36 protein-coding genes (1 of these 36 running past the window's edge) are annotated in these 57,671 nt (G+C 42.2%); 25 read left to right on the top strand and 11 right to left on the bottom strand.

Annotation, left to right across the window (positions count from 1 at the left end):
• Together L1286_RS09050 and udk are read right to left on the bottom strand one after the other, a co-directional pair.
• A protein-coding gene (locus L1286_RS09050; RefSeq protein WP_235406582.1) for a NupC/NupG family nucleoside CNT transporter crosses the window boundary here: on the bottom strand, positions 1-691 show its 5' portion. Its footprint begins 533 nt before the window's first position; 691 of the gene's 1,224 nt are visible here — the first part of the coding sequence; its start codon is at positions 689-691; the stop codon falls past the left edge of the window.
• A gap of 17 nt (positions 692-708) precedes the next feature.
• The gene (gene udk, locus L1286_RS09045; protein WP_235406581.1) at positions 709-1,338 is read right to left on the bottom strand and encodes a uridine kinase; all 630 of its coding nucleotides are present in this window, start codon (positions 1,336-1,338) and stop codon (positions 709-711) included.
• Positions 1,339-1,651: 313 nt separating this feature from the next.
• Here udk and L1286_RS09040 point away from each other — a divergent pair, with 313 nt between their 5' ends.
• From L1286_RS09040 to L1286_RS09005, 8 genes are all read left to right on the top strand, one after another.
• Complete coding sequence (locus tag L1286_RS09040) at positions 1,652-2,866, top strand: phosphopentomutase (protein WP_235406580.1); 1,215 nt, start codon at positions 1,652-1,654, stop codon at positions 2,864-2,866.
• 17 nt (positions 2,867-2,883) lie between these two features.
• A complete protein-coding gene (deoD, locus tag L1286_RS09035) occupies positions 2,884-3,585 on the top strand; it encodes a purine-nucleoside phosphorylase (protein WP_235406579.1) in 702 nt (233 codons plus the stop codon).
• A gap of 676 nt (positions 3,586-4,261) precedes the next feature.
• A complete protein-coding gene (locus tag L1286_RS09030; protein WP_235406578.1) occupies positions 4,262-5,284 on the top strand; it encodes a hypothetical protein in 1,023 nt (340 codons plus the stop codon).
• Between the two features lie 54 nt (positions 5,285-5,338).
• On the top strand, positions 5,339-6,079 hold the full coding sequence (locus L1286_RS09025; RefSeq protein ID WP_235406577.1) for a ferredoxin--NADP reductase: 741 nt from the start codon (positions 5,339-5,341) through the stop codon (positions 6,077-6,079).
• 82 nt (positions 6,080-6,161) lie between these two features.
• Complete coding sequence (locus L1286_RS09020; protein ID WP_235406576.1) at positions 6,162-6,620, top strand: nuclear transport factor 2 family protein; 459 nt, start codon at positions 6,162-6,164, stop codon at positions 6,618-6,620.
• Positions 6,621-6,815: 195 nt separating this feature from the next.
• Positions 6,816-7,553 (top strand): substrate-binding periplasmic protein, encoded by a 738-nt coding sequence (locus tag L1286_RS09015; protein ID WP_235406575.1) that lies wholly within the window; start codon positions 6,816-6,818, stop codon positions 7,551-7,553.
• Between the two features lie 597 nt (positions 7,554-8,150).
• Positions 8,151-10,697: a reprolysin-like metallopeptidase gene (locus L1286_RS09010; protein WP_235406574.1), complete on the top strand. Its 2,547-nt coding sequence runs from the start codon at positions 8,151-8,153 to the stop codon at positions 10,695-10,697.
• Entirely contained in the window at positions 10,694-11,071 is a 378-nt protein-coding gene (locus tag L1286_RS09005; protein WP_235406573.1) for a hypothetical protein, read from the top strand. The genes L1286_RS09010 and L1286_RS09005 overlap by 4 nt, the downstream gene beginning before the upstream one ends.
• Positions 11,072-11,154: 83 nt before the next feature.
• On the opposite strand, the gene L1286_RS09000 is transcribed toward L1286_RS09005, so the two are convergent.
• From L1286_RS09000 to L1286_RS08980, 5 genes are all read right to left on the bottom strand, one after another.
• The gene (locus L1286_RS09000) at positions 11,155-11,580 is read right to left on the bottom strand and encodes a hypothetical protein (protein WP_235406572.1); all 426 of its coding nucleotides are present in this window, start codon (positions 11,578-11,580) and stop codon (positions 11,155-11,157) included.
• A gap of 8 nt (positions 11,581-11,588) precedes the next feature.
• Positions 11,589-12,386 (bottom strand): HvfC/BufC N-terminal domain-containing protein, encoded by a 798-nt coding sequence (locus tag L1286_RS08995; RefSeq protein ID WP_235406571.1) that lies wholly within the window; start codon positions 12,384-12,386, stop codon positions 11,589-11,591.
• Complete coding sequence (gene bufB, locus L1286_RS08990) at positions 12,373-13,218, bottom strand: MNIO family bufferin maturase (RefSeq protein ID WP_235406570.1); 846 nt, start codon at positions 13,216-13,218, stop codon at positions 12,373-12,375. Before bufB ends, L1286_RS08995 begins: the two co-directional genes overlap by 14 nt.
• A 60-nt stretch (positions 13,219-13,278) precedes the next feature.
• A complete protein-coding gene (bufA2, locus tag L1286_RS08985) occupies positions 13,279-13,743 on the bottom strand; it encodes a BufA2 family periplasmic bufferin-type metallophore (protein WP_235406569.1) in 465 nt (154 codons plus the stop codon).
• Positions 13,744-14,347: 604 nt separating this feature from the next.
• The gene (locus tag L1286_RS08980) at positions 14,348-14,818 is read right to left on the bottom strand and encodes a GNAT family N-acetyltransferase (RefSeq protein WP_235406568.1); all 471 of its coding nucleotides are present in this window, start codon (positions 14,816-14,818) and stop codon (positions 14,348-14,350) included.
• 246 nt (positions 14,819-15,064) lie between these two features.
• On the opposite strand from L1286_RS08980, the gene L1286_RS08975 reads away from it, so the two are divergent.
• The 3 genes from L1286_RS08975 to L1286_RS08965 all read left to right on the top strand — a co-directional run bounded on the left by L1286_RS08975 (position 15,065) and on the right by L1286_RS08965 (position 18,325).
• The gene (locus tag L1286_RS08975; RefSeq protein ID WP_235406567.1) at positions 15,065-15,412 is read left to right on the top strand and encodes a hypothetical protein; all 348 of its coding nucleotides are present in this window, start codon (positions 15,065-15,067) and stop codon (positions 15,410-15,412) included.
• Between the two features lie 592 nt (positions 15,413-16,004).
• Positions 16,005-17,063 (top strand): hypothetical protein, encoded by a 1,059-nt coding sequence (locus tag L1286_RS08970; protein ID WP_235406566.1) that lies wholly within the window; start codon positions 16,005-16,007, stop codon positions 17,061-17,063.
• Between the two features lie 524 nt (positions 17,064-17,587).
• Positions 17,588-18,325: a thioesterase II family protein gene (locus L1286_RS08965; protein WP_235406565.1), complete on the top strand. Its 738-nt coding sequence runs from the start codon at positions 17,588-17,590 to the stop codon at positions 18,323-18,325.
• A gap of 565 nt (positions 18,326-18,890) precedes the next feature.
• Here L1286_RS08965 and L1286_RS08960 read toward each other — a convergent pair.
• Together L1286_RS08960 and L1286_RS08955 are read right to left on the bottom strand one after the other, a co-directional pair.
• Positions 18,891-20,645: a sensor histidine kinase gene (locus L1286_RS08960; RefSeq protein ID WP_235406564.1), complete on the bottom strand. Its 1,755-nt coding sequence runs from the start codon at positions 20,643-20,645 to the stop codon at positions 18,891-18,893.
• A gap of 11 nt (positions 20,646-20,656) precedes the next feature.
• A complete protein-coding gene (locus L1286_RS08955) occupies positions 20,657-21,352 on the bottom strand; it encodes a response regulator transcription factor (RefSeq protein ID WP_235406563.1) in 696 nt (231 codons plus the stop codon).
• 272 nt (positions 21,353-21,624) lie between these two features.
• Here L1286_RS08955 and L1286_RS08950 point away from each other — a divergent pair, with 272 nt between their 5' ends.
• From L1286_RS08950 to L1286_RS08940, 3 genes are read left to right on the top strand one after another with little or no spacing between them, the layout of a single operon-like run.
• Positions 21,625-22,878 (top strand): efflux RND transporter periplasmic adaptor subunit, encoded by a 1,254-nt coding sequence (locus L1286_RS08950; RefSeq protein WP_235406562.1) that lies wholly within the window; start codon positions 21,625-21,627, stop codon positions 22,876-22,878.
• 9 nt (positions 22,879-22,887) lie between these two features.
• Complete coding sequence (locus L1286_RS08945) at positions 22,888-23,616, top strand: ABC transporter ATP-binding protein (protein WP_235406561.1); 729 nt, start codon at positions 22,888-22,890, stop codon at positions 23,614-23,616.
• A gap of 11 nt (positions 23,617-23,627) precedes the next feature.
• Positions 23,628-26,108, top strand: a complete 2,481-nt coding sequence (locus tag L1286_RS08940) for an ABC transporter permease (RefSeq protein WP_235406560.1) — start codon at positions 23,628-23,630, stop codon at positions 26,106-26,108.
• A gap of 639 nt (positions 26,109-26,747) precedes the next feature.
• Here the strand turns inward: L1286_RS08940 and L1286_RS08935 are convergent.
• Positions 26,748-27,146, bottom strand: coding sequence for a hypothetical protein (locus L1286_RS08935; protein ID WP_235406559.1), 399 nt, complete (start codon positions 27,144-27,146; stop codon positions 26,748-26,750).
• 66 nt (positions 27,147-27,212) lie between these two features.
• On the bottom strand, positions 27,213-27,860 hold the full coding sequence (locus L1286_RS08930; RefSeq protein ID WP_235406558.1) for a dioxygenase family protein: 648 nt from the start codon (positions 27,858-27,860) through the stop codon (positions 27,213-27,215).
• Between the two features lie 1,187 nt (positions 27,861-29,047).
• Here L1286_RS08930 and L1286_RS08925 point away from each other — a divergent pair.
• The 11 genes from L1286_RS08925 to L1286_RS08875 all read left to right on the top strand — a co-directional run.
• Positions 29,048-29,539, top strand: a complete 492-nt coding sequence (locus L1286_RS08925) for a VOC family protein (RefSeq protein ID WP_235406557.1) — start codon at positions 29,048-29,050, stop codon at positions 29,537-29,539.
• A 2-nt stretch (positions 29,540-29,541) separates the two neighbouring features.
• Entirely contained in the window at positions 29,542-31,542 is a 2,001-nt protein-coding gene (locus L1286_RS08920) for a fatty acyl-AMP ligase (RefSeq protein WP_235406556.1), read from the top strand.
• On the top strand, positions 31,539-34,916 hold the full coding sequence (locus tag L1286_RS08915) for a non-ribosomal peptide synthetase (protein WP_235406555.1): 3,378 nt from the start codon (positions 31,539-31,541) through the stop codon (positions 34,914-34,916). Before L1286_RS08920 ends, L1286_RS08915 begins: the two co-directional genes overlap by 4 nt.
• A gap of 2 nt (positions 34,917-34,918) precedes the next feature.
• Positions 34,919-36,577, top strand: coding sequence for a cyclic peptide export ABC transporter (locus tag L1286_RS08910; RefSeq protein ID WP_235406554.1), 1,659 nt, complete (start codon positions 34,919-34,921; stop codon positions 36,575-36,577).
• Between the two features lie 94 nt (positions 36,578-36,671).
• The gene (locus L1286_RS08905; protein WP_235406553.1) at positions 36,672-45,074 is read left to right on the top strand and encodes a non-ribosomal peptide synthetase; all 8,403 of its coding nucleotides are present in this window, start codon (positions 36,672-36,674) and stop codon (positions 45,072-45,074) included.
• A 3-nt stretch (positions 45,075-45,077) separates the two neighbouring features.
• On the top strand, positions 45,078-47,075 hold the full coding sequence (locus L1286_RS08900; RefSeq protein ID WP_235406552.1) for an amino acid adenylation domain-containing protein: 1,998 nt from the start codon (positions 45,078-45,080) through the stop codon (positions 47,073-47,075).
• A complete protein-coding gene (locus L1286_RS08895; protein WP_235406551.1) occupies positions 47,072-50,509 on the top strand; it encodes a non-ribosomal peptide synthetase in 3,438 nt (1,145 codons plus the stop codon). Before L1286_RS08900 ends, L1286_RS08895 begins: the two co-directional genes overlap by 4 nt.
• Positions 50,510-50,617: 108 nt before the next feature.
• Positions 50,618-51,880, top strand: coding sequence for a phenylacetate--CoA ligase family protein (locus L1286_RS08890; protein WP_235406550.1), 1,263 nt, complete (start codon positions 50,618-50,620; stop codon positions 51,878-51,880).
• Positions 51,873-53,084 (top strand): aminotransferase class V-fold PLP-dependent enzyme, encoded by a 1,212-nt coding sequence (locus tag L1286_RS08885; protein ID WP_235406549.1) that lies wholly within the window; start codon positions 51,873-51,875, stop codon positions 53,082-53,084. The genes L1286_RS08890 and L1286_RS08885 overlap by 8 nt, the downstream gene beginning before the upstream one ends.
• A 27-nt stretch (positions 53,085-53,111) precedes the next feature.
• Entirely contained in the window at positions 53,112-54,137 is a 1,026-nt protein-coding gene (locus tag L1286_RS08880) for a TauD/TfdA family dioxygenase (protein WP_235406548.1), read from the top strand.
• 80 nt (positions 54,138-54,217) lie between these two features.
• Positions 54,218-57,671, top strand: a 3,454-nt coding sequence (locus L1286_RS08875) for a non-ribosomal peptide synthetase (RefSeq protein ID WP_235406547.1), incomplete at its 3' end; no start/stop codon positions are given.

Below are 57,671 nucleotides of genomic sequence, written 5' to 3'. Positions count from 1 at the left end.
CGCTGTCTACTTCGGCTAGATTCTCTTTTGTCTTCTCTGTTTCAGGCACAATCATCTTGGCCATCAAGAAACCGCCAGGAGCTGCCATAAAGCTGGCTGCGATCAAGTATTTCAGATCGACGCCAATCGCTACATAACCTGCCATCACAGACCCTGCAACAGTCGCTAAACCGCCAACCATGACTGCAAATAGCTCAGATTGCGTCATTTTTGGAATAAATGGTTTTACAATCAAAGGCGCTTCTGTCTGGCCCACGAAAATATTCGCAGTCGCAGAGAGTGACTCTGGTCGTGATGTTTTAAGTAGTTTTTGTAACCCACCACCTAAAATTTTAATTATCCATTCCATAATTCCCAGGTGATATAAAACACCAACCAACGCTGAGAAAAAGACAATTACAGGCAACACCTGAACTGCAAATATGAATCCTATGGATTCCTGAGCGGCCAGAGGGCCAAACAAGAAGCCGATACCATCATTGGCATAACCAATAACGGATGACACGGCTGATGACATCGCAGCCAGAGCATTTTTACCTGCTTCTATAAATAGTACAAAGCCGCCAATCACGACTTGCATTAGGAATGCAATTCCTACCGTTCTTTTGTTAATTGCGCTGCGGTTCGTTGAAGCCGCGAAAGCAATACCTAGTAGCATCATCATGCCGACTAGGCTCATTATTGTTGTCATGCCAAAATGTTCCCGTTTTATTCTTGCAGCAAATATTTTATTTTACTTTTAATAATATCAATCGCAACGCGATTCATACCGCCACGGGTCACGACCAAGTCGGCATTGTGCTTCGATGGTTCGATAAACTGGTAAAACATCGGCCTTACCGTTGCCTGATATTGTTCTACAACAGAAGATATACTTCTGCCTCGAAGCTCGATATCACGCTGCATTCGGCGTAATAAACAAATATCAAGCGGGGTATCAATAAATACCTTTATATCAAATTCTTCTATTAATGCTGGGTCGCTTAACAGTAATATCCCTTCGACAATTAATATTTTTGCCGGGTTTACCGTGCGTGTCTCACTACTGCGCGTGTGTTGAGCATAATCGTAAGTCGGAACCTGTACGGATTTTCCTTGACGTAATTGTTCAAGATGCTCTTTCATCAACGCATGCTCAAACGCATCCGGATGGTCATAATTGGTTTGAGTTCTGTGCTCAAACGGCAAATGCGATTGATCTTTATAGTAAGCGTCTTCTTCTATAACCGCAATAGCGCCTGATTCAAGCTCATTTACTAATTCGTTATATATTGTTTGACTAAAAAGAGACTTACCGGACGCAGAAGCGCCAGCTATGGCTATAATTGTTCGTGTCACTAAAGTTCACACCCAGCTATTGTTAACGTTGGAAGATCACAATAGCAAAAAAGACACGATTAATCTCTTTTGCCTCGCTTAAGGATCAAATTTAAATGTTTTAGGGTTCTCAAAACAGGACTTATGTCCGCTGGTATAACCAGATTTTTATTTTAGGTAAAATAGGTACGAGTGATATTATATTACGGTTTTGTGACAGCGGACTAATGTCCTGTACGATATATTTAGGTAGCAATAAAGTAACGTCCTCTGGGAACATGAATGCTTAATAAAAACAAAATACGACCCAGACAAGAAAGATGAGAGGTGATATATGGCAAGAGCAATTATATTAATGGCAGATAGCCTAGGAGTTGGTGCAGCACCAGACGCAGAAAAGTTTGGTGATAAAGGCGCGAATACTCTCGCTCATCTTTTAAAAGCATATAAAGAGGAAAAAGGCGAAGCCTTGGCACTTCCTAATTTAAGTCAACTAGGTCTTGTAGATGCGTGTGAAGCGGCTGGTGGTGAGCCTTGCTTGATCTCACAACGTCAGCAACCGAATGCTGCATGGGGATATGCCAAAGAACTTTCGAGCGGTAAAGATACGCCATCTGGTCATTGGGAGATGGCTGGGGTGCCCGTTTTGTTTGATTGGGGTTACTTCCCAAACACGCAACCTTGTTTTCCACAAGAGTTTATTGAAGAACTGTGTAAAAGAGCAGACATTCCAGGCATTTTAGGAAATTGTTATGGCTCAGGCACGGTGATTCTTGAGCAACTGGGTGAAGAGCATGTCAGGACAGGCAAGCCGATTTGTTACACCTCAGTTGATAGCGTCTTTCAAATAGCCGCTCATGAGCAATCATTTGGCCTTGAAAAGCTTTATCAAGTATGTGAAATCGCACGGGCACTGCTTGATGAAATGAATATAGGTAGAGTGATTGCGCGGCCGTTTATAGGCACTTCGAGTGCCGACTTTATTCGTACGGGTAATCGTCGAGATTACTCGGTATTACCACCAGCGCCGACCGTTTTGGACAAATTGGCAAGCAGCGGTGGTGAAGTGATCAGCATTGGTAAGATAGCAGACATATATGCACACCAAGGCATCACACAAAAGCACAAAGCGCCGGGGTTGATGAACCTGCTGAATAAAACAATTGAAGTCATGGATTCAGCACCGGACAAAAGCTTGATATTCACAAACTTAGTTGATTTTGATGAAAAGTTTGGCCATCGTCGTAATGCGGTAGGCTACGCTGAAGCGCTGGCTGAATTTGACGCTTTTTTACCAACAGTGTTAGGTAAGTTAAAAGATGATGACATCTTAATCATTACAGCGGACCATGGGTGCGATCCAACTGCACCTGGTACCGATCATACTAGAGAATATGTGCCTGTGTTGGCATACCGTAATGGAATGAACAATACTCCATTAGGTGAAAGAAATAGCTTCGCAGATATTGGTCAGACACTTGCCCAGTGGTTTAACCTTGAAGCGTTAGAATATGGTGACGGCTTTGCCGACAAGTTGGTTACAGCTTAAGTTAAAGGAAACATGTTATGAGTACTCCGCATATTAATGCAAACCCAGGTGATTTTGCTGAAACGGTATTGATGCCGGGTGATCCACTACGTGCAAAGTATATTGCTGAGAACTTTCTAGAAGATGCTCGACAAGTGACAGACGTTCGTAACATGTTCGGATTCACGGGTACGTATAAAGGTAAACCAGTTAGTATCATGGGATCAGGCATGGGTATTCCCTCAATGTCTATCTATGCGCGTGAACTGATTGTTAGCTTTGGTGTGAAAAACCTAATTCGTATTGGCACGTGTGGGGGGATCAGCCAAGACACAAAGATTCGTGACGTGATTTTTGCACAGGGTGCAAGCACAGATTCTAATGTGAACAGAGCGCGTGTACGTGGTTATGATTATGCTGCTATCGCTGATTTTGGTTTGCTTGAAAATGGCGTAAATGCGGCGCGCAAGCTTGGCATTGAAGCGAAGGTAGGTAATGTATTTACAACAGATACTTTCTATCAAGCTGATGGCGACTTCTATAACGAACTAGATAAATTAGGTGTATTGGCTGTTGATATGGAAACAGCGGGTATGTACGGTGTTGCCGCTGAATATGGCGCAAAAGCAATGGCTTTATTCACGGTCAGTGATCACGTGATCACAGGTGAAGCAACACCACCAGAAGAACGTCAAAGTACGTTCAACGAAATGGTGAAAATCGCACTCGAGTCGATTTAGACTTTAAAACAACGCTGAAGGCGTTGTTAGAACAGTTCCTTGGTAACGTAATCGCAGAGTTTTGGAGACACGCCTAAAACAAAGCGAATCACACCCAAAAAGCCGCACTTAGTGCGGCTTTTTTTTATCCTTTAACCCATCTGAAATAGCGTGAGTTGTCAGTCCTTAGGACTTAACGCGTTCCAGCTCCTCACTTTGTAAACATTGGAATAGGGCGGTGTAGGCGGCGTCAGTGCATTGAACGACTATACTCTGGGGTGGATGGATGTGTTAGTAAAGCGATGGGGATGACATTAAGAAAAAGGGGACCGTTCTATCATTTTTGAGCATAGTGAGTGCACTTGTTGGTGATCAAGAACTTCTTGAATTTGACTCTGTATCAGAAAAGATTCAATACTTTGCTTTAAATTACCCCAAAAGAACCGTTGAGTATCATGAGGACAATGTATCGAAGCTGTGAACTGAGAGCAATAAGGAAACCGTCTCTAAAAGGATAAGATGGCGCCACAAACGCATTTAAAAACTCGGTTAGCAGGGCCGTGGTGCCAGAAAATATGATTGAGTAAGTTGCACTTTACATGGGATAGCGGCTTAATTATTGTTAGGATAAGTACAGTCAACCCCGTAAATTTTTGATGGTCGCATGCTTAAACATGTCGACACGGCGTAAAAAGTCATGAAGTACATTATTCGAAAGTTCAATCTGAGTGTCATGCTCGTTACGGTTATGGTCACAACAGGCATTGTGTATGCTGATGTAAGCAAACAGGTGTCTGAAGAAATCGAACATCTTACTCGTAACGACCCACTGGCAGCCATCGCGCGCTATGAAGATGTTGCCCAAAGCTTGTTAAAGCAAAGTGGGCCCGACACCATTTTGATTTATAAAAATGTCCTTATTGCAGCGAGCAACACTCAAAATACGTCACTTGTCGAAGAGATGAGTTTACAGCTCTCATCACAGCGCTTAGCTGCTTATATCCCGCCTTATTTATTTTCTTCTGTGAATGCGATTGGGGTCGCTTATCGCAAAAATGGACAGTTCGAAGAGGCTGTCACAACATACAAATGTGCATTGAAACATGCCTTTAATGACATTGATAAAATGATTGTTAAAGTCAATTTAGCAATAGCTTATCGGCTGATGGAGCAGCCTGCGGTGAGTTTTCAACTCTTGCAGAGTATTGATGAAGCCATTCTTGATGGGAATAGAAAAGCGGGACTATTGGTAGTCAAAGGCAATACCGCCGTGGTATTGAATAAAGCCAGTGAGGCTGTCGCGTTTTATATACAGGCTCGTGAACATTATTTAAAAGTTGGACATAATCTCAGTGCTGCACGCGTGACCGTGAACCTGTTGGGAGCAACGCTAATATCCAGAAAGTTAGCAGTATTCAAACAGTATCGTGCGCTCCTGCGTGACTTGCCCTCGGGCTATTTACCAAAAAGCGAACGGCAATATCTAGGGTGGCTAGATTGGATGTACAACAGTGTGGCTCAAAACATGATCTCTTTAGATACAGAGCGCTATATTATCGAGCAGGCGCCCGTACTCATTGAGTTTGGTTACAAAGAACACATTGAAAAGCTATTGAAAAGCTTAGATGCAGAACACTTGATCCCTGAGGGTGGAAAACGCTTTCTGCCAACGACGAAGTTGAAAGCGGGTTTAGCCTCGTCTTGGTGTCAAAACCTTTGACAACCTTTGATTCTATGCCATTGTTTTAGTATATGCATTTTTTGTGATTCAACTATGTCAAATTGGGTTGTTGGAAAGGTAATCGAGGTCAATTGGTGGACGCCGACTTTATTCAGTATTAAAGTTGCCGCTGATATAGCGCCATTTAAAGCAGGGCAATTCACTAAGCTCGGATTGGAAGTTGGAGGCAAAAAAGTTGCGCGTGCGTATTCTTTCGTTAATTCACCTTCAGATCCATTATTAGAGTTCTTTTTAATAGAAGTAGAAGACGGCGCGTTGTCTAGCCAGCTTTCGCAGTTGGTGGAAGGGGACGATATATGGATAAACAATAAGCCAAGCGGGTATTTTGTACTGGATGAGGTGCCAAAAGCAGACACGTTATGGATGCTTTCGACTGGAACCGCAATCGGTCCGTTCCTTTCTATTTTAGCTGAAGGAAAACTGTGGCGTAATTATAGGCGTATCGTATTGGTGCATGGGGTCAGACACAACACTGATTTGTGTTATCAAGATCCGATAAAGGCGACAGAAAAACTTTTCCCACAATTTACTTACGTGCAACTCGTCAGTCGAGAGCCGCCTGAAAACGGGTTGCGAGGGCGTATTACGGATATTATTTCCAGTGGAGAGTTGCTGAGATATTGTCATATCGAAAAATTTACTGAAGATCATCATTTTATGTTGTGTGGCAACCCTGCGATGGTAAAAGACACCACGGCATTGTTAACTGATATGGGATTTAAGAAGCACCGTAGAGCAGAGCCCGGCCATATCACTGTTGAACAGTATTGGTAATCGATTCAGCATTGATCCATTTAGTATATAAAAGTAACGAAACTTGTTATAATTCCCCTGTACGTACCAAAAAGGGGGAATTATGAGGTACTTGTTGTTAATTATGGTGTTACTTACCTCGTGGGTTTCTATTGCGAATCCCGCTTTCGAGGGTCGCGCAAGTGAATACAATTTACAGAAGACCGAAAGCGAGAAAGAAGCAGAGGCTGTTATCGATGCCCTAATTTCTGCTTATAACACACAGGACATCAGAAAATTCATCGCTTTATACGATGAGAATGTAGAGTTTTACATTTACCCTCAGACACTTATGTTCAAAGGCAAAAAACAGCTAATAAAGCGCTATGGACTGATGTTTGAAAAAATGCACTGTTTGAAAGCGACCTCAATTAAACGAATAACGAATGGCAATATTGTGATTGACCATGAGACATCTGAAATTTGTTCAGAACAAGCAGGTGTAGTTGATAAGCGCTCTGAGTTTGTGACTAGCTACCAAATTGAAAATGGTAAAATTCATAAGGTGGTATTTTTTCGCTAATTCAAGGTGAGCGGTAGCAGGGTAGGTTTTTAAGGTTCTCCTTATTAAAGGATACAGGGATCGTAAGTTGAATTACTTTACATTTTTGTACTTTTACTTTTAACGATGTGTGTGCAGCGTCTATCCTAGTAACTAGAGGTTTTAGCTCTTTGGGCTAAATGAATGCATGTCGCGTCGATGTTCGGAGGTTTAAACGTGTTAAGTTTACTTACACGGTTAGCTATTTTATTTTGCTGCATCGCATTGAATGCGGTATCGGCACCTTTACCTAAGCTTCAAGTTGTAACAGAGGAGTGGGTGCCATACAACTATGCTAATGATGACGGAGTGATTGTAGGACGCGCGACAAAAAAAGTAAGAGAAGTGCTTGATGCCGCTGGAGTCGAGTACGATATTCGTTTATACCCTTGGGCTCGCTCAATGAAGCTTGCCAAAACCCAACCAAATACGATGATTTACTCAATCTACAGAAATGCAGAGCGAGAAAAGCTATTTGAATGGGCATGCCCACTCATGAGGCCTGTTCGTCAGTACTTGTTTAAATTAAAAAGTCGCGATGATATCCAAGTTAACTCTATAGAAGAGGCAAAAAAATACGTTATTTCCGTTGTACGGGGGAGTGTTGTGCACGAGTATTTAGTTAATCAAGGCTTTGAAGCGGGTGTGAACCTTGATATTACCGCTGATCCGAGTGCCTCGCAGAAAAAGCTGGTTGCGGGTCGCATTGATTTTCTGCTGACAACAGAATACACCATGTACGAACGACTGAGGTTAATGGGGGTCGATTACAGCAATGTTGAGCCAGCACTTGAGGTGCGCAATTCTTCAGATAGACGTGCGTGTATGGCATTTCAATTGGATACCAATAAAGTCTTGATTGATAAAATCAAAAGGGCACTGGCAGAACACAATAAAATGTTTATCGGGCCCTAAGTATTGTGTAGCCCGATAAAAAGCCTGCGATTGTTACCAAGGCTTCAGATTATTTCTTCGTTTAGGTTTATCAACAAGGTACTTGTCAAATAATCGCTTACCATTCTCGTACTCAACAGATGAACCCTGAGTACCCGGATTCAAAATATAGGCAAAGATTGCTAAAAGTATTGTGTATAGAAACTCACTCTCTATTAGATAAATGAGTGATAACGTTATCATAGCGATACAACTTATCCATCTTATTAAAAAAATCATTGCTGTTCCCTGTGCAAATCTGATGACCTGCACTTTAAGAGGTTTGCATAATAGATTCAAGTGGTCTGACGAGTATTTGTACGTAATTACAACTTATTACAGGTATTGCGTACACGACTTGTAAGAGATATCTCACGAAATTGGGTACTGATAAGGCATCGAGCGTCAGTGCTTTGCGAGTAAGCAATATGAAGGCCTACTAAGCGTATTGGTTGAGCAATGTGAATGTATGTCTTACCAGATATTTTAAAATAGCGGTTAATAAATGGGGATGATTTCAGGCAATTACTTCCAATGTGACTATGCTGTAATAATTGAATTCAAGTAATAGGTGGCTTTATGGTAAAGTCTGTTGCTGTTTTTGTCGTGTTATTGACAGTTGCATTTTGGTCACAAGGCAATGAAGTACTGTGGCAGAGTCATTCACATAAACCCTCGCAATCAAATCACACCGGTGCACTTGAGTCCCATTTAAATAGCGCATATTTAGAGCACCTATTGTCTTCCCAAAATATCGTGGTCGATATACCAAGCCCTGAAGGCACCCTTTTGCGCTTTAGGCTCATCCCCTATGCTGTGATGCCTAGTTCGCTCCAGCGTAAATATCCAAACATAAAAACATTCATTGGTGTTCAAGTCGGCAACCCGCATGTTCGGGGGACTTTTGATTACACTCCCAATGGCTTTCATGGCATGTATAGCTTTAAAAATGACACGGTGTATATTGATCCGGTTAATCAGTCTTCACCTGATGGGTATTATCAGGTGTACTACAAAAGGACAATGAAAAATGTGGCTGGCGCACACGTTTTTAATCAGCCCATCAAACATCCGGAGATCAGCTTGCCTCAAGGCGCCAAACCTTTTGACACGCCAAGCTTTGCAACCCCTTTGTCTGAAGACGTTAAATATCGGTTGGCCATCACTACAACGGGAGAATATAGCCAGTTTCACGGTGGTACAAAATCGACCGTAATGGCCGCACTGGTGACGCTCGTCAACCGAATAAACCAAGTGTACTTAAGAGATCTGTCAACCTCTTTTGAATTGGTTGACAATAACGATACGCTGATTTTTTTAGACCCTAATTCAGACCCATTTGTAAACGATGATACTGATATAGATAATCTTACTACTGTGATTGATGGTGCCATAGGCGCACAAGCTTATGATATTGGCCATTTGGTTGGGACGGGAGGCGGTGGCCTAGCTGGGTTTGGGGTGGCATGCAGTGAGGCAAAAGCAGAGGGCGTCACGGGGAATCCACAACCTGTGAATGATGCGTTTTACATTGACTATGTTGCTCATGAAATAGGACATCAGCTCGGTGCTGACCATACATACAATGGGCTCGCTGGAGCGTGTGGCGGCAATCGAGTGGACTCAGCAGCGTTTGAGCCGGGCAGTGGTTCGACAATTATGGCCTACACGGGTATTTGTGAATCGCAAAACTTACAGACCAACTCAGACCCTTACTTTCATGTCCATTCTTTGGAGCAGATGGCAGCATTTACGCGTCAAACGGGTGGTAGCACATGTGGTACTCGCACTGCAAAAACGAATCAAGCGCCCGTTGTCAATGCGGGACCTGACTATTCCATCCCCGCGCGTACGCCGTTTACATTGAAAGGCAGTGCTACAGACAATGAGGGAGATACGCTCAGTTACAGTTGGCAGCAAAGCGACTTGGGAAGTGCCACGAGTAGTGCGCAAGAAGACTCGACAGATAGTGGGAGCGGGCCGCTCTTTCGGGTGTTCAATCCCACAACAACCGGTGAGAGAACGTTTCCTCAATTAGCTGATGTCTTGTCTGGGCAATCAAGTTATGGTGAAGCCTTACCAACAACGACTCGGCCGCTCAATTTTAAATTATTGGTTAGAGACAGTGCAGGTAACATTGCCGATGACGCGATGATTGTCAATGTTATCAGCAATCAACAAGGTTTCAGTGTGACTGAGCCCAGTGCTGGGGCGCAATGGGATCTCGGGACCCAGCAGATAAAATGGCATACCGCTGGTAGTGAAAATGCGCCCATTTCATGCCAACAAGTTAATATATTTTTGTCTCTAGATGGTGGCGAGTCTTTTCCAACCAGTCTGGCCAGCAATGTCGATAATGACGGCGAGCACACTGTGACGTTGTCTCAGTTATTGAGCTCTTCACAGGGAAAAATCAAAATTTCCTGTGTGGACAACATTTTCTTTGCGGTGAGTGCTGGTTCCATCTCTGTGAATGGGTCGAGTGAGCCTATTGCGCCTGAGATAACGGCGCAGCAAACTTTAACACTCGCGGAGGACAGTAGTATTACACTTTCGGTGGATGACTTTAGCTACGCTGGTGGCTTCAACGCAGAAACACTGACACTTCAAGCTGGTGAAAATTATAGTTTTACAGGGCTTATTGTCACACCAAGTGCCAATTTTAATGGTGCGCTAACGGTACCAATCACGGCAACTCGGGGGGCGTTATCCAGTGATGTTTTTAACGCGCAAATATCAGTAACAGCGGTAAACGATTTACCACAAGCCATAAGTGACGCTTTTACGGTAATAGAAAATAGCCAAAGCAATGCATTAAATGTACTGGCCAACGACACTGATATCGACGGTGATGCGCTCTCAATAGGCAGTGTGAGTTATCAAGGCAGTGGCAATGTGTTTGTGTCTAACAATCAACTTGCCTATACACCTGCTGCTAATTTTACGGGAACAGAGCAACTCACTTATAGTATCAAAGATGCCTCTGGGGGAGAGTCTTCGGCTCAAGTAACCATTACAGTCACCACGCCATCTGACTCTGGTGGGTCTTCTGGCAGTGTATATTTCATGTTGAATGTATTGATACTGTTAATCATGACGCGGATTAGTTTTAGGAGTAATAGATGAGACGCTTGCAAATTCTGGCTTGTTTATGGGGGGTTGTCGGGTGCACAGGACAGTCACTTTCTCAAGGGCCAGAGCAAACGAGTACGGTTACCAAAAGTGATGTATTGAACATTGATGTTGAAGTTGAAAAAGCCCTTGAAAACCGTGACTACCGTCTGTTTTTAACTCAAGGTCGGCGGCCTGTCTCGCCGGGTTTAGAGCACATACCTATCGAAAAATTGAAGGCACATTGTGGCACTAAGTTTCTTGCTGGTACGGGAGATGTGTTGAAAAGTGCTGAAGAGAAAAAAGCGCGGGTTGAAAAATATAATTTTGCTAAAGCATATAACCGTAAGATGTATGCGCTATGCCAAAAGATGATAGGGCGAAAATAATCTTCAAATAGGTGCATCAAATCGGCAGGTAATACGTCGCTATAACACTTAAATTGAGAGAGCACCTATCAAAACGAGTGCCCTCATTGTAAGGTGGTGAGGAGCGTTTTGATATCATTTTTAATTTTGTCAATGTCGCGCACGATCAGCTCCACTGATTGACTACTTGTGGAGATGTTTTCCCAGTTGTCTGTCCAAGTTTGATGCAGGTTACCTGCATTGGCTTGCACTTGTGTGTTGGTCAGGTAACTGAAGTCATTGATGAGCCCAACTTTTATCCAGCCTTTTCTTGGGCTAGCTGTGACTGAGTCGCCGTCGTAATGCGCGATATAGACAAGCTGCTCTAGCGCCGCCAGTTCTTTGAGTATTTCAAAGCAAGCAAGTCTCGTATTATTGTTGTTTTCAGTGGCTTCTAAGCGCCACGTGTTGTAACTAAACCCGATCAAGGCGAACACCATACTAAATATGACACTGAACTGGTAAAGTTGAAACTTTTGTCTTAAACGCATTGTGTCACCTATATCTGCTGAAGTTTGATGTCACTTTTAAACCAGCCCAATTCAATACCTTGTTGAAGCAGCTCCATGACTTGAAGCGTACCTTGTTCTTCTGACTCGGTGTATTGAGCGGCGGTTTCGCAGACAAAACCAAAAGGCAGCCCATTCTGAATACTTTGTAGGCATTGATAGTGAACGCGGGTTAGCGGGTAAAACCCGGTACGTTTATCTGGTTCTCTGGCAATGACCCAGTAGTGCGGCGATTGGATGTCGGGTGACGGAGGCGCTTGGTCACTTTTGAGTGCTTGCCAGCTTTCAATGGTTGCATATTGGCAGGTTAGCAAACGTACACTTTCGTGTAGTTGAAACTGAATATTTGGCCAATTCGACTGATGAATCGTTTGTAGTTGCGAAAATTGTAAGGTGTCGCTATCTGCTGCATCGAATGCACTCAGTAGCAACCTTTCAAACAAGGCCATTTCGTGCAGTATGCCGTGATCACAAAAAGGAGGGTGCTCAGATAAAAATTTGGGTAGATTGTCGCCAAACGCCCTCAGCGATGGCGCACTCGAAGGAAACGTGGCCAGATAGCCTTGAACCATCTGATCAAACAGCGTATCTCCTAGGTAAAGCCCCAGTATTTCGTGGTCTTGTTCCAATACTTTAGTCAACCTGATCCGGTAGGCATTCTGGTAAATCTCTGCGCGTTGATTGGGTGCCAATACACCCGCCTGATCCGCAATATGCTTTTCAAACTCCCTATTCCCTTGACTGAGCATATTAATGAAGTCTAGTTGCAATTGTTCAAGCGCATTCATGTGTGTTCCACCTCTGTGGTGCAAGTGTTCTAGCATGTTCTAATTCAGTCAAAAGGTCGCTAAAGGGTGGAAAATTGTCATCTCGTTCAATCATGGTATTTATTGGCGCGCGCGTTTTTGCAAAACGGTGAAAAAGATCCCAGACATGATCGCAAACAGGTTGGTCGTGCGTATCTATCACATGACTGCCAAAATCACTGTGCCCTGCCAAATGTATTTGCGCAATGGCTTCTTCAGGCATGGCATTGAGAAATGTTTCTGGCTCGAAATCATGATTACGTGCGCTGACATAGATGTTGTTGATATCAAGTAAGAAACGGCATTGCGTTCTGTTATGTAACTCACATAAAAACTCCCACTCGCTCATTTGCGAGCTTTCGTATGTTAGATAGCTAGACACATTTTCTAAAATTAAAGGCCTTTGCAAATAGTCTTGGACAATGTTTAATCTCTCACACAAGTGTGTCAACGCTTCTTCTGTATAGGGCATTGGTAAAAGATCATGACTATTAAAGTCGCCCAGTGATGAAAAACAAAGGTGGTCAGATACCCAAAGAGGGTTAACCCGATTGATTGTTTTTTTCAGGTTATCTAAGTAGCCAAAGTCGATGCTAGAGGTACTGCCTATAGACATAGAAACGCCGTGCATCACAATAGGGTAACGCTCTTTAATTTGTGCCAGATAATGCCATGGTTTACCGCCATCGACGAAATAGTTTTCAGAAATAATCTCAAACCAATCAACCTTAGGTTGGGTGGTTAAAATCTCTTCAAAGTAGCACGTGCGTAAACCTAAACCAAAGCCGACATAAGGGGGGGGTGTAATACTCAATCTAAACTCGCTATTGTGAAGTTAAGGTGATTCGCTGTTGAGCGAGTCACCTCATAGATGTTAACTACCTACTTTACCGCCGATGTCTTTACATGCTTTTTCAGGCATGTTGACAAAACCAGTCCCTTTACATGAAGCTTGCGCTGCACACGCGTTGCTTGCTGTTTTACAGTCATTATGACCACCGCAAATATTGACATCATGGCAGTGTACTAAGTCCGATTTTGCAATACTGCCCACCCAGTCATCTTTTTGCTTACCGCCGACGTCTGCACAAGCTTTAGAAGGCATGCCAACAAACCCTGTACCTTTACATGAGGCTTGACCTGCACATGCATTGCTTGCTGTTTTACAGTCATTGTGCCCGCCACAAACGTTAACATCATAACAGTGAACTAAATCAGTCTTTGCTGCGCCCGTGTTAGCAGCAGTGGCACTGCTTGAAGCACCTGACTCACTTGTTGAATTACACCCCACAAGTCCCGCAACCATCATTGCCATAGCGGCGCCTGTTAATGCTTTCATTGTATTTTCCTCGTGTTTTTGGTTATGCCAAGTATCGAATGGCATCGAATCGCACCATATTGTTTGTGTGCATTATTCTGGCCATTGCCTTTTTATTGGCTTTTTTTGCAATTGCGCGCGATACAAAAAAAGCAATTTATTTGCGCTCCGGACGACTTGCTGAAAAAGACCTTGTGAGCTGCAGAATAATTTCAGTGTAGACGAAAATTTTATTTTTAGGAGCTTTGCTTGGGTGCAAAGTATGTCCAATTGTCCAGTTAACTGGGAACGATACAACACGAACAAGCGCCCGTTTGTAGACAATGATAGCGAGGTAATTATTTTCGCCACTCAATGGCATGATTTGAACATGTGTTTATATGGCACTGTTAAACTTACGAGTTGAGCAAAATAAACTTTGATATTTTAAATCATTTATCCATTGTTTTTGCTGATGGCGATATGTATGTCATCGAGTGGTTGTAAGCATTTATTTTTTCTTGTTCAACACGCCGTAAAGTAACGCTTTTCAGTATTTGTCGTTCAGCTCGAAACTTTGCCAATTTGAAAATTTTGAGTGCAATCATGACGTATTGGAAACCCGAGGCCGAGCTCGGGCGTGGGATCATTGTGCGATATTCACCTTCATTTCTAACAGGGTGGGTTTAAACCCGAGTTTTTCATAAGCGTTGATCGCAGCTTGATTCTCACTGTATACATCCAAATAAAAGTCATGGATACGCTTTGATTTGGCCCATTCTATTAATGCGTCGATAACACGTTGGTTTACACCTTGACCTCGATACTCAGGACTAACGAACATAAATCCGAGATAACCATGTTGCTCATGGACAAGGGAATGCTTTGACGCACGTATCGAAACATAACCTGTTCCTATAATATCCCCGTTGTATTGTGCGACGATCAGGCATGAAGTATCGCTTTTAATAAGGTGGTCGATGTCATAATAATGTGCCTGATCCTTTATTTGTGAATTGAACGGTCTTTCGGCTTCAATAACTGCTTGCTCAAAGTTTAAAAGCGCCTGTTTGTCTGAAACCGTTGCTTGTCTGATTAGGAGTTCTTCGTGGTTCATATTGATACCCACTCTAATTTTACTTATCGCAGATTCTATCGTCTGTTTTTAATTTAGTGAAGTCAGAACACGCAATGCAATTGCGTGTTAGGTGGATGTGATGTCGGATCCTGCTTTTCCAAGAGTTTTTTTTAATCTTTGCCCTATCGTCATGTTAACTACATGTTTCCTGTTTAACTTGAAAGGGCAACTCGGTAAGCAGTTGTACTCATAAAATATGAATCAAACAAACATTAAAGGAATATCATGAAAACGTTGATTAAAAATCTGGCCATTGCTGGTACAGCAGTTATTTCTGCTATGTCATTTAATGCGTTTGCTGCGACTTCGTGCCTAGCGGAAATTCACAGCGTGACAAATACCAGCCGAGGTGTTGTGGTTAAGGCATATAACCCAACAACATGGCGTGCATACGATACCCTCACGATCTCGTATCAGGATCCAAATTTAGGCTCAATGGTTGACAAGTTGGTCACCGCCAACAATTTTCAGCTTAAAGTGAGAATATACATCCTAGAAGAGTTCGATGGAGATGATGCGCGTTCTTGTACGGATGGTAAGCCAGATTACATTGGTTCAGTTCACTCAGCTTAAATATAAATAGCCTATTTATAAGCGGCGTATTTGCACGCGAAATTTGTATGAATACGCCTTTTAGTTAATCGATGATCGGATATGTATGCCGATACCCACTATCTTTTAAGCCCTGACTTGTATCAATGTTACAGTTGTGCTTCATTTTGTCGAGTACATAGGGGATCCCTTTTTGAGAAGTATCTCAGTAAGCTACGCTCTGAGCATAAAAAAAATATCCGCATCATCAAAGTGGTCAATCTTTAATGTTTCTTAAAGGTTTTATTAAGGTAAATGAAATGTATTTTTTAGGTTGGTGTTTTAAATTTTGAGATTGCTATATTAATGATAAGTTGGTAGTGTAGAACTGATATATACTTTTTGAAAGCACGTCTAATTATCAGCGGATCATAACCGGAAATTCTGTAAGTGCTATTCCACTTTAGTATATAACTACACAGCAAAAGAAAAAGGGAATAAGTTATTCTTTGTAGTAGCCTTTCTACATATATAACTTTTTTGGAAGTCTTGCGAGGTCTTTATCTCGTGTAAACCAAAGGAATATGGATATGTAAAAATTCATATGCCTTTAAATTAGGTAAAAAACACAAATATGCTAAATAGCAGAGATGATTTAATACTCGCTACATTGAATAGTAGTGAGCAGCTCCATAGTGAAAACTTTGAATATAAATCTCTATTTTTAAACTTTATATTGCCAGATGAGACAAATGCCCGATTTTTGCCTTGTGTGTTTATCGAAAATGAACATGCAAAGCAATATCAAGAGCGTAGAGTAACAAGAAAACAATTAATCGATTTATACGATGCAAATTATAAAGTAATTATAGGTAAAGGATGTATTTTAAATTGTTTGGAACATGGGACACATAACTGGAAAAAAGCCAACCAAACAATAGAGTCTATTATTGAACTTGGGGAAAATATCGCGGTATCTGAAATGATTCAAGTGCCAACCGTTTATCCAGTGGGCGACAGTAGATATCAAATATTGACAGGGCATAGACGATTCTTTGCTTTGTTATATACGTTTGGAATTGATTGTGCCGCGCAGTTTAAAGTTTATGAAGAAAGGCCCTTATTGTATAAAGTTAAGCAGTTTCAGGAAAATGCGAGTAGGGAGGATTTACCACAATATGGAAAGCTACAAGCTTTCATTTCAGCGATGAATGAAATTGAAGGAGTAGAGCAAGCCAAACTCAAAATAGGTAAGAAGAAGCTGACAGTGAAAGACAAGGCCAAACACTTGGGTATATCGATGGGGGCTTTTGATAATTACAATGTATTAACCCGATATTCTGATGTGGTGAAAGCATATGAAGATGGTCTTTGTGAATCGTTTATTAAAGTAAAGAAAATTGTCTTGGGATGTGAGGTCGAGTACAAAGTAGAAAACAATAAGACAGTACTTAGCCAAAAAGATAAAGAATGTATTGCGAGCAGAATTTCAGCTAAAATTTCAGCAAAACACGGGCGAGATAGGCGAGAAAAAGCTTACAACTTACCTAAAATAACCCAGCCTAAAGCACTGAAAAAATTACTGTTTTCAAATGCTAATCATTTGGACTCAGGCGTTGATTGGGACGCGCTTGACTGGACTGATCATGACGAAATAAACGGTGCGCTAAAACGGTTCTTCAAGATATTGTAGTAGCCTAGAAAGCAGTGAGATATGTGCAATGTAAACTTTTGTTAACTTGTGCTGTTCGGCCTTCTTATTTCAAATTCTCCATGTTAATTTGTATTAAACAGTAACGGATAGATAGGTTTGTTATAAATTCAAATGAATTTTTATTTTGGCTTTTAACTTTTAATAAAATTGGATTGATTTTACTTGTTTTTATCCGGTGTGTAAAAATGGCGTGTGTGCGTGAACATGCTTGCTATTTTTAAATTTATTTGTTTATAGCCTGATTTAAATTGAGGAAATAATAAAAAGTTAAATGAGCGAGTCTATAAAGGTGGCTAGTAGCGTGTGCTTCAATAACCCCTTTGATGTTGGCTCAACTTAATTAATTTTTGTATTTTCTGAATTCTCAAATTAGCTATGTCAGAAAAATTATGTGCTTACTTTGGTAAAAAAATAGTTTTGTTGCGATCACATGATCTTGTTGCAGCTTTATAAAAAGTTTAAGTAAGCGATGGAAAAGTTTAATATTTATTAGGAACAGGAAATTGAATAGAGAACGGTGGGTGGTTACACCCGAAAAAAATAATGCAAAAGTTAAACTTATTTGTTTTCCATATGCAGGTGGTGGTGTGCCAGTGTATTTTCAATGGAAATCAATGTTAACTCAAAATGTGGAGTTGAATATTGTTCAGTTGCCAGGGCGAGGCACGCACTTTGCGCAAGAACCTATCGATGATATGGATTCATTGGTTGAAGCTTTATTGCCTCAGGTGAGCGACTTGTTGCAGGGGGATTACATCATTTTCGGTCATAGTTTAGGTAGCCGGGTTGGTTTTGAGCTTGTTCGTCAGGCAGTTGCAAGGGGATTTCCGCCTCCGATACATTTCTTTGCATCAGGCAGTGCGAGCCCAAAAAGAGAATGCTTTGGCAAGGTAATCCATAACCTGTCAGATCCAGACTTTATAAATGAGTTGAAGCGTATGAATGGTACGCCAGCGCAAGTCTTAGAAAATAATGAATTGATTCAATTGCTTTTACCAACGTTAAGGGCAGATATGAAGATTGCTGAAGAGTATATATGTCACGAAGAGTTTACTATACCCACAGATGTGACAGTGCTATCAGGTTATGACGACTCAATTAATAGTGAAGACTTAAACTCATGGGGAGCATTTTTCCGAGCGTCAGAGGTGGTTATGCATGATGGAGATCACTTCTTTATAGACTCTCATGCAAAAGAGGTTGTCGAAACATTGAATAATCGTATTGCAGAATATATTTAATAGTTGATATTTCAGCGCAGAGCATCAGAAGCGAGGAACGCGAATCAACTGAGCTTAAATTTGCTTTTGTTCATTTTATAGGTGACTACTTAGTTGATATTGATGATTGCGACTTGAACATGCATATACAGAATGAAAATATAAAATAAAAATGGTCTCATGCGTGAGACCATTTTTATTTTGGATACCTTAAACTTACTTGATGCTATCTTGGGCATAAGCTTGCTGACTCCGTCCTATCAATATTAATAGTATGATGTTTCTCTGTGCGCAAGATTTCGTTTGTATTGCGCAGTCTTCCCGTAATTTACGGTATCATTGCAAGAACAAGCTTTCACCGTTGCTTTGAAGTGGTGAGTTGTCGAACTCAATAAGGGAATAAACGTGATTTGAGTACGCATGTCTTGGCGGTATTAGGGGGCTCAAAAGATAAAGAGGCATTGCTTTGTATCACAAATAAAAGCGTCACTGGGATGTATTTACCCTTTGTTTAAACTTGGCTACTAGGGTTACTAAAATAAAAAGCCCCCAAATGGGGGCTTTCAATTGATAAAATCGGTATTTTTTACTCTGCTATGGTGGTTTTCATAGGGAACGAAATCAACATGGCAAGCCCAGGGTGTCTGTTTTGCACTTGGATTTCCCCTTGCTGAGCTAATACCAATTCTTGTACCAATGATAATCCAATGCCTGTACCTTGAGAATTGCGCGTGAGTTCATTTTCACCACGATAGAATAAATCGAAGATCTTCTCTTCTTGCTCTTTTGAAATACCGTTTCCATAGTCACGGATCTCTAGTTGCACCATATCTTTCAATTTAGGGTGTTTGCGGAAAATAAAGTCTACTTTTCTTCGGCTTGAATCTTCAATCTTGGCTGATTCGAAAAACTTAATTGCATTATCAGTAATGTTAATAACGATTTGAGTAAACGCATCGGGTTCAACAAGCGCTTGAATGTCCTCAAAGTGAGCCATTTCCATAGAAAGAATCTGATCGAAGTTATGTTTTTCTATGAGTGAAGACGTTTTAGAGCGAATAATATCCTGTAAAACAGTTAGTTTTGTGTATTCTGGTTCAACATTTTGCTGGTTTCGGCCAAAGGCTGAGAGCTGCAAGATATTATTAATTAACCTTGCAAGGCGTTCACTTTCGCTACAAATAAACTCGTAGTATTCGCCCTTATGCGCTTCTGAAACAATCGCACCGGATTTAAGCATTTCAGAATACATCTTGATAGATGTCAGTGGTGTTTTCAATTCATGACTCACTGATGAGATAAAGTTGAGCCTTTCTTCACCCAATTCGAGTTGCTTAACACTGAAACGATAAAACCCATAGCAAGCAAATAAAATGGCCAAAATTAATATGGCATTAAAAATTGCGCTATAAATGACAGCATTCTCTATTGGCAATGCGGCTGATGACAGTGAAATGGCATAATTACGATATGGCCAATGTAGCGTAGTTTCAAAAATCAATTGTTGTGTATATGACTTATCTATGTCTGTTGGCCGTTCAATTAGAGGCTCGCCATCGACTAGAGAGTAAAAAAAGTATTTATCTTCATTAAGTTGGTTTACCTCTTTTAAAGTGACTAAAATTGGCACATTAAAGCTTCTTAATTCCAATATTTCAGCGACTTGTTGATGTAAATATGGATCTCTCTCTACAACGTATCCCTGCATAACAGGTTTATCTACAAGGGTGACTATTCGATAAAAAATCAGATACTCAGGTACGTCAAATATGATATTGAAGAGCTTTTCATTTTGCGCAAGACCACTTTGCAAGTGTTGTGTAATCTCATTGGATTTGAAAACAGCTTGGTACACCGTCGTCGCTGTTTTATGCCGTGTAATTAGCTCGAGTGTTTGTTTGTCACCAGGGACACTATGAATGTCATCTTCCGAGACTACGTAAGGCCAAACCGGAGAGTTAAACTGACCTTGCCCATCGATCTGAAAATAGCCAACTAAGCCATGGATCATTGGCTCTTTGTGAATTTGAGCGAGCGGAGATAGGACTTGCTGTGTCTGCTTAGTGACAGGGTTATGGATATAGCGATAATAATTAAAAGCATCCGTCGCCAACTGGTTACTCACAGATAGCTTTCTAAATAACTTTCGATTAATGACTCTTGCTAGGTTGCTTGCCTCTTGTTCATATTCAGACAAGCGACTTTGCTCTGACTGCTGATAACTAAAGTACAAAAGAGAAGACAGGGGTGTCAGCAAGAGTAGTAAAAACAAAATAGCAGAGACTTGTAAACGCTTTAAACGTTGAGAGTGATTGAGTAAGCGTTTGTTTTTAAATAGCATAATTATTTTTCTTATAGTTTATATAGCTGGTAGCCTTCACCTCTATGGGTGAGCAAATGCTTAGGTGTTTTTGGGTCTACTTCTATTTTTTTTCGTATTTTCGCAATATGAATATCTACGGTACGAGTATCAATATCGCGAGTTTCTTTATATCCCCATACATTTTTTAACAGTTCATCACGAGACACAGGACTATTTTTACGGTGTAAGTACGCTAAAATCTCGGCTTCACGGCGGGTATACTTTGTTTCGTGTTGGTATGATTGACCGGTTAGGGATTGCAGGCAAATTGATACTTCATTACTTAACACAATACTATTGTCTTCACCTGTCCACCCTGAGCGTCTCACTAAAGCGCTCACTCTTAATACCAATTCTGAAGTAGAGAAGGGCTTTGCTACATAGTCGTCAGCACCTAAAGTGAGTGCATTTATAATGTCTTCTTCTGCATTTTTAGCTGTTAACATCATAATTGGCTGCGTGCGCGAATGTGCTCTAAGCGCATTGCAAATGTCAAACCCATTCATTGAAGGCAGCATCACATCTAAGAGAATACAGGCATACTCCCCCTCAAGCCCCTTGTCCAATCCTTCTTTACCATCCGCGGCACTTTCTACGTCGTAACCATGAAAAACAAACAGGTCTGTTAGGCCACGTAATATACTTGGTTCATCTTCTACGATGAGCAGCTTTGGTTTAATACTCAAACTATTTCCTTTATTGATGTAAAAACTTCTGTTGAATTAGAGTGTAATCTTTTTTATTATAATTTACGAAAGGTCATTGAATTTCAACACCTCTTTCATAGTGTATCAATTTCCTTAAAAAATGGAATGCAAACTTTTGTAAACTTTAGCACCATGTTTTTTTACTTTTTGTGTCTGTTTCGTTTTTGAACGGCTCGCTATATTTATCAACATCAAATGGCCCAGCACGATAGCTTGGCTTAAACGCAAAGAATAATGATGATGAGTTGATTATGGATATAGTTCGCAAAAAGAAAAATAAAACAAACAAGAAAGCAATCAGCATTGGTGCATTGGTAGTCGCAACATTTGTTGGCTTCCTATTTTTATTTAATACAAGCAATGCGTCTTACTTAGTAGACAAAAATAGCTTATTAATCGGAACAGTTGAGCGCGGAGATTTAAACATTACGGTGCGTGGCACAGGTGTGATGGTGCCAAAAGACATTCGTTGGATTGCGACTAACGTGCCAGGGCGCGTAGAACGTATCCTTAAAAAGGCGGGGGCTGTTGTCAAGAAAGGGGACTTGCTATTTGAACTAAGTAACCCTCAATTACAGCAACAGCTAGCTGAAGCGAAATGGGAGTTACAAGCATTAGAGTCCGAAACGCGTGCGCGCCGTGTTGCTTTAGAATCTGAATTACTTGACCAAGAAATTGCGGTCATGAATGAAAAGCTAAACTTTGAAAGGAGTCAGTTGACTTTAAATGCTCAAAAAGAGCTATTTGACCAAGGGTTTGATGCCATCTCAAAAATTGACTTTGAAGAAGTAAAAATGAATGTGCATCAATATGAGCAACGTTGGACCCTTGAGCAACAGCGTTTAGATAAGCGTCGTGAAAACTTACAAGCGCAGATTGATGCGAGTGAAGCGCGCCTTAATATGATGTTGAGAAGCGTGGAGCGCATCGAACAACAGGTTGCAAACCTAAAAGTCACGGCAACAATGGACAGCATTGTACAAGAAATGCCGATGGAGTTAGGTCAAGAAGTAAATGCAGGTACAAACTTAGCACTGTTGGCACGTAGCGACCTATATATTGCAGAGTTACGTATTCCAGAGAAGCTAATTAAAGATGTCGTTGTTGGTCAAAGTGTATTATTGGATACTCGCAGCAGCAAAATTGAGGGTAAGGTACAGCGTATTGACCCGACGGTTGTAAACAGCTCTGTTCAGGTAGACATTGAACTAGTCGGTGATTTGCCTAAAGAAGTTCGCCCAGAGTTAACCGTTGATGGTGTTATTGAAATTAACACGATACCTAACACGCTATTTGTGAAGCGACCAATGTTTGCAAACAGCTTTAGCCAGTCAAATGTGTATCGTATAGATAACAAAGGCCAGCATGCTGATATGCAAGCAGTGAGATTTGGACACATGTCTACACAGTACATCCAAATTGAACAAGGGCTAAATGAAGGACAGCGCATCATTGTGTCAGACGCATCTGCTTGGGAACAACATAAACAAATTCGTATCAATTAGGGGAAAGACATGAACAACACAAATAATCAAAAGGTCTTAGTTGAACTGAAAGATTTAACCAAAGTATTTTATACTGATGATGTTGAGACAAGTGCACTAAAAAACATTAACCTGAAGATCCATGAAGGGGACTTCTTATCCATTACAGGACCTTCAGGGTGCGGCAAGTCAACGTTGCTGTCGTTACTCGGCTTGCTAGATACACCCACAGGCGGGCTGTATCAACTCGCAGGGCACGATGCTTCGGATATTGATTCAGATGAGCGAGCACGCATTAGAAATAAAGAGATTGGTTTTGTATTTCAGTCGTTCAACTTAATCAGTGATTTAACCGTGGCAGAGAACATCGAACTGCCATTGACTTACAGAACAGATTTATCAAAGAACGAGCGTTTAGAGATGGTACGTGTGTCACTTGAAAAAGTAGATATGGCACACCGTGCGAGCCACTATCCTTCGCAATTGTCAGGTGGTCAACAGCAGCGTGTTGCGGTTGCCAGAGCGATTGCAGGTAAACCCGCAATTATCTTAGCGGATGAGCCAACAGGTAACTTAGACTCGAAAAATGCAGAATCAGTCATGGCGCTACTAGAAGGATTAAATGAAGATGGCGCAACGATTTGCATGGTTACCCATGACCCAGCATCTGCAGCACGAACACAACGTGTGATTGAAGTTTTCGATGGTGAGGTTATTTCTGATAAATACAACTCTGTGCCTACATCGGTTGCGGTATAAAGGAAATAGCCATGTCATTTTGGATTGATATTAAATATGCGTTTAGGCTTTTAATGAAAAAGCCGATATTCTCTATCACGTCGGTACTAATTGTTGCGATAGGGTTAGGTTTGACGGTCTATACTTATTCATTACTTTCTCAACTGATTTTTAAACCTTTGACGATGCAAGGCAACACACCTTTGGTTGCGATTGAAGGTGAATTTAGAGAAGCACATGGACGAGGTCAAAGAACGGACCCATACCATTTGAATCACATCAGTGAACAATCAAGATTGATTGAAAGAATGAGTGTGTATAGAACTGGCACTACCATTATTAGTGGGTTAGGGAATGATATCGGTTCTAGAAAGTTGCACTCAAGCTACAGCCAATGGAATTTATTTGAAGTAGCCGGTGTACAACCTCAAATGGGACGAGGGTTTAGCCCAGCTGATCAAGAGGTTGGTGCTGAGCCTGTGATTGTCTTAAGTCATGATGTATGGACCAAATACCTGGGTAAAAATCCTGACATTATCGGGTCTAACATTAGAGTAAATGGAGTGCCAAAGCGTGTGATTGGGGTGATGCCTGCTGGGTTTTCATTTCCGTCTATGGCGCAAGTGTGGGAACCTCTACTCATAACTCAGCAGCAGCCAGCCGTTCCATCAGATGCTTACGGTGACTCAATGTATGGGGTTGCAAGATTAAAAGAGCGTGTATCTATAGAGCAATTTCAACAAGAGCTAAAAGGTCTACTTCAGCAGCAGTTTCAATCTTTGTCACAAAAGTTTGCTTGGCGAGCTTCGTCGCCTGGCGGTTATATCAGAGCGTTTCCATATAAGTTAACAAATGACAGTGTTGCTAATCACTATACGATATTTGTTGCGATGCTGGTGGTCGTGGCACTCATTCTATTCTTAACTTGTATTAACGTGGGTAACCTCCTGCTGGCACGGGTCAATGAGCGTATCAAAGAAGTGGCGATTCGTATCGCATTGGGTATTCCGAAAAAGCGCCTGATTCTTCAAATGTTATGGGAAAGTCTGTTTATTTGTATCATTGGTGGCCTCGTGGCTTGGTTGTTTGCATTGATGGGGGTACGCGTTACAAATGCTGTGTTCGACCAAATCTTTGCAGTGAGTGATGCAAGACCATTTTGGTGGTACCTAAGCTTAAACTTTGATGCTGCGATGGTGTTGGTGGCGGCAGTTGTATTTATGATTGTTGTGACGGGCTTTATCCCAGCTTGGCGTGCTTTGTCAGGAGATGTGAACTCTGTCTTGAGAGATGGTACTCGCGGGGCGTTGGGTAAAAAAGCTGGCCGTGCTAACAAAGCCTTAGTCGTGACTGAGATTGCGTTGTCTTCGGTTGTATTGGTCGTGGCAACAGTATTACTCTATACCAGCTACTCTTCTCAAAATGCAGATTATGGTGTCGACACTGAAAACCGAATTACGGCGCAGTTGCTACTACCCACCAGTACTTATCCACGGGATCCACGTGATAAGCGCAACGACTTTTATTACCAGCTAAAAGATAACTTGGAGCAAAACTCGAACATTAATCAAGTTGCCTATTTTACCAGTTTACCCGGTACAGGTGGCGGGAGTTCGCATTTTGAAATTCAAGGCAAAGAAGCCTTGGTATATAACGAAAACCCAATGTGGAACTTTGAGCTAGTCAGCCGTGGCGCTTGGGATGCCGTTGGCATGGAAATTATCGAAGGTCGAGATTTTGATATTCGAGACTTAGAAAATGGTGGCTCCCCGGCAATCATTAATGAGTCAATGGCACGTGATCTATTTCCTAATGGTGATGCGATTGGACAACGTGTGCGTACGGTTGATGAAGGCGATTGGCATACAGAGTGGCGAACTATTATTGGAATTGTCTCTGACAGTGTCCATGGCCCAACGATGAAAGCAACAAGTGCATGGCATACCGGTTATGGCGTCATGGATTTACGTTCGTGGACGATGGAGATGGTGGTGCATTACTCTGGCTCTCAAGCGCAAGCTGAAGCAATACTACGTGAAACTATCGCGGGAATGGACCCTGATGTTACCGTTCACTATGTACAAAGCTATGATAAGCTGATTTCACAGCCAATGCAGCTTGTGAATGCGGTGAATACCATTTTCTTGTGGTGTGGTTTAGTTGCTTTGTTCTTAGCTGCCAGTGGTATTTATGCGGTATCTGCGAACAGTATTACGCTTAGAAGCCAAGAAATTGCGACTCGAAGAGCCTTAGGCGCGAGCAATAGTCGCGTGATTAATTTGTTTATGAAAGAAGCCGGCTTGCAGCTAATGGCTGGTTTGATTGCTGGTATCTGTCTATCTCTTTGGGTGGTTAACCAAATATCACAATCCATGCTGATTGGCGGAGATGGTTATATTATCGGCCTAGTGGGTATTCCGGTGTTTATTACCCTGATGGTACTGACGGCAACCTATATACCATGCAGAAAGATTACGTCACAAGAGCCGAGCGAGGGCTTAAGACAGATTTAATTTTTCTAGTCAATATTACTCTTGAGGATCAAAGCGGCCTTATGCATTAGGGTCGCTTTTTTATATTGTGCTTACTCTGTAAGTTGTCGCTGCACTTCATCCACTTCCCTGTCATCGTGCCCGATTGGCTCTTGTATCTTAGATAAACTTCTAGTGCTACATGTGCAATATATAATGACTGCGTTAATGCCGCTGTATTGACAACACAAGCGATGTTCTCAGGCTACTTCAAAATTACCTTGCGAGCGCAGAGGAGTTTACTTTGAGTTGAAGTGTCGGGAGTGTGCGTGGCTATGGCTATGGCTATGGCTATGGCTATGGCGCAATATGCGAGCGGCTTCTGATTTACCCTATTGCAGCAAAACGAGCACCACCTAAATAAATTGGATAACAGGTGAGGCTAAAATGCGCATAGGTGGGCTATGGTATCAATACTGGGCGCAGCAAGGTATATACGGCGCAATCGCCTTTATAAAGACAACACGTTCTAAACTGCCCCCTTAATCCACGGTGTACTAAGCTTTTTCGCTTATTAAAGGAAATGTTTCTTGCATCATTAAAAGGAAGAGCAGTGGGGAGAGGAAAAAAAGGGCGATACAGTGTTTAAACTGTATCGCCCTATAAGGGTGTTTATGAGTATTAATTTGTGGCGGCTTTATTTACATTTGCTCTGTTTACCAGTCCAATTGTAATTAATGCACCGACTGCACCCCCTGCAATTTTTGCTAGGTGCTTAACGAAGTATTCCATATCGTAGTCGTTTTGAAATAGCCCAGCAAGTTCAGCGGAGACACTGATAATGACATAAACTAGCACAGTCCATATCCCAACCAGTATGCCATTCACCAATTGATCTTTTTGCAACTTAAAGCAGACAATAAATGCTGCAATGAGCGCTGCAAAGAACAATCCCACCGAAACTGACTCATGCGTGAGAGGTAATTTAAAAAAAGCCGGGTTGATAAAGCTTAAGAAGACAATAGCCAACACTTCAATCAAAAAGCCCACTATTAGAATTCTTCCCCATTGTATATTCATTTTATATTCCTAGTTTATTGTCTTATATCAATAACGTCGGCTTTGGCAAGCCGATGAAGTGCTTCCTTATATTTTTTGAATGATGAAGTTGAACTGATACTGTGGGATACCTTCAGGTGAATCTTTTAGTTTCTTGGCCGTCATCAATGCAGTCTCTTTTTCTGTTCTTTCTAGAATCAGTGGATCATCTGCATTCGCTGGATGATTCGGGAAATACATCTGAGTCAACAATGATTTGTAACCGTTTTTACTGATCTTAAAGTGGATATGCGCTGTGCGGATCATGTCGGTCCCTTCGATAGGATACAGCCCAGGCATAATCGTTTTGATTTTATAGTCACCTTTGCTACCGCTTTTGAGTATCGCCCATGGTTGAAAGTTTTCGTCTATAGGCTTAGGGTTTGGATCATGCGGGTGATGATATTTACCATAGGTATTCGCCTGCCATAGGTCTACTGTAACGCCTTCAATTGGGTTGAGGTTTTGGTCTAACACTTGACCAAACACTTCAATAATCTCACCTTTTGCTACACCTGACTTACCTTTTACACGGGTTAAGTCTGCATCTTTGTCATCTAGCGGTGTAATTGGGTAGTAAGGTCCTTCCATTTCGCTTGGTGTAATATCTTGGGCTTGAACTTTTGCTCCAATAACAGCGGCAGACGTACCAATGGCTAGTTTTTTAATAAAGCTTCGGCGCTCAGTAGGTTTCATTTTTTCTCCAATTATTTTTATAATATTATCCTAATAAACCAAAAGTGAGGGTTACTACAATACGAATGGTTTATTGTTGCCTCTTTTAAGACATCTCTGTTTTACTTGCTCATACCCATACTGCGGCACATCATGCCTTGGTTATGATTATGGTTGTTATATTAATTACCTGTGACCTATTAGTTATTCACTGAACTCGACGGTATACCAAACGCAATTTAACTTGGTTTGAATACTGAAGATGAATATCGTCTCAACAGTTTTTGACGAGACTTAACGCTGGTCTATGGATTTAGTACTCCTACAATTGGAGATAAAAATCAAAGTAATGCGTAGTATACTGATATTCATAAAACTTACTTATAGCTGCATAAAACTTAGATTTGGCTATATATGCACTATAAATTATTCTTTTATTCAGGTTTTAGAACAGTGTTATTACTATATTTTGGTAACTTTTTTACCTTAACACCAAATTATGTTGATAGTCCATACTCAAAATAAAAAAATTAATTTCTAACCGAACTGCATTGAGCAAAGTGGTATATAGCGCCTGTCAGGGGCTAGTTTATTACAGACTTAAGACGAAATATTCGCTGACTATTGAACTAAAAGCAATTCCTTAGTCTTGACCACTTCTTATGTTCTGAGTTAGCATCTGAAAAGAGCTAACATAACAATAAATATAAACCATAAAGGCTAAAGACAACCTGTTGGCTCAATAAAATTATTTTACTCAATTCTCTATTCACCATGTGTGGCTACAGGCTTACTGTATTCAAACAGTTTATAGCGCTATTTCCATACTGTCGAATTCAGAGTAAATAGGTGGCTAAAACTTGTCAGGGACCTACTGAGTCTTCGATTCAGCAGCCCTTTGCAGGCAGCGGCCATGACCGAAGTAAGCTGTACTTAGTGAGATATCACCGCATCTAAATAATATAGTGATATAACAATATGAGATGCATGTCTCACGTGTGAGATGGGAGCAAATCGAACAAAGGGGATACTTAGGATACAAATGACACAAAATAGATAATTCTAGAAGGATCGATGCCCTTGTTTTATCGAAGATCCATACTTTGAGCTGTATAGATAAGTCTAAGTTGTCATATGTGTGCAAGTAGCAATGAACCTGTTTTTAGTTGTTACCTAGGGATAAACTTAAATAAATAAGAACATTCGTAATGAAAAATTTATATAAACTTCCAGCAAGAATTGACCACATAGCAATTGCTGTTATGGATTTAGAAGAAGCGTTATTTTTATATCAAGGGCTTTTGGGCTTTGAGTTGGTTCAAAAACGAGAAATCAAAGGAGAGTTTTCAGGTATGCACTCTGCGGAGTTAAGTGCCCATGGTTTTAATATTGTGTTGATTCAAGGTGTCGATGAAAATTCACAAGTTAGTCAGTATGTGAAGCAATATGGCCCTGGGGTTCAACACATTGCAATTGAAGTAGAAGACATGGATAAGCTCGTTTCTACTTTAGAAAACAAAGGTATGGAGTTTGCAACAAAAATTATAAACGGAAAGAACTTAATGCAAATCTTTACCAAACGAAATCCCAACTGTGGAATGATGATTGAATTTATTAAAAAACAACAAATCGACTCTAGGTTTGAGAAAAACAATATTCAAGACCTTTTCCAACAACTAGAAGCTAGCGGAGCTTATTAAGAATGCGAGATGTAAAAAATATTATCGAGTGTTTGCAAAAAAATGCACTTGAAAAACCAGATGAAGTCGCATACGAATTTATTGTTAATTTAGACTTGCCTACTAAAACAATTACTTATGGTCAACTATTTGAAGACGTCACACAAATTGCTAAAAACCTCCTTTTAAGAGTAGAACCTGGTGATTGTGTCTTATTACTCTTTCCGCCAAGCATAGATTACATCAAAGCATTTTTTGCGTGTGTCATTGCCGGCGTCGTTGCCATTCCACTTTACCCACCCAAAAAAAATAGTAAATCAGATAAGGTTTTCACCGTCGCAAAAGCGTCGCAAGCAAGGTTTGCACTGACTACAGAGAAAGAGTTACCGCTTATTTCACAATTCTGGTCAGAGAATAGCGAAGTTGCGGTTAAATTTGTGAGTACCGACGAGTTAGAACAAGCGCAAGGGGGAGGCGATATCTCGCTGCCCAATATTGACAAGGATAAACCCGCCTTTTTGCAATACACGTCTGGTTCAACTGGCAACCCAAAAGGGGTCATTATCACGCAAGGTAATATTTTGGCTAATACGAAGTACCTTGAGCGACTATCGGGTGCCCATGAGAAAGATGTATTTGTAAACTGGTTACCTTTGTTTCATGACCTTGGTTTGGTGACGACGATCTTGCTGCCAGCATACTTAGGCTGTAAGTCTGTGTTAATGGCGCCCGCAACGTTTGTGCGTAATCCCATCGTCTGGTTTAAAGCCATGACGCAATTTGGTGGCACTATCGGCGGCGCACCGAATTTTGCATTTGATCTTTGCACCGATAAGATTAGTGACGGTGATCTCGCCGACATTGACTTGTCTCAGTGGCGCATTGCATATAATGCTGCTGAGCCGGTCAAATATGAAACACTACGGAGATTCAGCGCACGTTTTGCGAGTGTGGGTTTCAATCAAGATAGCTTTTACCCAAGTTATGGTATGGCTGAGTCAACAGCCTTCATTACTGGCGGTCATGGCGATGACAAATTAGCCACCATCTCAATTAGCAAAAAAGCACTTGCTGAGAATCAAGTACAGCAAAACCCATCAGAGCTTGAAGATCAGGTCACTTTTGTTGGTAATGGTCTGACGGATCGTGAGCACAGCGTGAAAATCGTTGATGGTGATAAGCGTGATGTTGTTGCTGAAGGGGTGATTGGTGAAGTCTGGTTCTCAGGGCCAAGTGTGTCACCGGGCTATTGGCTTTTAGATGAGGTCTCAAAAGAAGCATTTGGCAACCAGTTACCTGACACGGGTGACACGAACTACCTCAATACGGGTGACCTTGGCTTTATTGTAGATAACCAACTATTTATTACAGGCCGTAAGAAAGACATTATCATTCTCAAAGGTAAAAACTATTACCCACAAGACATCGAAGCGACTATCAAATATTGTCACAACGATATCCATCCTGGCTATACCACTGCGTTTGAAGCAAATGGACAGCTGGTGGTCGTTACTGAAGTGAAAAGAACGGCATTGAGCTCACTAAAACCAGAACTACTGCTTCAAGAGATGGCGCGCAGTGTTTATGAACAGCACAGCGTATCAATTGACGATATTGTTTTAATTCCGCCATATAAAATTCCAATGACGTCGAGTGGTAAAGTTCGTCGTAAAGCAACAAAAGAACGTTACCTAACAGGTCAGCTACCAAGCTTGTTCCAAAAGCAACAATCTGAGCAAGTGACTGCACCAGAGAACGACATTGAAATTGCAGTGCATAAAATTTGGAGTGAGTGTTTGGCACAAGCCTCCATTTGTGTAAAACGCGGATTCTACGAGTTAGGCGGTGACTCAATTAAAGCACTTGAAATTGTTGATAAAGTACAACAAAAGTACAAGTCATTGCGGTTAGATGAAAATAAAGTATTGGAATGTGCATCGATCCGTGAAATGTCTCAGTTGATTGCTTTGGAAGAAATGAAAAATGCGCGTACAAACAACTTATCTGGAGCGATAAAATTATGATAGCTAAACAGCTTGTGTACGATCTGCATTTGCGTAACATTATCATCCAAAGTGAAGACAATGATCTGCTCATCACGGGGGATACCGATAATTTAACTGAACAAGATATCGAGAAGTTAAAGGCGTGCAAGGCAGACTTACTGGCATTGTTTGGACAGCAAAATGAAGGGGACTTAACCTTTCACTCCCAAGTAAACTCAGAGCAATATGAAGCGCCAGTCAGTAATTTACAGCAAAATATTCATTTTTTAGAATCGCTTTCGCAAGAGCAAAATTTTTACAATGTCCCTGTTGCATTTCGATTGACAGGCGAGCTTGAAGAAGCTGCATTGACGCAAGCTATCGCGTATCTGTGTGAGCGATTCCATATTTTGAGAACGGTATATCAGTATAAAGGCAGTGAACTTGTTCAAATTGTGGAGCCTTTTGAACGGGCGAAAGTGCCGTTTGAGGTGATGGAGGTTCCAACAGAGCAGTTAGCACATTGCCTCCGTCAAGAGGCAGACCACAACTTTGATTTAGCTGAGCAATGGCCAATCAGATGTGTGTTATTGCGTTCAGGAGATGAACAGATCCTGAGCCTAAACCTGCACCATATAGCAATAGATGGATACTCAGCAAAGCTTATTATTAACGCACTTAGCGAAGCATACGACTTCTATCACTCGTCAGATAACGTGACTGAAATAACTGGGGAGGTATTCTCTGCACCGCAGTATGCGGATTACGCATTGTGGCACAAAGCATATCTAAATAGTGCGGCGTGTGAAGAGGCGCGTAAATACTGGTTTGATTTATTAGAAGGTGCGCCCAGCTGTCATAATTTCCCTTTGGAGTTTGCACGTCCTTCGACCATGTCTGTTGAAGGGGATAATCTCAGCTATCAAGTTGAAGGTGTTTTACTCTCTAAAATTAAGCGCTTCGCTAAGCAGAAGAACGTATCGACTTTCTTAGCGCTGCAATCACTTTTCGCAGGCTTTATGGCGCGTTTGGGTGATGAAAGTGAGTTAGTGATGAGCTCTGTCTATGCGAATCGTGTACCTAGTGATTTTAAAAACACCATTGGTATGTTCGCAAACACCATTCCATTTCGCTATCAGTTTGACGAAAATACGGATGTAAATCACTTAATTGAGAGCACTCGCGTTCAGCACCAAGCAGCCTTAAAGTATCAGCAATTACCATTTGAAATGATGCTAGAGGGTTTGAATATTGACCGAGATCCATCCTACAACCCTTTGGTACAAATGCAGTTTGTACTACAAGAAGACGCAATAAATGGACTCGCTCTGAATGCACTCGAGACCGAAGTGATCAGTAACCGTCAAGCCGTTGCTAAGTTTGACTTTTCAGTGCACGTGTCAATCTTAAAGGAAAGCATTAAGATTGATTGGGAATTCAATACGAATCTGTTTAGCCGCGCTCGCATAGAGACTTTGCTTGATTACTATTTAGCATTTGTAGAGCACCATGTTCAGAGCGAATTTGGCAAGGTTTTACACTATGAATTTGACTTGGGCGATTTACAGCGCCCGGTAAGTAAAGCTGACTTTAATACCTATTTGAGCAACCCTGAACTAATAGAGCAATATGCCACGTCGCAACCTGATGCAATCGCGGTGACCGATGGTACCAATAGTTTGACATACCGTGAATTGACGAACAAAGCAAACCTATTGATTAGCGGCCTGCAGCAACAAGGGGTTAGCTTCGGTCAGCGTGTTGCGGTATATATGGACAAATCGCTAAATCAAGTCGTGACCATGTATGCGATGATGCGCGCAGGTTTTGTGTATGTACCGCTTGATCCAAGCTATCCTGCAGAGCGATTGGCATATATTTGCGATAATTCAGATGCCAAAGTATTAATTCATGCCACCACGCAGATACCCTCAGCAGCCATTGCTGGAAAAATTACAAAAGCAGATTACGACACCTTGCTTGCACAAGGAGGCGAAGCGACGCTACCAACACTGACAGAGTCGGACCCTGCCTATATCATTTATACTTCGGGGTCGACTGGTAAACCTAAAGGTGTTGTTGTCCCACATGGCAGTATTTACTACTCTTTACAGGCTAATCGTAAAGTATATAACTACCAAACAGCAGACATCATGCCAACCGTTGGCTCTCAAGCTTTTGGTGTGTCATTACTAGAGACTTTTGTCCCATTGGTGTCTGGTGGTACGGTGAAAGTGCTGAATAAATCAGATGTCACAGATATCAATCAACTGATTGAAAGAACCCAAGATGTAACTGTTATGCATATGGTACCGAGTCTGATGGCACAGTGGCTAGATCAAATAGAGTCCGACCAGACGCGCTATCCGAAATTAAGGTTATTGCTCGTTGGGGCAGAGCCGGTACCGCCTATTTTACTAAAAAGGTTGACAGCTTGGCGCGCCGATGTGGTGGTGCGAGTATTGTACGGTATGACCGAGTCTTCCGTGGTGAGCAGCGGTTATTTGTCCCATGAACACGATGGCAATGGGTATAGTGTTGGCAAGCCACATCCCAACATGAAGTTTTATACGATGAACCGTCTCGGTATCGTGCAACCTGTTGGGGTATCTGGCGAATTATATGTGGGTGGTCTTTCCTTAGCGCACGGCTATGTAGGGTTGCCTGAGTTGACTGATGAAAAGTTCATCTTCAACAAAAGGCTCAATGAGCGACTATACAAAACGGGAGATCGCGCAAAATTACTCCCCACGGGACACTTTGAATTTATGGGTCGAGTTGACCATCAAGTCAGTCTACGTGGCATACGTATTGAAACCGGTGAAATTGAGAGCTTGGCGAATCAAGTTGATGCGGTTAAAAAGTGCATTGCACATGTGGTGCCGCTGGAAAATGGCGACAGTAAATTTGTGCTGTATTACACGGTGTATGACGTCGATGCAAAAGGTGATATTGAAGGGCAAATCAAGGCAGTATTGGCTCAAAGTATCCCTGAATCAATGCGTCCGTCCGTGTATGTGAAGTTAGATGCATTTCCGCATAACCCAAATGGTAAGGTAGATCGCAATAAGCTACCCAAGCCGACAAGTCAGTCGAGTTGTATGCCGCCGCAAAGTGACACTGAAAGATATTTACATACTTTGTGGTGCTCAATGCTTGAGCTAGAACAGATATCGATTGTCGATAGCTTTTTTGAACTTGGTGGGCATTCTCTGATGGCGACTAAGTTAATTAATAATATCAACGAGCACTTCGAGATCAATCTACCATTGAGACGCTTCTTCGAGGCTTCAACGATTCAACAGTGTGGACAAGTGATTGATGATGAAGTCGAAACGCACTCGTTGAGTGCATCGGTTATCAAAGGTGATCTTGATGAGATGCAAGGGGAGGTTGACGAGTTCGTCATATAACTATGAATTCAACTAATTATCTTACGTTACGGAGGCTGCTTTTAAGCGGCTCTCCCAAGAAACTCTGCCTAGCAGTGATTTTAAGTGTGTTGTCCGGTGCGCTTTATGCGCTGATCATTCCGACTATTTTGTCGGGACTCAGTGATGACCATCAATTTATTCTCGGAGACGAACATAAAGAGCATGTGCAAACGTGGTTCTTCTTACTGATATTTTGTGTCCTGTTGACCAAAGCCAGTTCGGTGATTTTGGTGAATAATTTGGCGAAAACAGCGGTGGCCAAACTGAGAATTGATTTATCTAAAAAGATTAATGCCATGGAGGTAAGCCAAGTTGAAAAAATGGGGTTACCGAAAATGCTGAATATGCTCACAGAAGACATGAGCCGCATTACCGGCGCAGCATTGGCTGTGCCCATGGTGTTGGTATCTGGTGTCACGGCATTGGGTATGCTTGCTTATTTGTCTATTCTTGATTTTAAAATATTTATGTTTACGATTTTGGGGATTGTAGTAGGGTTATTCTTGTTTCAATTCCCTGTCAGCAGAACTAAAAAGTACTACAGTAAGTCAAGAGATCTTAAAGACACAATGCAAAATGGCTTTCGAGGTCTCATTTATGGTGTTTATGAGCTGAAGCTCAATAAAGACAAGTCGACACGCTTTTTAGAAAAAGAAATCAGTAAACCAACGGTTGAATCACTTAAAAACGAAAAAAAAGGCGACTTTATAATCCATATTGCGGGAAATGCGAGCGAAATACTGTGCTTTTTTGCAATAGGTATGGTAGTGTTTCTTTTACCGAAAGGCGCTGACTTTCAACATCAGAATTTATATGGTGTTGTCATGGCGTTGCTCTATATAACAGGACCTATAGCAAGCATTTTAGACTTAATGCAGAGGCTAAAGTTCGGTGAGATTTCAATTAATAAAATAAATGAGCTTTACGCAATTGATGTTTCAGAGTATCAGTCAAAAGTTCAAATAAATAAAGATTGGAAGCACCTTAACCTTAAAAACATTAAGTATAGTTACGAATCAAGTGACCATAGCTTTTCTATAGGAACGATTGATTTAACGATTCGTCGTGGTGAAACCTGTTTTGTTGTCGGTGGTAATGGTTCTGGTAAATCAACGTTAAGCAAAGTAGTGTCGTTGCACTACCTACCAAATGAAGGTCATGTTCTATTTGATGATCAGGTGGTTGATAAGGATAGTATTACATCCGCGCGTGAACGTTTGTTTGTAATATATTCAGATTACTTTTTGTTTAATACGGTTTATAAAGAGCTCACAGAAAAAGATCTCAGTTTGATAGATAAATATTTAAAGCTATTTAATCTATCTGGCAAAACGCAATTAATCGGTAATGACTTTACAACCGTCAAGTTATCAGATGGTCAACGTAGAAGGTTAGCGCTAATTGTTGCCTTGGTAGAGGACCGCGATATATATATCCTTGATGAATGGGCTGCTGATCAAGATCCTGAGTTTAAAGACCTTTACTACAGATTTGTTTTACCGGACTTAAAGCAACGAGGTAAAACGGTCATTGCAATTACCCATGATGACAGGTATTTCGATTGCTGTGACAGAGTAATAAAAATGGAAAATGGTTCGATACTAGAAAACTTTGAGCCAATAAAGCTGGAAGCTGGTTAAATAATAATTAATTTTTATCGTATCTCAGCCTTACTTTCTTTTTCTCGGGAGAAAAGTAAGGCTTATTTGCTTAAATAAATTTTGGTCACCTCAAATGAGTATTAGAAAAATAATAAATCAATGTGCTGAACTTGGTATCAAATTATCAAGTAAAGAAGGACACTTAAAGGTAGATGCACCGAAGGGTGCTATGACTCAATCACTGCTCGCCCAAATAAAGGAACACAAGCAAGGATTACTGGAATTTCTAAAGGAACATACTTCGGGGGCTCATAAGCATGAACTGAAAAATGCGTACCCTGATGTAAAGCAAGCTGCCTTGTCATCAGGCCAAAGCCAGATGTGGTTTTTGGATAATGTACACCAGTCAAGCGATACCTATCATTTTTACCGGGTTTTACATATCGATGGTGCGGTCTCTATTCCGATGTTAGAGGCGGCGTTCAATGAGGTTGTAGTCCGCCATTCTATCTTGCGCACCAATTATTTCGAAGTGGATGAGACACTACAGCAAGTGATCCAAGAGTCGTCTAATTTTAAGCTAGAAGCCATTAACTTAAGCGCGGAAAATGAGTCATCAACCGCTGTGACGCAAGCGCAAGCGGACTTTAAGCGTTGTGGCTTTGATTTAAAGCAAGACTGTATGCTGAAAGCGTTGTTAATTAAACTCAATGATGAAAGCTATCAGCTACACATAAAAATGCACCACATTGCATCTGATGGATGGTCTGTCGGAGTGATAGTGAAAGAGTTAAGCGACTTTTACGATATGCTATTATCCGAAGCCCGTACACTGCCAGGCATGCCTTACCAGTATATCGATTACGCAATTTGGCAGCAAAGTGAAGAGACGCAACAAGACATCAAAGACAATGTATCTTTCTTTAAAGAGTATCTAAAAGAGGCGCCTTCAGTTCACAGCCTACCCGTTAATAGCCAAGCTAGAACGGGATTGTCCAAAGCGACGACATTGGTGAGAAAACTATCAAAAGAGATGTCTGAAGCCATTAATGCATTTTGTCAGTTACATCGAATCACGCAGTTTAGTTTCCTCCAGTTTTGTATTTCCTTTGTGCTATCAAGGTATAGCAACAATAATGACATCGTGATGGGCGTACCTGTAGCGAATCGTACACAACAGGAGTTAAGTGATGTCGTCGGGTACTTTGTCAATACGTTGCCGATTAGAACCAAAATTCAAGGCGACACCCAAGTATTAGCAGCATTACAAGCGCACAATTTAAATGTATTGAGTGTTCTAGAAAAACAAAACGCGCCCTTTGATGAGATTGTTCAGCAAAGTGTCGTAGAGCGTTTTGACGCGATCTCCCCGCTTGTTCAGGTGCTGTTTTCACTGCAAAATAATGATATACCCGAACTCAATTTAGGTGATGCGAAAATTAAAGTGGCGTCACCACATGCTAACTTCACAGAACTTGATTTAGATATTGAATGTTTAGAAGAGAACCAGCAGCTGGTGGTTAATTGGACTTTTGCGCAGGGACTGTTCTCACCCACCTTAGTTGAGTCTATTGCGAAGAGTTTCGAGACAACATTAACTACAATGATGTCAGCAAATACACATCCGCTGAGAGAAATCGTGACGCAGCCCACCGAAACTCTGCAGTACTTAACAAGCGTACTTAACGATACCGGCGTAATGTATCCGCAAGAGGCTTGTATTCACACCATGTTTGAGGCTCAAGTGCTTGCGCATCCAGACCGCATTGCTGTTGAACATGATGGTCAGACGTTGACCTATCGTGAATTGAATGAAAAAGCGAATCAGGTTGCCCATTATTTAAGAGAAAAGCACGGTGTACAGCCTGATACATTGGTTGGTATTTGTATTGAACGTTCATTGGAAATGGCCATTGGGGTAATGGGGATATTAAAAGCGGGGGGAGCCTATGTCCCACTGGATCCTACTTATCCGCCAGAACGTTTAAACTACCTTTTGGACGATGCGCAGTTACATGTTGTTCTGAGCCAGACCACACTTGCAGAAACACTTGCACACTTTTCAGGCGTACTGGTTGCGCTCGATGGCATTGCAAAGACAGATACACATTTCTGTTCAGTGTATTGCTGTGAAAACATTGCGCCGAATAACATTGGCTTGACTGCGTCGCATATGGCGTATGTGATTTACACTTCAGGCTCTACTGGCAAACCAAAAGGTGTGATGGTTGAGCACGGCTCGGTTGTTAATTACCAAGAGCATGTAAAATCAGCATATGGTCTGAGTGAAAAAGATCATGTATTACAGTTTTCGAGTATCTCGTTTGATATTTTTGTTGAGGAATACTTTGGTGCGCTTTGCCAAGGTGCTCGCCTCGTATTGAGAGACGAAGGGTGTCAATTGGGCTTGGGTGCCTTCGCGGCTTTTTGTGATAAGCATGACATCAGCATAGTGAGCTTACCGACGGCATTCTGGGCGCAATTAGTTGCAGATCCTACCGCGGTTAGCTGTGCTAAATTGCGCACAGTCATTGTCGGTGGAGAAGCCTTATCTATCAACACCGTAACTCAGCATCAAAATCATTTTGGCGCTAAGGTCGCGCTCATTAACAGTTACGGCCCAACAGAGGGTACGGTGACAGCCACTAGCCATAAGGTATCTGAAAAGGATGCGTTATCTCACTCGATCACCATTGGTAAGGCCAACATTAACAATCAACTGTTTGTGCTGGATCAAGACAATGAACTAACGCCTTTAGGCGGGATTGGAGAATTACATATTGGCGGTGAAGGCGTTGCACGTGGGTACTTAAATCAGCCTGCGTTGACTGCGGAACGTTTTATTGCACACCCTTTGGCCAAGCCAGATGCACGTTCTTGTAAATTGTATAAAACAGGGGATTTGGTTCGCTATCTCGATGATGGCTGTTTAGAGTTTATCGGCCGTAAAGACGATCAAGTCAAAATTAGGGGGTTCAGGGTTGAGATTGGTGAGATAGAAACCCACCTTTCGCAGCTAGAGGGCGTGGATTCTGCTGTTGTATTGGTGAAAGAAAACGACGGGAGTAAGCAGTTAGTTGGCTATGTAAGGGCACAACACGAATCAAGTTTCTCTAGTGACAGCGATTTTATTGCGCGAGTACGTGCGCAGTTATCCGAACAACTACCTGAATATATGATTCCGGGTATGGTGATGGTGGTTTCGAATTGGCCACTTACATCCCATGGCAAAATTGATAAAAAAGCATTGCCAGAGCCTGATACGGCTTCACTATACAATGAGTATGTGGCGCCTAACAATGAAGTCGAAGTTCAGCTTGCAGATATCTGGGCTGATTTACTTAACCTAGATGTAAACACTGTGAGTACGACTGCGAACTTTTTTGAATTGGGAGGGCATTCGCTACTTTCAATCCGGTTGGTGTCAGAAGTACGTGCGAAATGTGGTGTTGAGATCTCTTTGCAGGATATTTTTGAAAACGCAACCATCGCGCAACTTGCTGAGGTTGTTTCAAACAGTGGTGAGGTGACAAGTTACCCTCCTATGACCGTGGTGGCAAGAGAAGAGCGGAGCTATCCCGTTTCATTTTCACAGCAACGTCTATGGTTTATTGACAATTTAAAAGGGGGGACGCCTGAGTACAATATGCCTATAGCGTTTAATGTGCGAGGGCGGTTTGATATTGCGGCGGCTGAGCAAGCATTTCTGACCATATTGTCACGTCATGAGGTGTTGAGAACCGTATATGAAGTGCACGCAGGTCAAGCAAGGCAACGTGTCATGGATGTCTCTGAGTTGCAGTTTAAATTACAGCAAGCAGACTTCAGTGATCTCACGGGTGAGATGTTAGCGTCTGCAATACAGCAGTTTGTTGAAACCGATGCCACAGTTGCTTTTGATTTGCAACAAGACACGATGCTACGCGCTTGTTACATCAAAGAGTCTGATACCTCAGGTATGTTGGTTTTTAATATGCACCACATTGCATCTGACGGGTGGTCAACAGAAGTTGTACTTAAAGAGTTTACTGAGCTCTACCAGGCCTACAAAGAAGGCAGAGCCTATGCACTCGCACCATTAAAATTTCAATATATTGATTTTACTCAGTGGCAGCGCGCTTATTTAACGGGTGATATACTCGAGACGCAAATCGATTATTGGACGGAACAACTGGCAGAGCTGCCGGTGGTACATAGTGTGCCGCTTGACTATGCGAGACCTGCGACGAAGCAACATGCGGGCGCTATAGTTAACGGGCATATTGCAGGCGACGTTGCAGATAAACTGTTGGCGGTTGCTCGCAAACACCAACTTACTCCCTTTATGCTTCTTCATGGTGCGCTATCTTTGCTGCTTGCACGTCATAGTAATAGTCATGATATTGTCATTGGCACACCCGTGGCAAACCGATTGGAAGAAAGTCTTGAGCCGCTTATTGGGTTTTTCGTCAATACACTGGTCCTGAGAGTGGATACTGAATATGAAAAGCTGTCCGACTACTTTGCCCATGTAAAATCTGTGCATCTAGCCGCTCAAAGTAATCAAGATATACCGTTTGAACAGCTGGTTGAACGTTTAAAAGTACCAAGAAGTGCAGCTCACAGCCCATTGTTCCAAATTATGATGACGACCAATACACAGTATGGCGTCTCCGAAGATGGTGGTTCAGATAGTGATGTCATTCAGCTTCCTGACGTTGAGTTGACGCCTTATGAGTCAAACTTTATTCAATCCAAATTCGATTTGGAAGTGGATTTAAATATCAGCGATGCTGGCCTCGATATCAATTGGAATTACGACACAAATTTATTTACTCAGGCACATATTGAACAATTGAATACGCATTTATGTCGTATGCTTACAGAGTTGAGTTTAATTGGTCAGGCGCTTGAAACTGCACCACACAGTTTGGCTATTCTGAGTTCAGAGGAAGCGCAACAACAGTTATTCGCTCTAAATGATACTGCCAAAACCTATTCGACAGACGTGTGTATGCAGCAGCTATTTGAAGCCCAAGTTGCAGCGCACCCAGACAACGTTGCCGTTTCATTCGAAGGTCAAGAGTTAACATATAAAGCATTGAATGAAAAAGCCAACCAAGTGGCGCATACGCTACGTGCAGAGTACGACGTGAAGCCAGATACCTTAGTCGGGTTGTGCACAGAGCGATCGCTCGAGATGGTGATTGGCATACTAGGGATATTGAAAGCTGGTGGTGCGTATGTGCCGCTAGACCCGAGTTATCCGCCTGAGCGCATCGGATATTTACTAGAAGATGCCAATCTTGATGTGGTATTGACGCATTCTCAGGTATCATCTGTGATGTCTCAGTTTAGTGGCGATATTATCTTATTGGATGGCCTTGGGACGTCAGAATCACATGCCTTTTCGAAGGCCGGTAATACCAATATCCGGATTGCAGATATTGGACTGACTGCTCAGCACCTCGCCTATGTTATCTATACTTCAGGGTCGACGGGCAAGCCAAAGGGGGTGATGGTTGAACACCAAGCGCTGCACAACCGTATTGAATGGATGCACAGCCAATATGGCCTAAATGCACATGACAAAATACTACAAAAAACCCCTTATAGCTTTGATGTGTCAGTTTGGGAATTTATCTGGACACTATGTTATGGTGCACAACTTGTTGTTGCTAAACCAGAAGGACATAAAGATCCCGAATATTTGTGTGCGTTAATCAATCAAGCACAGATCACTAAATTACATTTCGTGCCTTCTATGCTCGGTGTTATTTTACAAAGCGCCGCATTTAGACAGTGTCACAGTATACAGCAGGTGTTTTGTAGTGGGGAAGCATTGCAACAAGGCCACGTTACGCTGTTTAGAAGCACACTGCCAGATGCAGAGCTTCACAATTTGTACGGTCCTACTGAAGCGGCTATTGACGTCAGCTACTGGGATTGTGCAGGAGATATCAGCCAGAGCGTACCTATTGGCAAGCCCATTGATAATATTCAATTATTAATTTTGGATGCCAACATGAACATTGTACCTTTAGGGGCGGTAGGAGAGCTTCATATTGGTGGAGATGGCCTAGCGCGCGGGTATTTAAATAAGACACAATTAACGGCTGAGCGTTTTATAGAAAACCCTTACTACTCAGACCTTATTGCGAATAGTTCTCCAAGGTTATATAAAACTGGCGACTTAGCTCGAGTGCGCTTTGATGGTGAGATTGAGTATCAAGGCCGAACAGACCACCAGGTTAAAATTCGCGGTTTACGAATTGAACTCGGTGAAATCGAGCACCAAATAGGTGGACTGAATAACGTTGACTCAGCCTTAGTAACAACCACCGAACAGGCGGGCACCGTGCAGCTTGTGGCCTACATTAAACAAGGGCAAAAGCTGGGGGAAGATCATTCGCACTATATTAAAGAGTTAAAACGAGAACTGGCTAAAGCGGTGCCGATTTATATGGTCCCTGAGATCATTATTGTTGTGGATGAATGGCCGTTAACTGCCAACGGTAAAGTGAATCGCAGCGCCTTGCCCGCACCTGATAGCAACCTGTTGCAGGTGAAGTATGTCGCACCTCAGACCCAAGCGGAGCATGTCTTGGTCAATGTATGGTCTGAACTATTAAATATCCCAACAGACCGCGTGAGCACTTCCGCGAACTTTTTTGAACTAGGGGGGCACTCACTGTTGGTACCATCAATGCTTACACAGATGAGCCAGCTAGGCTATCAACTCGCGGCTGCAGACGTGTATAACGCGCAGACATTGAGCGCTATTGCTGAGCTAGCTGGACACAGTGTGGCGCAAGCGTCCCAGTATAGTCCGGTAAGTCTCGTGCCATCAGGCGCGACAAAGCTGACGCCTGACATGTTCGATTTGGTGGACCTTAACGAAACGAACTTAGCTCAGGCTGTTCAAGGAGTGGATGGTGGTATCTCGAATGTGAAAGACATATTACCATTATTGACGTTGCAACAAGGCTTCTTATTCCAGCATTTAGCAAACCCTGATCTTGACCCATACTGGCAATCAATTTATATGCAGGTTAAGGAAGATAAGCTGGATGAATTTATTGCGGCCTTAAATACGGTGATACAGCGCTACGATACACTGCGCAGTGTCTATAAATCAATGTACCCAATACCTGTATCAGTGATACTCAATGAGTATGCGCTTCGTGTTGACTACCATAGGTTGTCGGACAATGACGCATATGTGACACAGATGGAAGATCTCACGCATGATATGAGTATTGATAAGCTACCGCCTATTTTACTCGTAGTTGGTAAAACAAAGACAAACGTTTGTCATGTGAAGTTGATGACCCATCATTTAATGCTGGATCAGGTTGGGGCGGCCATTGTTTTAGAAGAAGTAAAAACAATTCTGGCAAATGGCTTAAAAGCTTTGACTAAACCTGTACCTCATCGTAGTATAGTGGCGTATCTATCTAAAATCGCTGATTATGATGTGGCAAAGCGCTTCTTTGAAGAAGCATTGCAAGGTGTAAATAAAACGACTTCTGTTGCAGGTATAACTCAAGATACATTCTCTCAAGAAATTAATACTCGAGAATTGTATATTGATACCGCAATCACTGAACAAGTGCGTGCGATATCCCAGCAATCGAATACATCGCCGGCAGTGTTTTTTCATACCGCATTTGCGATGTTAATGTCGATATTGTCAAATCAACGTGATGTTGTTTTTGGAAGTGTATTCTCTGGTAGGCAATCGGCACCCGCTGGCAGTGAAAAAGCGGTTGGTATGTTTATGAATACATTACCGTTTAGAGTGAAGTTTTCAGGTGATGATGCACATGTGCTATTTGAATCTGTAAAAGAAAGTTTGATGGGATACCTAGCTCACGAACATTTCCCGATGAATCACGCTAAACAATTGACTGAACTTGGCTCAAGTGACGCATTGATAAATGCCCTGTTCAACTTTAGGCGAGGGTTTGACACAGAACATAATACTGATGTGATAGAACAGATAAGCGACGCAGATAAAATGGGGGCGTCATCGCCACTGATTCTCGCGGTGACAGACAATGGGGATGATTTTCACGTCACGGTTAAAGCCGATAACCGTTTAAGTACGGATGCAATCGTTAACCTATTTAAACTGGCACTACTTGATTTAAGTAATGGCTTGTTAAACAAGGAAAAGACAACTTCTTTATTAAGTAAATTGGCAGGAATGCCTAGTAAAGCTCTATGGAAACAACATAAAGACCAGCGTGCCGAGCAGGTGGATGACACCAGCTTTGTCGCGAAAGAACTAAAAAAAATATGGACGCAAGTCTTTCAAATTGACAGTGAACAAATTGAAGTAAAAACAAGTTTTTGGGATTGTGCTAAATGTTTACATATCTCTGAATACGTTGAAGCATTAAATGCACGATTCGGGATCCAGGTAGACAGAAAAAGTGTGTTAACTAACCATACTTTTGAGCAGATGATCTCGTATACAACAAACATGTTTGTTTCACGGTCTATGAAAGAAAAGCAAAACAAAAGTAACATTAAAAAGTGCGGAGTAATTTAAGGTATGCGAGATATAATCGAGCAAGCGGCGCAGGCCGGAATCATTTTGTATGTCGAAGAAGAACAACTGAAATATCATCAATTGGGGGATGAATTTCCAGAAGAAATTCAAACGCTCATTAAGGGGCAAAAAGAAAATATAATTAGTTACCTGGCGCAGAAAAATGAAGTTTCAACAGGTGGTAATCTATTACAAAAACTGGCTTCGACCGTCGCTGCAACACCGAATAAAATAGCCTTAACATTTGAAGGTGAGTCTTTGACTTATCTGCAATTTGCGGATGAAGTCGACAAGTTAGCAAAATTTATTGCGAAGCACGCTGGTGGCGAACCGGTAGCGCTATTGTTAGACCGTGGTATCAATACGATGGTGGCGATATACGCGGCGCTTAGGGCAAATGTAGCTTATGTGCCAATTGACCCCTCAAACCCAAGTGAGCGTATCGCATATTACTTGCAAGATGCAAAATCTAAACTACTGATTACTCAAACACATTACATGTCAGATGGCACAAACACGTCTGTATCCGAGGTGAGTATTGAAAGCGCACTGCAAGATGCTCACAGCGCGGATGTTGCGCTACCTGAACTATCTGAAATTGAGGGCGGCTCAGGCGCTTACATCATTTATACATCCGGTTCTACTGGCGCACCAAAGGGCGTATTGTGTAGCCATGATAACTTGGCGTACTTTGGTGAAGTGATGGCATCTCAGTACCAAGCGTTGGGGCTTGATAGCGACGCAACTTGGTTGTGGAATGCATCGTATGCATTTGATGCTTCGATGAAATCGGTCGTCAGTCTTGCCTATGGTAAGTCCATTGTCGTGCCAAGTGATGTTGATGTAAAAGCACCACGCTCGATCATAGCGCTGATTCAAGCTCACAATGTATCAGTGCTCAATGCGCCACCTGTGGTGATGGAATATATTCTGCCGCATTTAGAAACAACGAATACACAAATTCACCTAATTGTAAGTGGTGATGACGTTGCCCCTTCACTGTGGCAAAAGCTATATGACTATAGTGACGCGTGTGGTACTAAGGTACTGAATGCATATGGTCCAACAGAGACGACGGTGAATGCGACTTACGACGTACTTTCTTGTGCACTTGAGGTATCAATTGGTCGTGCCGTTGAGGGGACGGAGACGTTTGTACTGGATGCTGATCTTAACGAAGTGGCAGAGGGCAGTGAAGGCGAATTATATATAGCTGGTCGTGGTGTCGCGTTAGGTTATATCAATAATGAGAGTGCAACTGCCGCAAACTTTGTCACACTCGAAGGTTCAGACCAAAGAGTCTTCAAAACGGGTGACTTAGTGAAACGTCTAGACAATGACCGTTTGCAATTTGTAGGGCGAAATGACGATCAGGTAAAATATCGTGGCTACCGCGTTGAACTGGGTGAAATTAAAGAGACAATTAAGCTATATGATGGAATTCGAGATGCCGCTGTTGTAACCAACGGTCAAGGTGGTGATTTGAGAATTGAAGCTTACCTTGTCGCCACGGAAAATGGCCCATCAGTGGCTGACGTGACGGAGTATCTACAGCAAACACTACCTGAGTACATGCACCCAACTAAAATAGCGCTAGTAGACGAAATTCCGCTAACAGTGGGTGGTAAAGTGGACAAGAACCGTTTAATTGAGCCCATTGTGACAGCAGCACCTGCTGGTGATCAAGGGGCACAAGATATCGAGTCTCGCATGAGCGCAATCTGGATTGATGTATTAAAAGTGCCAGAGGTTCAGCCAGAAAATAGCTTCTTTGAGCTTGGTGGACATTCATTACTGGCAATGCAGTTATTGCAACGTGTGGATGCAGAATTTGGTATTGTGATGGAAACACGTGACTTATTCTCACTTCTGACACTGCAAAGTCAAATTGACTGGGTCAAAGAAAACTCCAACCAGGCTGATATTGAACAGCTTATCAATGGCGGAGCAAGTGAAGCACACAATACAGAATCGACAGAGAGCGTGGAACTAGAATTATGATCTGTCAGTTTATTGAGACTTGTCTTGGGCGAGGCGTTGCCTTCTCCCTTGGCCAGGCCGGTAAACTCAAAGTCAATGCTGATCGTGCAGCATTGACTCCAGAGCTCACCGAGCAAATCAAAAAAAATAAAACAGACATCATCAATTATTTAAAGCAAAAAGCATTAGAACAGCGAGACAGTGATTTTCAGGCTTCAGTGTTGAATCGTCATGAAATTTTGACGAGACTGGGTTTGAGCGAATCGGATATCGATGGCTTCTATCCTCTCATACCATTACAAGAGGGGATGTTGCTTCAACATATAATGGCGCAAGATAACGATCCATACATTGCTAACTTTGTTTTGAAAGTACAAGACAAGACCGTACTTGAAAAAGTGTTGTCGAGTTTTATGTCTGTGATGCAAAGGCATGCGTCATGCAGAACGTCGATAGTGTGGCGCAATGTAGATCAAGCATTCCAATTGGTGCGCAAAGAAGCCAAGGTGCCCATCGTTTATATTCAATGTGCCAACGAAGAACAGTACAATGAACAATTAACGAAGCTGCAATCTCAGCAACCAGCGATGGATCTAGAAGGAGAGTCTTTAACTCGGATTCATGTACTTGAGAGAGAAGACACGGATGAACTAGGGCTGTTCATAGAGCGACATCATATCGTCAGTGATCATATTAGTATGGAAGTGATGATCACCGAGCTGGTTATGTTCTACAACAATCAGCAGGACATGCTGGGTGATGCCAAACAACATTATGCATATGCACTTGAATTGCTTTCCGAAGCGCCGACAAAAACAGCTTACTTTGAGACGCTTTTAGAGGGCTTTGAAGCACCAAGCTTGTTGTTCGATATTGGTGAAAGTCACATTGAAAGCAGCGATACGCAAAAATACCTCGCGAGTATAACCCCAGAATTGCAGCACCATATTCGCGCGCAATCGCAGCGAGTAGGGGTCAGCGCAGCAAGCTTATTTCACTTTGGCTGGGCGCTGGTAATGGCCAAGTATTGTGACAGCAAGGATATTTTGTTCCCGACGGTATTTACTGGCCGAATGATGGCCCCTGAGTATCGTTCGACTATCGGGATGTTTTTAAACTCTTTACCATTTAGAGTTAAAATTGACAGCCGAAGCGTTGTTGAGCAAGTTAAGGGCATCAACTTGCAATTACTGCAAACGAGTCAGTATGAGCAAGTCCCCCTCGATAGAGCGATTCAGCATCTCACGGATAAGTTCGGCAGTGCGTTTAATTGTATTTTCAATTATCGTCATTCTGAAGAATTAGACCTTGAGGATCTGCCTTTTGAATTTGTCTCTGTCAAAACAGAGTCTACGACACCGTTTAGTTTGTCGATTACTGACACGGGGGTCGGTTTTGATGCAAGTCTAGATGCGCAGGTAGGTGTTGACGGTAATGCCTTACTGGAGAGCTTAGCGCTATCAATGCAGTATATTGTTGAGGCACTTAGCGCAGATCCAGTCTTGCCTTTCTCAATGCCAAGTTTGCTGTCTGATCAGCAAACCAGTTACTTGCTTGATACACTCAATGACACGCAAGTGACATATCCTCGTCATACTTGTATTCATAGCTTGTTTGAAGCACAGGCCGCTGCACACCCTGAGCGCATTGCCGTCGTCTTTGATGGTCAACAGTTGACATACCGACAGCTGAATGAACAGGCTAATCAGCTTGCACACTACTTAATTGAAACACACCAAGTAACACCGGATACCTTGGTCGGGATATGTATCGAACGTTCACTCGAGATGGCGGTGGGTGTCATGGCGATACTCAAAGCGGGTGGCGCATATGTGCCTTTGGATCCTAACTACCCCGCAGAGCGATTGAATTATCTGCTTGAAGACGCTGGATTAGAAGTGGTGCTTAGCCATTCGTCGTTAGTGGAAACATTAGCAGCATTTTCTGGGACTACGGTACTATTAGATGACATTACAACGCCCACTTCTGTACTTTGTGCGAATTACAGTAAAGAGAATATTGTGACTCACTCTATCGGGCTGACTTCATCTCACTTGGCATATGTTATTTACACATCTGGCTCTACGGGAAAACCGAAGGGGGTGATGGTAGAGCACGGCTCTGTGGTGAACTATCAAGAACACGTTAAAGATGCATATGGGTTTTCTGATAGTGATCATATACTGCAGTTTTCTAGTATCTCTTTTGATATTTTTGTAGAAGAATATTTTGGTGCCCTGTGTCAAGGTGCCCGATTGGTATTGAGAGATGATGCATGTCAGTTCGGTCTCGTTGAGTTCTTGGCATTTTGTGATGCCCATCAAGTAACCATTGCCAGCTTACCCACCGCATTCTGGGCGCAATTAGTTGCTGATCAATCCGTAATAAGTAGCCACTCACTGCGTACAGTGATTGTTGGTGGCGAGGCACTCTCTAGCAAGACAGTGGCTCAGCATCAACATCATTTTGGGTCGCAAGTCGCATTGATCAATAGTTATGGTCCGACCGAAGGCACCGTGACGGCAACCAGTCATGTGGTTTCTCAAGAGGATGACTTATCTCAATCGATCACCATTGGTAAAGCGAATCTGAACAACCAACTTTTCGTGCTAGACCAAAATAACGACCTAACGCCATTGGGGTGTATTGGTGAGTTGCACATAGGCGGTGAAGGTGTCGCGAGAGGATATTTAAACCAATCGCAGCTCACTGCGGAGCGTTTTATTCGTCACCCTTTCGCGGAGCAGTCAGGTCGCAGTGATAAAATTTATAAAACAGGCGATCTTGTTCGCTACCTCAATAATGGCAATTTGGAGTTCATTGGACGCAAAGATGACCAGGTTAAAATTAGAGGTTTTAGGGTGGAAGTTGGGGAGATAGAAGCACATTTGTCACAATTGGACGAAGTTGAATCAGCTGTTGTTGTGATAAGAGAACGTGCTAGCAACCCTAATTTAGTCGGATATATCAAAGCAAAAGAAAAAATTGCTGAAAAAAATATTGCAGACTACATCAAAAAAGTGAGAGACTTGCTAGGTAAGCAATTACCTGACTATATGATCCCGAGTTTTATTGTACCAGTGGATGTTTGGCCGTTAACAACAAATGGCAAGTTGGATAAAAAAGCTTTACCAGAACCGTATAATCAAAGCACTGTTCAATCATTTGCAGCCGCCAAGACGGATACGGAAAAAACACTTGTAGCACGCATTGCAGATATTGTAGAGCTGAGTCCAACCTCAATAAGCATCAATGAGAACTTATTGAACCTAGGCTTTAATTCTATTTTGAGTTTGCGATTGAGTCAGAGTTTAGCAACTGAATTTAATATTGAAGCTCCCCTAGTTTTAATACTAGAAGCGAATAATATTGAAGAACTTGCGATGGAGTTAGATCTTGTTCTTAGCATGAAAGATGCAACTGAAATCGAAGATGCTGTAGAAGAAGAGTGGTAATTTAAAATTATAAAAATAACAGAGGTCATTATCTCACGCATGAGACGTGGACCAAATGGCCACTACCCAATTCAATAATAAAAACTTAAAATGATGAAAGGTTCAGAAATGAAAAATTTTCAACGGGTATTGAAGGAGCTAAAATATAGCTTTGAAAATGTCGAGTTTTATCAAGATTTGTTTGCAAAATCGGGAGTCAATCTAGAGGAGATTAAAACGCCAGAGGATTTAAATAAAATCCCATTCACCGCTAAAGGTGACTATCGTCGTAGTTTCCCAAAAGGGACGTTGGCGAAAGGCTTTACACTAAATCACCCGATGATCACAAGCAGCCGCAGCTCGGGCTCTACTGGTGACCGACTGATAACGCTTGAAATTGGTATGTACCTCCTAAATCGTGCAATTGCTTGTGCTGAAATTAATCCAACAATTAATGAAGCGTTTCACCGCTCTGGACGAAAAATAGCCCGATATGCCGCGCCAAACTGCTCTGATGTAGAATGTGCCAACCCAAACAGTTCGATTGAAGATCGTATCCTGGCGGATAAAACGCTTGTACTGCCTGTCTATCATGACTTGATGACAACCACTGAAGCCATGCTAGATAGAACGATTGAAGAAATTGAGGAGTACAAGCCGGATTTGTTTTATGTCGACCCAACGCACTTTGCATTCTTGTTGAAGCACTATAAGAAGCGGGGTATTCAGCCTCCACAAATTCCAGTCATGGTCGCATATACTGCAGCCACCGACTGCACGAGAAGACAAATTGCCGAGTTCTATGACATGAATAAAGTATATGGTGAGTTACTATCATCTACGGAATTCGGCTGGGTCGCGATGGAGTGTAATTATGGTGACATGCATGTCAATGACGATAGTTTCTATTTTGAATATGTAGATACCGAGTTTAAATCCCCTCTAGACAACACGTTTAAAGAGCTTTGTATTACGAGTATCGACCAAGGTGCTTCGCCGCATATTCGCTACAGAACAGGTGATATCGTCTCTGTGAAAGAAGGCAAAGGAGAAAGTGGTTCAGATAGAGTTAGAATCGTGATGGAAGGAAAAGTATCACACTTCTTAGTCAAAGATGGTCAACCGTTCTTGTCTCCGCAGCAAATAGATAAAATGATGGGCGCGCCGGTTTGGTTAGACTTTTATCAGCTAGAGCAAGTAAAAGAAGATGAATTCCTGCTCAAAATCATGGCCAATGATGAGTATGAAGCTGGGGCAGAAAATGCGTTTATTGAAAAAGTGAAAGCAGCATTCGGCAAGGAATTAAAGTTTGACGTTAATTTCGTAGACTACATCGCATCAGAGCGCTCAGGAAAATATCAGTTTGTGAGAGGAATGAATACCCATGTTTGATTTAGATAAGTTAGCCAATATTCGAGAAGATTTTCCCGGCTTAAATGCTGAGATTGATGGCAGAAAAATCACCTACCTTGATAGTGCGGCAACGTCACTAAAACCACAGCAAATGATTGATGCAACGGTTGAGTACTATGGCGGCGTGTCTTCAAACGTTCACCGTGGCAAAGGTTATGCAATTGAGCTTGTGTCTAACAAGTTTGAGCGTGCGCGTTATAGAACCGCGGAGCTGCTTTCTTGCTCGGGTAACGAGATAGTCTTTACGAAAAATACCACAGAAGCTATCAATCTGGTTGCGTCTGGCCTTAACCTCACTAAAGACGATACGGTGTTAATTTGTGCCGACTCGCATCACTCGCATCAGCTACCATGGATGAGTCGTGCAACGACTGAGTCTGTCAACTTACTTCCTGAAGGTGGCCTTGACCTAGATGATTATCGTGAAAAGGTTAAAAAGGGACCAAAGGTTGTTGCAATTACGCATTGCTCAAATGTCACTGGGGTTTATAACCCGCTGAAAGAAATGGCAGCTATTGCCAAAGAGTATGGTGCCATTGTGGTGGTAGATGCCGCACAATCTGTACCACACAAGAAAGTAAATGTGCTAGAGCTTGATATTGACTTCTTAACGTTTTCACCACACAAAATGCTGGGCCCGACAGGCGTCGGTGTCCTCTACGGTAAAAAGGAGATGTTGGAGCAGTTGACGCCAATGCTGTTCGGTGGTGGTATGGTCGATTGGGTGGAATTAGATCACTATAGACTGCGTAAGCTGCCGCATAGACTAGAAGCTGGTACCCCTCATATTTCGGGTGTATTGGGCCTTGGTGCTGCAATTGACTACTTAAATAGTATTGGCTTGGATAATGTTGAAGCGCACGACAAACACTTAGGCAATTACATGCTCAAACTTGCCAATGAACGTGATTATCTGAAGGTCATTCAACCAGACCCAACTGCTGAACGTGGTGCAGTACTTAGCTTATGGGTGCCTTCATCACCCAAATTAGATGATACGGCGCGTGTGCTGAGTGATACTTACGGTATCATGGTTCGAAATGGGCACTTGTGTGCGCAACCGTATGTTGACCAGATTGCTGGTTCACACGTTATTCGTGTATCAGCTTATTTGTATAACAACGAGTCGGAAATTGAGCACTTCTTCAATGCGCTGGATGACATCAGTGCGTTTATGTTTTAAGGAATTAATTAAGTAAGGAAAGCGACAATGCTAGTTCCATTATCAGAGGCGGTGTCTTTTACACATAATGAAGACATTGAATGTGGTTTTATCTCTGAAACCCAAGTGTTACCGTTGGTGATTATTAATAAAAAAAGTGATTTAAATATTGACCAATGGTTTGAACAAAATCGTGAAGTACTGATTGGATTACGCCAAGAATATGGGGCAATTCTATTCAGAGGATTTGGCGTAGAGAGTGCTGCTGCGTTCGAAAGCTTTGTGGACACAAGCAGTGGAGGCTCTCTTGATACTTATCAAGAGCGCCAGCTCAAACGTGACCGTATTGAAGGGAATGTTTTTACATCCACTGCGCACCCAAAAGAGGGAGAAATATTTCTGCACAACGAGCAGTCGTTTAATTTGCAGTTTCCTCGTTTTGTCTATTTTAATTGTCATAAAGTTGCACCTGTGGGAGGTGCAACACCACTGGCTGATACACGTAAAGTGTTTAATGCGGTACCAGAGGAACTGCGTAATAAGTTAATTAAGTTGGGGTATATGTATCGCCGCAACTTTATGCCAAACCTGTATTGTGACTGGAAATGGGCGTTTCAATCAGAGACTCAAGAGCAAGCTGAAGAATACTTCAAGGCGAATGAAATCAGTTGGAAATGGCATGACAAGGGCTTAATTACTTTGTCTACCGAACAAGTTAGGCCTGTTGCACTGGCACACCCAGAGACAGGGGAGAAATGTTGGTTCAATCACTGTACATCATTCAATGTCAATACCATTGAACCTAGAGCAAGGCAGTTTTTGAAAGGATCTTTGTCTGAACACGAGTACCCAAATCATACTTACTATGGTGACGGTACACCCATTTCAGAAGAGGACAGTGAAACACTCAAACAGGCTTATTTAGCCGAGAAAGTGACTTTTCAGTGGGTAAAGGGAGATGTACTGATGGTAGACAACCTTTCAGTGGCTCACGCGAGAGAACCATTTGACGGTGATCGTCTTGTGCTGACGGCATTCTCTGATTTACATGATTGGAAAGACACTACGCTATAAGCGTCAAAAATAATAACAATAATAACGACCAACATTATCCGGCCTGTGGTGGGAACTGTTGCATTTAGCAAGGTTTTTAAATGAAAGAAATACGATTACTCTTAGCGACCCTGAATCAAAAAGGGGTGAAATTGTTTTTAGAGCAAGGAAAGTTAAAATCTCAATCTCCTAAGGGAGCGATAAGCGATGATGAGCGAGCTTACATTAAGCAAAACAAGCAGCATATCATTGAGTATTTAGAAACCTTTGAGAAGCGCAGCACGGATAATGTTGAGCTTAACATTACGAAACAAAATCTGACATCAGGCCCGCTGTCTTTTTCTCAGCAACGATTATGGTTTTTGGACCAATTACAAGGAAGCACGCCTGAATATAACATGCCGGTGGCATTTCAAGTGCAAGGTCAACTTGATATTGGACTATTAAATAGAGTCTTCTCGCACATCATTGCCCGCCATGAAGTGCTTAGAAGCGTATACACGCAAGTGCAAGGTGAAGCATCACAGCATATTTTAGAGATGTCAGAAGTAAACTTTGCCATAGACCAGCAGGACTTTCGAGATCTCACGGGTGAGGCGCAAGCTCAGGCGGTGGCATCTCATGTAAAAGCAGATATGGTTAAACCTTTTGATTTAGCTAAAGATATCATGCTACGTGTGAGTTACTTTCAAACAGCTGACGCACAAGGTGTCTTACTGTTCAATATGCACCATATTGTTTCTGATGGTTGGTCGATGGATGTGTTGACGAAAGAGTTCTTCACCTTATTTGAGGCGTTTTCGCAAGGAAAAAGCGACCCGCTTGAAGAATTAGCTATCCAATATTCGGATTATGCACATTGGCAGCGTAGTCACCTTGATGGAGAGGTCCTAGACAGCCAGTTAAACTTTTGGGAGTCTCAGCTTGAGGATATCGCGCCATTGCACAGCCTACCACTGAGCAAGCCTAGGCCACAATCCAAGCAGCACCTTGGTGCTGTTGTTCAAGGTGAACTAGGTGCCGCGGTAGGACAACAATTACAATCTCTAGCGAAAAAACATAACCTTACACCATTCATGTTATTGCACGGTGCGCTGTCGTTGTTGCTTGCAAGGCATAGTAATGCTCATGATATCGTGATTGGTACCCCAGTCGCTAATCGACGTCAGCATGTATTGACGCCTTTGATAGGCTTTTTTGTCAATACCTTAGTCCTTAGAACAGATACAAATCAGCCAACGCTGGCAGATTATTTTACACATATTCGCAAGGTACACTTAGAGGCACAAGCTAATCAAGATGTGCCATTTGAGCAACTGGTTGAACGGTTAAAGATCCCAAGAAACACTGCCCATACACCGTTATTTCAAATTATGATGACGACAGAAACGGATTATGGTGTAGGTACAGAAACCGACATTGAAACGGTTAAGTTATCCGATTTAACATTTAGCCCCTATCAATCTCAGGCAATACAAGCCAAATTTGACCTCAATGTTGATATGAAAATCAGCGAGTTAGGCGTTGGTATCAATTGGACCTATGATATCAGTTTATTTGACGAGCAAGCGATTGTTAGACTGAATGAGCATCTGTGTAGACTCTTGACTGAAATGAGTACGCTTGCTGACGAAACCGTGGCGCCACATAGCTTATCCATATTATCTGAGGCTGAGCAGCATCACCTTATCAATGAGCTGAATGACACCACCCAAGAGTACCCAAAAGATCTGTGTCTCCAATCTTTGTTTGAGCAGCAAGCACAAGATAACCCAGACAAGGTTGCCATCGAATTTGGTACTGAGCAATTAACCTATCAAGCACTCAACGAGCAAGCCAATCAACTCGCGCACTATCTAATAGAAACCCAAGGTGTGGGGCCAGATACACTTGTTGGTCTGTGTTTTGAGCGTTCTTTAGAGATGGTTATTGGCATTTTGGGTATTTTAAAATCAGGCGGAGCTTATGTGCCGTTAGACCCGAACTACCCCCAAAGTCGCTTAGACTATATGATAAATGATGCGGCATTGACGACAATTGTAAGCCACTCGTCTGTGCGGGACCAACTCACAGCTTTCTCTGGGCAAATTATTGATTTAGACAGTACGCCTTATCATGACTATTGCGCCACAAACATTACTCAGTCTGACATTAATCTAAAACCGTCTAACTTAGCTTATGTGATTTATACGTCGGGTTCTACAGGTCAGCCCAAAGGGGTGTTGACGCCACATTTGGCAGTTGTGCGATTAGTAAATAATCAGCGTTTTATGACGTTAGATGCCGACACGTGTATGATGCAATGTGCGAACATCGCGTTTGACGCGGCGACGCTGGAGCTATGGGGGCCACTTCTCAATGGTGGCAAAGTCGTACTATATTCGGCAGGTCAATTATCACCAGAGCTTCTCAATAATGAGATCATACAACATAGCGTCAATACACTTTGGCTGACGGCTGGGTTTTTCCGAGAGTGGTCCCATCAGATACCAGAAAACTTGCCATTAAAGCAACTTTTGGCAGGGGGCGATGTATTGGATCCCGAGGCGATACAGCGCACGCAAACTCAGTTGCCAGATGTACAGCTCATCAATGGTTACGGCCCGACCGAGAATACGACATTTTCGACCACCTATGCATTTAAGCCGGGCCATAATGGTGTGGCGCCTATTGGTAAACCGCTAATGTCGGATAGCGCGTATGTACTAGATTGTTACGGGCAACTCGTCGCAAAAGGCGTAATTGGTGAGCTTTATATCGGTGGCGATGGATTGGCAAGAGGGTATTTAAACCGACCAGAGCTTACCCAAGCACGTTTCATCGCAAACCCATTTTATAATGCACAAAACCCCCATAGCCCAACAAAATTGTATCGCACGGGAGATTTAGTTAGATACTTGCCTGGCGGTGATATTGAATTTATTGGTCGTGCAGATGATCAGGTTAAAATTCGCGGCTTCAGAATTGAGCTGGGAGAAATAGAATCTCAGCTATCTGCACTAAATAGTGTTGATTCTTCGCTGATTTTAACTAAAAAGCTAGCTGATAACCAACAACTAGTCGGCTATATTAAACCGGTTGAAGCCTGCAATGATGCGGACAAAGCGAATTTCGTCAACGATGTAAAGATCGCATTGTCGTCGCAGTTACCAGAGTATATGGTGCCAAGTGTCTTAATGGTTGTAGATGATTGGCCACTGACTCCCAATGGCAAAGTAGATAAAAAAGCTTTACCTGAGCCTGATGGTACTTCCTTGCAAGGAGAATATGTGGCGCCTGCAAACGACACAGAGCAAGTCCTGGTGGAGATTTGGTCTTCTTTGTTAGATTTGGACAGCGCTAAAATCAGCACGCAGGCTAATTTCTTTGAGTTGGGTGGCCATTCCATCCTGAGTATTCGCTTGGTGTCGAGTATCCGTACTCACTTTGCTGTAGAGTTACCAATCCAAACTGTTTTTGACGCGCAAACACTGGCCGATTTATCTGTGGCCATTGAAAACCATGCTGACAGTCAGCTGCGTGCGCCGCTTGAGCGGATCGCTCGCACCGAGGACA

The organism is Pseudoalteromonas sp. SMS1, assembly GCF_021530565.1.
In the GTDB taxonomy this organism is placed as follows: domain Bacteria; phylum Pseudomonadota; class Gammaproteobacteria; order Enterobacterales; family Alteromonadaceae; genus Pseudoalteromonas.
The sequence above is the reverse complement of the archived record's forward strand: the minus strand, read 5'-3'. Positions and strand labels throughout refer to the sequence as shown.

What these genes read in the sequence shown, in the direction of transcription:
- L1286_RS08910 (WP_235406554.1), top strand. Translation starts at nt 34,919, where the DNA reads ATGAATTCAACTAATTATCTTACGTTACGGAGGCTGCTTTTAAGCGGC.
- L1286_RS09010 (WP_235406574.1), top strand. Translation starts at nt 8,151, where the DNA reads ATGGTAAAGTCTGTTGCTGTTTTTGTCGTGTTATTGACAGTTGCATTT.
- L1286_RS08915 (WP_235406555.1), top strand. Translation starts at nt 31,539, where the DNA reads ATGATAGCTAAACAGCTTGTGTACGATCTGCATTTGCGTAACATTATC.
- L1286_RS08975 (WP_235406567.1), top strand. Translation starts at nt 15,065, where the DNA reads ATGAAAACGTTGATTAAAAATCTGGCCATTGCTGGTACAGCAGTTATT.
- L1286_RS08890 (WP_235406550.1), top strand. Translation starts at nt 50,618, where the DNA reads ATGAAAAATTTTCAACGGGTATTGAAGGAGCTAAAATATAGCTTTGAA.
- L1286_RS08940 (WP_235406560.1), top strand. Translation starts at nt 23,628, where the DNA reads ATGTCATTTTGGATTGATATTAAATATGCGTTTAGGCTTTTAATGAAA.
- L1286_RS08895 (WP_235406551.1), top strand. Translation starts at nt 47,072, where the DNA reads ATGATCTGTCAGTTTATTGAGACTTGTCTTGGGCGAGGCGTTGCCTTC.
- L1286_RS09020 (WP_235406576.1), top strand. Translation starts at nt 6,162, where the DNA reads ATGAGGTACTTGTTGTTAATTATGGTGTTACTTACCTCGTGGGTTTCT.
- L1286_RS09000 (WP_235406572.1), bottom strand. Translation starts at nt 11,580, where the DNA reads ATGCGTTTAAGACAAAAGTTTCAACTTTACCAGTTCAGTGTCATATTT.
- L1286_RS08905 (WP_235406553.1), top strand. Translation starts at nt 36,672, where the DNA reads ATGAGTATTAGAAAAATAATAAATCAATGTGCTGAACTTGGTATCAAA.
- L1286_RS08885 (WP_235406549.1), top strand. Translation starts at nt 51,873, where the DNA reads ATGTTTGATTTAGATAAGTTAGCCAATATTCGAGAAGATTTTCCCGGC.
- L1286_RS08930 (WP_235406558.1), bottom strand. Translation starts at nt 27,860, where the DNA reads ATGAAACCTACTGAGCGCCGAAGCTTTATTAAAAAACTAGCCATTGGT.
- L1286_RS09025 (WP_235406577.1), top strand. Translation starts at nt 5,339, where the DNA reads ATGTCAAATTGGGTTGTTGGAAAGGTAATCGAGGTCAATTGGTGGACG.
- deoD (WP_235406579.1), top strand. Translation starts at nt 2,884, where the DNA reads ATGAGTACTCCGCATATTAATGCAAACCCAGGTGATTTTGCTGAAACG.
- L1286_RS08920 (WP_235406556.1), top strand. Translation starts at nt 29,542, where the DNA reads ATGCGAGATGTAAAAAATATTATCGAGTGTTTGCAAAAAAATGCACTT.
- L1286_RS09005 (WP_235406573.1), top strand. Translation starts at nt 10,694, where the DNA reads ATGAGACGCTTGCAAATTCTGGCTTGTTTATGGGGGGTTGTCGGGTGC.
- L1286_RS08970 (WP_235406566.1), top strand. Translation starts at nt 16,005, where the DNA reads ATGCTAAATAGCAGAGATGATTTAATACTCGCTACATTGAATAGTAGT.
- L1286_RS08925 (WP_235406557.1), top strand. Translation starts at nt 29,048, where the DNA reads ATGAAAAATTTATATAAACTTCCAGCAAGAATTGACCACATAGCAATT.
- L1286_RS08960 (WP_235406564.1), bottom strand. Translation starts at nt 20,645, where the DNA reads ATGCTATTTAAAAACAAACGCTTACTCAATCACTCTCAACGTTTAAAG.
- L1286_RS08900 (WP_235406552.1), top strand. Translation starts at nt 45,078, where the DNA reads ATGCGAGATATAATCGAGCAAGCGGCGCAGGCCGGAATCATTTTGTAT.
- L1286_RS08945 (WP_235406561.1), top strand. Translation starts at nt 22,888, where the DNA reads ATGAACAACACAAATAATCAAAAGGTCTTAGTTGAACTGAAAGATTTA.
- L1286_RS09040 (WP_235406580.1), top strand. Translation starts at nt 1,652, where the DNA reads ATGGCAAGAGCAATTATATTAATGGCAGATAGCCTAGGAGTTGGTGCA.
- L1286_RS09030 (WP_235406578.1), top strand. Translation starts at nt 4,262, where the DNA reads ATGAAGTACATTATTCGAAAGTTCAATCTGAGTGTCATGCTCGTTACG.
- L1286_RS08880 (WP_235406548.1), top strand. Translation starts at nt 53,112, where the DNA reads ATGCTAGTTCCATTATCAGAGGCGGTGTCTTTTACACATAATGAAGAC.
- L1286_RS08980 (WP_235406568.1), bottom strand. Translation starts at nt 14,818, where the DNA reads ATGAACCACGAAGAACTCCTAATCAGACAAGCAACGGTTTCAGACAAA.
- bufA2 (WP_235406569.1), bottom strand. Translation starts at nt 13,743, where the DNA reads ATGAAAGCATTAACAGGCGCCGCTATGGCAATGATGGTTGCGGGACTT.
- L1286_RS08935 (WP_235406559.1), bottom strand. Translation starts at nt 27,146, where the DNA reads ATGAATATACAATGGGGAAGAATTCTAATAGTGGGCTTTTTGATTGAA.
- L1286_RS08995 (WP_235406571.1), bottom strand. Translation starts at nt 12,386, where the DNA reads ATGAATGCGCTTGAACAATTGCAACTAGACTTCATTAATATGCTCAGT.
- L1286_RS08950 (WP_235406562.1), top strand. Translation starts at nt 21,625, where the DNA reads ATGGATATAGTTCGCAAAAAGAAAAATAAAACAAACAAGAAAGCAATC.